The following is a 57,537-nucleotide window of genomic DNA, read 5'->3' on the forward strand; positions in this document are numbered from 1 at the left end:
GGGCAGGTCGGGCATGGTGCGGTGCATGTAGGCGGTGACGTAGCCGTCGGAGAACTGCGCGAAGCGGTCCAGGACGATCTTCTCGCCGAGGTTGGCGTTGGCCTCGTCCACGTACGCCTGGACGGTCTTGCCGGGCTCGATCTCGGAGGCCAGCAGGGCCTGGAGGTCGGCCGGGTTCGTCTTGGCGACGTGCTCGGCGATGGCGTTGGCCACGGCCTGGAACTTCTCGCCCTTGGCGACGAAGTCCGTCTCGCACTTCAGCTCGACCAGGACACCGGAGGAGTTGTCGTCGGCGATGATGGAGACCACGGCGCCGTTCTCGGCGGAGCGGCCCTCGCGCTTGGCGACGCCCTTCTGGCCCTTGATGCGCAGCGCCTCGACGGCCTTCTCGACGTTGCCCTCGGCCTCGTCCAGCGCCTTCTTGCAGTCCATCATGCCGGCGCCGGTCAGCTCACGGAGCTTCTTGACGTCGGCGGCGGTGTAGTTCGCCATGAGTCTGTGAGTCTTTCTCGAAGTCTGGTTTAGATCCGCACGGTCGCGACCCACATGTAGTCGCGGACCGCGTACGTCGTGCCGACCTACGGGTGAACAGCGGGGGCGGAGTCATGTCCCGCCCCCGCCGTCGAACGCTGACGGATCGGCGTCAGGCCTGCTCGGCCTCGGCAGCCGGGGTCTCGGCGGCCGGAGCCTCGGCAGCCGGAGCCTCGGCAGCGGCCTCGGCCGGCTTCTCGGCCTCGGCGGCCGGAGCCTCGTCCTTCTTCTCACCCTCGAGCAGGTCACGCTCCCACTCGGCGAGCGGCTCGCCCGCGGCCTTCTCGCCCTTGTCGCCGGTGGCGACGCCGGAACGGGCGATGAGGCCCTCGGCGACGGCGTCGGCGATCACGCGGGTGAGCAGGGTGACGGAGCGGATCGCGTCGTCGTTGCCCGGGATCTTGTAGTCGACCTCGTCGGGGTCGCAGTTGGTGTCGAGGATCGCGACGACCGGGATGTTCAGCTTCCGGGCCTCACCAACGGCGATGTGCTCCTTCTTGGTGTCCACGATCCAGACGGCGCTGGGCACCTTCTGCATCTCGCGGATACCGCCGAGGGTCTTCTCCAGCTTGGCCTTCTCGCGCGAGAGCACGAGAAGCTCCTTCTTGGTCAGACCGGACGCGGCGACGTCCTCGAAGTCGATCTGCTCGAGCTCCTTGAGGCGCTGCAGACGCTTGTAGACGGTCGAGAAGTTGGTGAGCATGCCGCCCAGCCAGCGCTGGTTGACGTAGGGCATGCCGACGCGGGTGGCCTGCTCGGCGATGGCCTCCTGCGCCTGCTTCTTCGTGCCGACGAACATGACCGTGCCGCCGTGGGCGACGGTCTCCTTGACGAACTCGTAGGCGCGGTCGATGTACGACAGCGACTGGAGCAGGTCGATGATGTAGATGCCGTTGCGCTCGGTGAAGATGAAGCGCTTCATCTTCGGGTTCCAGCGACGGGTCTGGTGACCGAAGTGGACGCCGCTCTCCAGCAGCTCCCGCATCGTGACGACGGCCATGGCCGTTTCTCCTTGGTTTCTCGGTTGTGCCGCCTCCGCCGGACGGCGGAGGCGCCTGACGCCCGCGATGCGCCGTGCCGCGAAGGACCGAGGGGCGCTTGGTACGAACCGTTGCCGGCTGCCGTACCCGGGCGTGCGAAGTCGACCCGGTGACCCGGATCGCCAGAAGAAGTGTACGGGACCGGCGGGGTACCGGGTGACGCCGCTGTCCACAGCCGGCGAGTGGTCCACAGGGCCGGGCCACGGCCGGCGGGGGTGCGGGACGGTGTCGGCATGCGACGAACGATGCGATGTGCGCTGGTGTGGCCGGTACTGGCCCTGGGGCTGGCGGCGGTCCTGATCACGCCCCTGGCCTGGGCGGACACGCCTGCCGGGGTTCCGCCGGCCCCTCCGGCGGCGCCCGTGCCGCCCGTGGCCCGCGCCTGGCCGGTCGGTGTCCGCCCACCGGTCCTGCGCGGCTGGGAACCACCGGTGACGGTGTACGGCCCCGGGCACCGGGGGGTGGACCTGGGAGCGCCGGCCGGGGCGCCCGTACGGGCGATCGCACCGGGCCGGGTGCTGTTCGCGGGCCGGGTGGCGGGACGGGGCGTGGTCTCGGTGGAAGTGCGGGGGACGGACCTGCGGACGACCTACGAGCCGGTGCGGGCGTCGGTCCGGAAAGGGGAGGAGGTGGGGGCGGGGGCGGTGGTCGGGGTGGTGGAGCCGGCGGGGTCCCACTGCGGGACACGGACGTGCGTGCACTGGGGTCTGCTGCGGGGTGACGCGTATGTGAACCCGCTGTCCGTACTGCCACCGTGGCTGCTGGACGGGGGGCCGTCGAGGTTGCTGCCGGTGGCGTCTCAGCGGGGTCACGCCGTGGCTGTCGGGCCGGCCGTGCCCGGCCCGCGGGGCGGGTGAGGCGCAGCCGCCGCGGCCGAAAGCCGGGTACGGGTCCGCCGTGGTCGTTCGCCCGGTTCCCCGCACCCCCTGCGGGGCGCTCCCCGGCCGGTGCCGGTGGGGTCAGCCCTTCACTCCTCCGAGCGCCATGGCCACGGCCGCGTTCGTCACCACCGTGGGATCCTCGGCCGCGCCGAGCTCGATCCGCCGGACCGCCGCGTCCACGACCCCCTGCACCAGCATCGCCGCCAGCCGGGGCTGCTCGTGTCCCAGTTCCCGAAGTGCCTCGACGATCATCGCGACCAGGCCCCCGTGGGCCGCCCGGATCTTCTCCCGGGCCCCGGCGTCCAGCTCGCTCGCGGAGATGGCGACGACCGCGCGGTGGCGCCGGTCCCCCACCAGCGCCAGCTGCTGCCGCACGTACGCCTCGACCTTGCCCTCGGCCGTCCCGGCCCGCTCCATGGCCGCCGCGACCTCCGCCGCCCACACCGGGAAATCGACCTCGCACAGCTCCTCGACCACGGCGGCCCGGGACCGGAAGTACTCGTACACGGACGACCGCGCCAGCCCCGTCCGCTCGGCCAGCGCGGGAAAGGTCAGCGCCTCCGTCCCGCCCTCGGACAGCAGGGACCGAGCCGCGTCCAGCAGGGCGGCTCGCTGCATCGACCGGTGTTCGGCCACGGAGGCCGCTCGAATCCTTGGCACGCCGACCACTGTACGGACACGCCCTTGCGGAAGGGAGGAGTCAGCGCCCGAAGCTCGCCAGCTTGGCCCGGAGCTGGAGCACCGACTTGGTGTGGATCTGGCTGACCCGGCTCTCCGTGACCCCGAGCACGTTGCCGATCTCGGCCAGGGTGAGCCCCTCGTAGTAGTACAGGGTGACGACGGTCTTCTCGCGCTCGGGAAGCGTGTTGATCGCCCGCGCCAGGAACCGCCGCAGCTCGCGGTCCTCGGCCACCTCCACCGGGTTGTCGGCGGCGGTGTCCTCCAGCGTGTCCATCAGGCTGAGCCGGTCCCCGCCCTCGCCGCCGACGTGCAGCAGCTCTTCCAGGGCGACGACGTTGGCCAGCGACAACTGGCTGAACACGGCGTGCAGTTCGTCGACCTCCATGTCCAGCTCGGCGGCCACCTCCCCCTCCGTCGGCGTCCGTCGCAGCCGCGCCTCCAGGGTGGCGTAGGCACGCTCGACGTTCCGCGCCTTCTGCCGGACCGAGCGGGGGATCCAGTCCAGCGCCCGCAGCTCGTCGATCATGGCGCCGCGGATCCGGGTGATCGCGTACGTCTCGAACTTGATCTCCCGGTCGATGTCGAACTTCTCGATCGCGTCGATCAGCCCGAACACACCCGAGGAGACGAAGTCCGCCTGCTCCACATTGGGCGGCAGCCCGACGCTGACCCGGCCGGCCACGTACTTGACCAGGGGCGAGTAGTGCAGGATCAGCTGTTCCCGCAGCCGGTCGTCCCCCGTCGCCTTGTACGACCGCCACAGCTCGTCGAGTGTCGAGGGAGCGGGCGGTCGCACGCTGCCACCGTCGCGGGCGGCTGGGGGGATCGCCGCCCGGTCGGACCCGGAGGTGTGCTGGGGCATTCGTCGCCTTGTGCCGTTCTGCCGTGAAGTGCTGTGAAGTGCCGTGGAGTGGGTGTGTGCGGGGTTCCTGGGGTGACGTGGGGCTGCATGGGTGAGCTGACGGTCTGATGTGGGGTTGGCGCGATCTGCGCCACCGCCTTCGTGAGCGTAGCGTGACTGAGGAGTCGCGGTGTGCGAACAGGGCTGCGCCACCCGTGCGCGGGGCGCTCGCGCCGGCCGGGTGACCCCCTGCCTGGGCTCGCTCTGCGTGACCGGCCCGAGGCGCCAACTCCGGGAAACGCCAAGGGCGTCGGGGGTTCCCCCGGACGGCCGAACACGGTTGGTCAGCACGGACGGTGACCGTTTTGGACCGAGATCACCGCCTGGCGTGTCAACTTCCAGCCGTCGCCGTGTCGTTCGACGTAACCAAGCGCTCGGAGTTCGTACAGTCTCGCGATCGCGTCGTCCCGCGTGGTGCGCGCGCCGAGCGCGATCTCTTCGGCCGGGGCCGCGCGGTCGCCAGGGAGGGCGGCGAGCACGGTCCGGGCGGCGGGCGGCAGCAGGTCGCGCGGGAGGACGGGACCACGCCGGGCCGGCGCGAGCTCGCCCATGTCACCCACGAGTTCGATGACCTCCGTGGCGTCGGTGACCAGGGTGGCCTCCGCGCGCAACAGTTCGTGCACGCCGGCGGAGAGGGCGCTGGTGACCGGGCCGGGGACGCCCATGGTGAACCGGCCGAGGCGCTGGGCGGCCCGCGCGGTGGCCAGCGAGCCGCTGCGGCAGGCCGCCTCCACGACGACGGTGCCCCTGGTCAGCGCGGCGATGACGCGGTTGCGCAGGATGAACCGGCTGGGTGTCGGATGATCACCCGGCGGCAGTTCACCCACCACCAGCCCCTGCTCCGCGATCCGGGCGATCAGCGCGGTGTGGCCACGGGGGTAGGACTGGTCCACGCCGCAGGCCAGGACGGCGACCGTGGCGCCGTGAGTGGCGAGGGCGCCGCGGTGGGCGGCGCCGTCGATGCCGTACGCGCCGCCCGAGACGACGACCCAGCCGCGCTCGGCGAGACCGCAGGAGAGCGTGGCGGCGGCGTGGGTGCCGTACTCGGTGCAGGCCCGGGCGCCGACCACGGCCACGGACCGCAGCGCCCACATCCGCAGGTTCGGCCGGCCGCGCACCCACAGCCCGAGGGGCCGCGCGTCCCCGAGGTCGTCGAGCTGCCGTGGCCACTCGGCGTCACCCGGACAGACGAACCGCGCCCCGACGGCGCGGGCCGCCTCGAGGTCCCGCTCCGGCTCGGCCCGTCGGGCCCGCGCGACGAGCCCCTCCCACCGGTTCGCGCTGACGCCCGGCAACGCGTCCTTGCCGCACCGCAGCCGCCGCACCACCTCCCCCACCCCGAACTGCCGCACCCAGCGCCCACCGACCTCGTCCCCCGCCTCCACGACCCGCCCGAGGAACACCCGCCCGAGCAGTTCGGCACTGGGCTCCCGCTCTCCGGTCATGTCAGCGCTCCGATGGCCAGCGGTACCCCGCGGGGGACGCCGGTGCGCAGTTGCAGGGCCAGGGCGACGTCGGTGGTGTCCGGACGGTCGTGTCCGACGAGGTCGGCGACCGTCCAGGCGACGCGCAGGACACGGTCGATCCCGCGGGCGGTGAGCACGCCCCGCTCCAGGCTGCGTTCGGCGTCGTCCATGGCCCCGGGGGCGGCGTGGTACCGGCTGCGCAGTTCGCGGCCGGGCACCTCGCTGTTGGTACGCCACGGGGTGCCGGCCAGGCGGGCCGCAGTCCGCTGCCGGGCCTGCCGTACCCGGTCGGCCACGGTCGCCGTGGACTCTCCGCGGGCGCCGGGCTCGGTGAGCTGGGCCCGGGTGACCGGGTCGACCTCGACGCGCAGATCCACCCGGTCCAGCAGGGGGCCGGACAGCCGGGAGTGGTAGCGGCGGATCGCCGACGGCGGACACTCGCACAGCGAGTCGCGGAGTGAGAAGCGTCCGCAGGGGCAGGGGTTGGCGGCCAGGACCATCAGGAACCGCGCCGGGAACCGGACCACGCCCGCGCTCCGCGCGATGACGACGTGCCCCGACTCCAGCGGCTGCCGCAGGGCGTCCAGGGTCTGGCTGTGGAACTCGGGCGCCTCGTCCAGGAACAGCACGCCGCGGTGGGCGAGGGACACCGCGCCGGGCCGGGCGATACCCGGTCCGCCGCCGACGAGTGACTGCATCGTCGCCGAGTGGTGCGGGGCGCAGTAGGGGGCGACGTCGATGAGCGGCTTGCCCGGGGGCAGCAGCCCGGCGACCGAGTGCACGGCCGTGACCTCCAGCGACTCTTCCCGGGCGAGGCGGGGAAGGACGGCGGGCAGGCGCTCCGCGAGCATGGTCTTGCCCGCGCCGGGCGGTCCCTCCAGGAAGAGGTGGTGTCCGCCCGCCGCCGCGACCTCGACGGCGGTGCGGGCGGCGATCTGCCCGACGACATCGGCCAGGTCGTGCTCGTGGTCCTGGGGGGTGGCTCCGATGCTGTGCATGCCGGTGGCGGCGCCCGTGCCCGGTACGCGCAGGCCCGCCAGGAGGGGGTCGGGCCGCCCCTGTTCGTCCGGTGTCTCGTCGGGGACGGGCTCCTCGGTCAGGACCGCGACGAGCTGGCGCAGACTGCGGACGCCCAGCACGGACACACCGGGGACCAGCGAGGCCTCGGCGGCGGCGCACTCGGGTACGACCACCTGCTCGTACCCGGCGCCGGCCGCCGCGAGGACGGCCGGCAGGATGCCGCGGACGGGGCGCACCCGGCCGTCCAGGCCGAGCTCTCCGATCATGACGATGTCGGCGAGGACCCGCGGGTCGATCCGTTCGGCGGCACCGAGCACCGCGCAGGCGACGGCCAGGTCGAACCCCGAGCCGGCCTTCGGGACGGAGGCCGGGCTGAGTCCGACGGTGAGCTTCTTCTGCGGCCATTCGCCGCCCGAGTTCACCACCGCCGCCCGCACCCGGTCCCGGCTTTCCGTCAGGCTCTTGTCCGGGAGCCCGACCAGGGTGAAGGCCGCGACTCCGGGCTCGAGGTCGGCCTGGACCTCGACGACCACGCCTTCGACGCCGACCAGGGCGACCGAGCACGTACGGGCGAACGCCATTCAGGCCACCCCCCGCGCGTGCTCGACGGACGGGGCGCCCCGGTGGGGCAGCAGGACACCGACGAGATCGATGCGGACGCCGCCCGGTGGCGCTCCTCCGTGGGCCTGGAGCCAGTGCTCGGCCAGGGCGCGGAGCCGGGCGGCCTTCGCGGGGGTCACCGCGGCCATCGGGTGTTCGTAGCCGCCGCCCCTGCGGGTCTTCACCTCGCAGACGACCAGGGCGTCGCCGTCCCTGGCCACGATGTCGATCTCGCCGGACCTGCCGGAGCGCCAGTTGCGCTCCAGGATCGTCATTCCCTGTTCCGCCAGCCGCCGGGCGGCCAGGTCCTCGCCGTACTTGCCGAGTCCGTTGCGTGCCTTGCTCATGTCGGCACCACCTCCGGCGCCAACGGTCACGCATCCGGCCGAGCGATGTTGATCTTGGTGGACCACTCAGCGGTTGTGGAAAACTCCGTCACCCGGCCCCGCGGACCACGCCGCCCACCCGGTCATTGACCCGGCCGTCCGCCCGGTCACCCGCCCGGCAGCTCCAGATCGCTCTTGTTCAGCTCCTCGATGTTCACGTCCTTGAACGTCAACACCCGGACCTGCTTCACGAAGCGAGCCGGCCGGTACATGTCCCAGACCCAGGCATCAGCCATGGTGACCTCGAAGAAGACTTCGCCCTGTACCGAGTGCACCTGCATCTCGTAGTCGTTGGTGAGATAGAACCGCCGCTCGGTCTCGATCACGTATTTGAACAGACCGACGACATCTCGATACTCCCGGTAGAGCTTCAGCTCCATCTCGGTCTCGTACTTCTCGAGGTCCTCGGCGCTCATGGCATGTTCCCCTTCAGCCGTGCGATCCCCCCATTGTGCGCCAGTCCCGGGAACCCTCAGACGATTTCCGTGTCGAGGGTCACGGGCCGGGCGGGGGGACCTTCGACGAGCAGCGTGCGCAGCAGCTCGGCGAGTCTGGTCGGATACACCGTCTCATGTGCCCGGGTCAGTTCCTGACACGTCCACCAGCGCGCTCCGGCGACGCTGCGCCGTTCCAGCTCCGTCAGGCCCGTGGTGACGGTGGCCGTCTGGGCCGTACGGGCCAGGTAGTACCACTCGTCCTGGTCCCAGCGGCGGCCCGCGAACGGGAACGAGCACCGCCGCCGCCAGAGCACGGGCCCGAGGGCGACGTCGGTGATGCCGGTCTCCTCCGCGAGTTCCCGCAGCGCGGCTTCCTCGCGCGTCTCGGCGCCCTCCAGGCCGCCGCCGGGTGTGAACCACCAGTCGTCGGCCGGGTCGTCCGGTTCGTGGCCGTGCAGGAGCAGGATGCGGTCCTCGGGGTCGAGGAGGACGACCCGTGCCACCTTCCGCGGGCCGGTCCCGGCCGCGCCCTCGTACGACTCCCCGGCCGGCCGCGTGGTCTCAGCGGACACCGGCCGTCTCCGCGGGGGACGTGCGGGCGCGGGAGCGGCTCACGCGGCCCGCGATCGGGCCGTAGGCACCGCCGCCGAGGACCAGGACGGCCCCGGCCACGATCAGCAGCTCGATCGTGCGCAGCGGTCCGGGCTCGGAGAGGGCGCCGAGCGTCTCGAAGCCGGTGGGGCGCTTGAGCGTGCCCTTCCAGGGCCAGACCACGGCCTCCACGCGGGCGGACACGGCGCCTCGGGACACGGTGCCCTGGGCGGCGTCGCTGAGGTGGGCGGTGGAGTCGAGGGAGCCCTGGCGCTCGTCGCCGAGCAGGAACAGCCGGCCCTCCGGGACGGTCACCGTGGCGAAGTTCTTGATCTCGGCGAGGCTGCCCTCGGGCAGGTACGGCTCGTCGATCTGCTTGCCGTTGACGGTCAGCTTGCCGTTCGTGCAGCAGGAGACGGTGTCCCCGCCCACGGCGACCACCCGCTTGACCACCTTGGCGTTGCTGACCCAGGTCTTGTCCTCGAACACGACCACGTCACCGCGCCGCACCTCGTCGCCGCCGACGCGCTGGGCCAGCACCCGGTCACCGGCGTCGATGGTGGGAGTCATCGAGCTGGTGGGCACGGTGTACGGCCGGTAGACCAGCGCTCCCCAGACGAAGCCGCCGAGGAACAGCACCAGACCCAGCGCCACGGCCAGTCCGGACAGCCGCTGCCCGAGCCGGCTGCCGCCGCCGGCCCGTGCCGTGCCGGTGCCGCCGCCCCGAGGGGCCGTACGCGTCATGCTCTCGCCACCCATGGACCCGCACCCTACCCGGCGGTACCGGACGGGGGCAGCCCCTCCCGCCCGGCCGGGGCGGTCGCTTACCGCTTCTCGGACTGCGCGCGCCGCAGCTCGGCGTTCCCCTGCTCCGGGCCGTCAGCGCGCCTGCGCCGCCACAGCACCACCGGCAGGACCGCCGCGACGGCGATGCCCTCGGGGGCCACCGTCAGGGACGCGGCGGCGGGGGACTGCTCGTTCAGACCGGGCTGGTCGAAGGTGTCCGGGATCGGCAGGGTGCCCCAGCGGTTGATCGGCCAGGCCTTCACGATGGCGCGGCCGACGACCTTGTCGACGGGAACCATGCCGTGGTTCTTGTCGGACTGGTTGTACCGCGAGTCACGGGAGTTCTGGCGGTGGTCGCCCATCACCCAGATGAAGCCCTTGGGCACCTTCACCGTGAACTGGCCGCCTTGGTCGTCCACGCTGCACGGCGTGTTGCCCGGGTAGACGTACGGCTCGTTCAGCGCCTTGCCGTTGACCTTCAGCGGGCCGCTGCCCTTGCACTCGACCGTGTCGCCGCCGACCCCGATCACGCGCTTGATCAGGTCCTTCTCCTCCGCCGACGGCATCAGGCCGATCCAGCTGAGGACCTTCTGCACCGGATTCGGCGTCGGCGTCGGCTCGCCCGCCAGCCAGTTGTCCGGGTCGTGGAAGACGACGACCTCGCCGCGCTCGGGCTTGGAGCCGAACCACGGCGTGAGCTTGTCGACCAGCACCCGGTCACCCTGCTGGAGGGTGTTCTGCATCGAGTCGGACGGGATCGAGAACGCCTGCACCAGGAACGTCTTGATCAGCAGCGCCAGGACCAGCGCGATGCCGACCAGGATCGGCAGCTCCTTCCAGAAGGAGCGCGACTGCCTCGGCCGCCCGGCCGCCGTGCCCGTGCCGTCGCCGCGCGGCTCCGGCTCGCCCTCCGGCGTGCCCTCGCCGCCCGCCGGCGCGTCATTCCCGGAGCTCATGGCGCTGCCCGGTACGGGAACGTCCGGTTCCACAGGGTGCCCGCGGTGCTCCTCGCCGTCGTGTCCCGACCGTGCGCCAACCGCCACATCCCCCACGCCAACTCCTCACTCTGTGCCGCCGCCTGCGCCGCACCCGGCGCAAGCCCACCACTCCCATAACGAGCGGGAGTTCCGCAGGGCTCGGGAGCCGGTTGATTCCGTTCGGATTCTCGGAAGCAACCCTATGCGACGCCCGGGGACCAGCGGTCGAACCCGACGCCGAGTCGGTGACGCTTGCGAAGGTTTTAGGTTCCTCCAGGCGCGTCCAGTGACCGACCGGCCAGCCGATGACCATGGCCCGGCCGACCACGGAGTCCAACGAGACCGTGCCGCCGTAGGCCGTGTCCTGGTGGGAGCGGGAGTCCGCGGAGTTGCCGCGGTGGTCGCCCATCACCCACAGCCGGCCCTCGGGGACGGTGATGTCGAAGGGCGTGGTGGAGGGCGCGTCCCCCGGGTAGAGGTAGTCGCCCTCGGTGAGCGGGACGCCGTTGACGGTGACGCGGCCCTGGGCGTCGCAGCACTTGACGTGGTCGCCGCCGACACCGATGACCCGTTTGATCAGGTCCTTCTCGTTGTCGGACGGCAGCAGGCCGATGAAGGTGAGGCCTTCCTTGAGCTGCTTGACGACGATGGGGTCGTGCTTCTTGGCGGTCTGCTCGTCCTGGAGCCAGCCGCCCGGGTCGTGGAACACCACGACGTCCCCGCGCTGCGGCTCGGAGCCGAACCACGGGGTGAACTTGTCGACCAGGACCCGGTCGCCGATCCGGATCGTCTCCTCCATGGACCCGGACGGGATCACGAACGCCTGCACGAGGAACGTCTTCAGGACGAGCGCGATGAGGACGGCGACACCGACCAGCAGGGGGATCTCCCGGACGGCCGACCGTCTGCGCTTGCGCTTGACCTTGCGCTGGAGCTGCCGGCGCTCCGCGCGCGTGCGGCCACCGCCGGGCGCGGAGGTGCGGCGTACCCCGGTGGGCAGCAGGTTGTCGGCGGGCGTGCTGGACACCCCGCGCGGTTTGCCGCGGTTACCCATGGGCGCCTCCGGTCAGGGCGGCGGGCACGCGCGCGTAGACGGACGGCCGGGTCAGACGCGTCCAGTGGCGGTACGGCCACACGATCCAGTCGGCCCGGCCGATGACGTCCCCGACGGGGATCATGCCGCCGCCGGGCGAGCCGAGGTGGTCGCGGGAGTCGCTGGAGTGGCTGCGGTGGTCGCCGAGGACGAAGAGGCGGCCCGGGGGCACGGCGACGTCGAAGGGGACGCTGGAGGCGCTGTCCCCGGGGTAGAGGAACGCCGTCTCGTCGACCGGTCGGCCGTTCACCTCGATCCTCCCCTTCTTGTCGCAGCAGACCACATGGTCTCCCGCCACACCGGCCACGCGCTTGATGTAGTCGGCGTCCCCGAAATACCCGGTGCCGTCGAACACAATCACGTCGCCGCGGCGCGGCTGGGCACCGAAACGGTACGCCAACTTGTTTACGAGAACGCGGTCGCCGATCCTCAATCCCTGCTCCATGGATCCGCTCGGAATCTGGAACGGTTGCACCACGAACGCGTTCAGGACCAGCAGGAACGCCAGGCAGAGGAAGAGCGTGAGGGTGATCCTGCCGCCGGGCAGCCACTCGGCGACCCGGGACACCAACGCGAAACGCGACCGGCCCTCCGCCCCCGGAGTACCGGGGTGGGAGGAGCGGTCGCGTTCCGTCGGCTGTGCTTCGGTGTCCATCGGAGCCAGATGCTATCCGGCTCCGCTGTGACTCCGGGAAAGCGCTCAGCTCTCGCGCTTCTCCTTGATCTTCGCGGCCTTGCCGCGCAGGTCACGGAGGTAGTACAGCTTGGCGCGGCGCACGTCACCACGGGTGACCAGCTCGATCTTCTCGACGATCGGGGTGTGCACCGGGAAGGTGCGCTCGACGCCGACGGAGAACGAGACCTTGCGGACCGTGAAGGTCTCGCGGACACCGGAGCCCTGGCGACGGATCACAACGCCCTTGAACTGCTGCACACGGGAGCGGTTGCCCTCGATGACGCGCACGTGGACGTTGACGGTGTCACCCGGACGGAAGGCCGGGATGTCGCTGCGCAGCGACGCGGCGTCGACGGAGTCGAGCAGGTGAGACATTTCGTCTGCTTTCTTCGCTGATGCCACAGGTCATCAACGGGAACTAGGTGTACAGGAGGCTGCCGTGCGGGTCGGGGCGGGCGTCGTGTCCCCCTGTGGCAGGGGCGCACGCCGGACGGGCGCACAACAGCGGTCTATTCTTCCACGCCGTCGGCCCGGCGCCAAAATCGGCCGTACCGCTCCCCGTCCGGGTCCGGTTCCCAGCCCAGGATGGAGAGCATCTCGCGGTCCTTCTTGTCGAAGGCCTTGGGGTCGCAGCGCTCGATCAGGTCGGGGCGGTTCAGGGTCGTGCGCCGCAGGGCCTCGTCACGGCGCCAGCGGGCGATCTTCCCGTGGTGGCCGCTGAGCAGCACCTCGGGGATGTCCCGGCCGCGCCAGACGGGCGGCTTGGTGTAGACGGGGCCTTCCAGGAGGCCGGCCATCGCCCCGGGGGCGAAGGAGTCGTCGCGGTGCGACTCCGCGTTGCCGAGGACGCCGGGCAGCAGCCGGGCGACGGCCTCGGTGATGACCAGGACGGCCGCCTCGCCGCCGGCGAGGACGTAGTCGCCGATGGAGACCTCGTGGACCGGCATCCGGGTCGCGTACTCGTCCGTGACGCGGCGGTCGATGCCCTCGTAGCGCGCCGGGGTGAAGATCAGCCAGGGGCGCTCGGCCAGCTCGACCGCCAGCTCCTGGGTGAAGGGACGGCCGCTGGGCGTGGGCACGATGAGCGCGGGCTCCCGGGCGCCCGACTCGTAGCCGTCGGCGAGGACCGTGTCCAGGGCGTCTCCCCAGGGGTCGGTCTTCATGACCATGCCGGGGCCGCCGCCGTACGGCGTGTCGTCCACCGTGTTGTGCCGGTCGTACGTCCAGGCGCGCAGGTCGTGCACCTGGACGTTCAGCTGGCCACGCGCGCGTGCCTTGCCCACGAGGGAGACGTTCAGCGGCTCCAGGTACTCCGGGAAGATCGTGACGACGTCGAGCCTCATGCGCGGTCTTCCCCGGACTCCGCCGCGGACTCGTCCCTGGAGGAGGCGATCACGGCGCGGTCGTCGATCAGGCCGGGCGGGGGCGCGATGACCGCCCTCTGCTCCGCCAGGTCGATCTCGGTGACGATCTCCTCCACGAAGGGGATCAGCACCTCGGTGCCGTCGGGGCGCTCGACGATGAACAGGTCCTGCGTGGGCAGGTGCGAGATCTCGGTGATGCGGCCGACCTCCGTGCCGTCCTCGGTGACGACGTCGAGGTCGATGAGCTGGTGGTCGTAGTACTCGTCCTCGCCCTCGGGCAGTTCCTCGGGGTCCACATCGGCGATCAGCAGGGTGTTGCGCAGGGCCTCGGCGGCGTTGCGGTCGGTGACGCCCGCGAAGCGCAGCAGGAGGCGGCCGCTGTGGACGCGGCCCGTCTCGATGGTCAGCGGTCCCGCCGAGGCGGGATCCGTGGCGAGTACGGCGCCGGGCGCGAGCCTGAGTTCCGGCTCGTCGGTACGTACCTCGACGGTGACCTCGCCCTTGATGCCGTGGGCACGGCCGATCCGTGCGACTACCAGCTGCACGTGTCCAAATCTCCTGTCGTACGACTGCGGGCCGGGGACGGCCCTGTGGCCCTCCCCGGCCCGAGCCGGTTGCGATGAAGCGTCAGCGGACGTGGTCCACGTCGACCAGGTCGACGCGGACACCGCGACCGCCGATGGCGCCCACGACGGTGCGCAGGGCGCGCGCGGTGCGGCCGTTGCGGCCGATCACCTTGCCGAGGTCGTCCGGGTGGACCCGGACCTCCAGCACACGCCCGCGGCGCAGGTTGCGCGAGGCGACCTGCACATCGTCAGGGTTGTCGACGATGCCCTTCACGAGGTGCTCAAGCGCCTCTTCGAGCATGCTGCTCAGGCCTCGGTGGACTCGGACTCGGCAGCGGCCTCGTCCTTCTTCTCAGCCTTCTTCTTCTGGGTGATCGCCTCACCCTTGCCCTCGTCGTCACCGCCGAGAGCCTCGAACGACGGGCGGGCGGCCTTCGGCTCGGCGACGAGCAGCGGCGCGGGAGCCGGCTCGCCCTTGAACTTCTGCCAGTCGCCGGTCTTCTTCAGGATGGCGAGCACGGGCTCGGTCGGCTGGGCGCCGACGCCGAGCCAGTACGCCACGCGCTCGGCGTCCACCTCGATGACCGACGGGTTGTAGGTCGGGTGGTACTTGCCGATCTCCTCGATGGCCCGGCCGTCACGGCGGGTACGGGAGTCGGCGACGACGATGCGGTAGTGAGGCGAACGGATCTTGCCCAGACGCTTCAGCTTGATCTTGACTGCCACGGGAGTGGGTTCTCCTGGATTTGACGTGGTTGGGCACGGCGAGTTGCCGCGTGGGGTTGCGGTACCCGAGTGCCCGATGGACGCGTCAGCCGGAGGAGAGAGGGGTCCTGTGCGGCTGTCGAGTACAGCTGGCTATTCTGCCACACCCCGCGGGCCGCTCCGGGCCGAGGGTGCGGGAACCCCGCCCGGGCATGCCGGGGAGGCACCCGGCGTGGAGGTGAGGTCACGTCGGGTGCGCCGCCCGGTGCGGTGAGATCGCCGTCGGCCACGGCTGCCACGAGCAGCCGTGACCGCTACGCCGCTCCCACGACCTCCGGGATCCTGAACGGCTTGCCGCAGCCGCCGCAGACGATCGGGGCCTGGGCGAGGACCGAGGGCACCACCCGGACGTTGCGGCCGCAGTCGCACACCGCCTTGACACGGACGCCGCCACCGGAGGAGCCGTGCCGGGCGGCCGGGCCGCGGAAGGTGCGGGAGGTGTCGGCCGAGGTGGCCGCGGTGTGGGCCTTCAGGGCGCGCTGGAGCCGCTCGATGGTCGGGCGGTAGCGCCGCTTCGCCTCGGTGTTGAGCGTGACCAGCGAGAAACCGCTGCTCGGGTGCGGCTCCTCGGGGTGGTCCAGGCCCAGCTCCTCGGCGATCGCGAGGAAACGGCGGTTGTGGTATCGGCCGGCCCGGGAGGTGTCGCGGACGCCGCGGGCGGCGGCGATGCCGTGGACTGCCTCGTGGAGCAGCCTCTCGAAGGAGAGTTCGTGACCGCACGCGGACGACGACTCCCCGATCAGGGATTCAGGCGCGGCAAGGTCGGGCAGCTCGGGGTGGTACCGCTGAATGTCGGCCCACGCCTGCGCCAGCTCTGCGGCGAGAACAGGTGGTGTCTGTGTCGTGCTCACGTAATGACAACGAGCGGGAGGGCCGCTGTGTTCCTATTCCGGGGCATCCCAAATAATTTGCACGTACCCGTCAGTTGCCACTGATGCGTCCTGACGAGGGCGGGTGCGCTGATCTGCGGAGAAGCGTCACAGCTCCTACCAAGCTGGTGCGTAGTCCGCGCTACGCACCGCCGGTGAGCCCTGAGGCGACGGGCGGGGGCCGCCGCGCAAGGGGGGTTTCGGCCGCTCTCGGCGCGCGCCCTCACCCCGGTCAGCGTCCACGGCCTCCGTGACGTTACCGCGTACCGCCGCGACCTCCGTCACCGGCCCGCCTTCCGGGGGCCGGCACCGCGGGGCCGTCCAGATTGCCGGGATGTGAAATCTCGCCACACCCGCGTCCACACCCCAAGCCGGGCCCCACGACCCCTGGACGCCACCGCGAGCCGGGAGTTACCTGGCATACGTGGGAAGGGCGCGCGCACGGCACGGGGGCACGCAACCGGGCGCGGCGGCGAACTGTCGGCGGATTGGGGCGCTTACCTATGACACCTACGCTCGTGCGGCAGCACACGTCCCACGCGGAGTCCGCACCCCGCGTGGACCCGGGCGCACGCGCGCGTGACTGGTCCGAGATCCAGGAGCGGATGCTCGTACCGCTCTACGAAGCCGTGTACGACCGACTCGAAGTGGGCCCCGCCACCCGGCTGCTGGGCCTGAACTGCGGTTCCGGGCTCGCCCTGCTGATGGCGGCCTCCAGGGGCGCCGCGGTCACCGGTGTCGACTCCGCCTCCCCCGAACGGCTCGCCCTCGCGCGCGAGCGCCTGCTGCCGGACGCCACGCCCGGCCGGGGCGGCGACGGCGGGGCGGGCACACGCGCGCGTACGCCCGCGGAACTCCTCGACGACCCGCCCTCGGCGACGGACGGCGCGCGGACGGACGCGTACACCCTGGTGACCGCCTTCGAGCCGGTCGGCGGCCTCGCGGGCGACGCCGAGGGGCTGGGCGACCTGCTCGCCGGTGTCCTGCCGCTGGCCGGGCGGGGGGCCGCCGTCGTGCTGACCGGCTGGGGACCGCCGGAGCGCTGCGCCACCTCCTCGGTGCTGCGGGTGGCCGCCAAGCTGGCCGATCCGCTGCGCGGCGCGCGGAGCCGGCCGCCCGCGCGGCGCGACGTCCTGGAGGAGGTCGCCGGGCGGGCCGGGCTGAAGCCGGACGGCTCGGGCCGGGTCGCCTGCCCGTTCGGGTACGCCGACCTCGACAGCGCCGTACGGGGGCTGCTGTCGACCGGCCTGTTCGACGCGGCGGTCTCGGCGACGGACGCCAAACAGGTCGACAAGGAGCTGACGGAGGCCCTGCACCCGCACCGGCGCCCGGACGGCACGGTGTGGATGCCGAACGTCTTCCGCTACCTCGTCGCACGCGTGCCGTAGGCCTGTCCGGCCGTCCGCGTCGTCGCCCGACGGGCGGCCGCGCGGCGTGCGCGCTCCGGGGTGTCCCCGGCCGGAGACGGGGCGAGTGCCGGCCGCCGGCCCTCGTACGGGGCGTACCCGGGTCCGGGCCGGCGCGGCCAGTGGGGTCACCCCCACGCCGTGGAGGCGATGAGGGAGCGTGCACGGCGCCGCGCGGCAGACGCGTACGGCCGGACAGGTCCTCGGCGGCCGGCCGGTCGTCAGCCCTCGCTCTGCTTGGTCAGACGTGTGATCCCGGCGATCCGGTAGGCGTCCGCCTCCTCCAGCGTCTCGTTCTCCAGCAGCGCCCGCGCGAGCGCGTCCAGCCGGCCCCGGTGGTCGCGGAGTTTGCGGCACGCCTCCTCGTAGCACTCGTCCACGATCCGCCGCATCTCGGAGTCGATGACGTCCAGGGTCTGCGGGGCGGCCGACAGCCCGTACGCCTGCTGGGCGTCGCTCGGCAGCGCGGACAGCCGGCCGACGCGCTCGCTCATGCCCCAGCGGCCCACCATCCCGCGCGCGATGTTGGTGACCTGTTCCAGGTCGTTCTCGGCACCCGTCGTGACGACCCCGTAGACGACCTCCTCCGCCGCCATGCCGCCCAGGGCGCCGATGATGCGCCCGCGCAGGTACTCCTCGGAGTGCGCGTACCGCTCCACCTCGGGCGTGGACATGGTGACCCCCAGCGCCCGGCCGCGCGGCACGATGGTGATCTTGCGGACGGGGTCGGCGCCGGGCTGGAGCATGCCGAGCAGGGCGTGGCCGCTCTCGTGGTACGCGGTACGCCGGCGGTCCTCCTCCGGCATGATCAGGGTGCGCTCGGCGCCCAGCTGCACCTTCTCCAGCGCCTCGGACAGGTGGGCGCCGGTCACCTGCTCCTGTTTGCGTTTGACGGCGAGCAGAGCGGCCTCGTTGGCGAGATTGGCCAGATCCGCTCCGGTCATGCCCGGGGTGACGCGGGCCAGCTGCGTCAGGTCCACGTCGGGCGCGAGCGGGATCTGCCGGGTGTGGATGCGCAGGATCGACTCGCGCCCGCCGCGGTCCGGCGGGGACACGGTGACCACCCGGTCGAAGCGGCCCGGCCTGGTCAGCGCCGGGTCCAGGATGTCCGCGCGGTTGGTCGCCGCGATGACGATCACGCCCTCGGCGCCGGAGAAGCCGTCCATCTCCGTGAGGATCTGGTTCAGCGTCTGCTCGCGCTCGTCGTGGCCGCTCATCGACGCGCTGCCGCCGCGCGCGCGTCCGATGGTGTCGATCTCGTCGATGAAGATGATCGACGGCGCCACCTTGCGGGCCTCGGCGAACAGCTCGCGCACGCGGGACGCGCCGACGCCCACGATCATCTCGATGAACTCGGACGCCGAGGCCGAGAAGAACGGCACGCCGGCCTCGCCCGCGACCGCCCGCGCGAGCAGGGTCTTGCCGGTGCCCGGCGGTCCGGCGAGCAGGACGCCGCGGGGCAGCTTCGCGCCCATCCTGCGGTAGACGTCGGGGTGCTCCAGGAAGTCGACCACGTCGTCGAGTTCGCCCTTGACCTCGTCGATGCCGGCCACGTCGGCGAAGGTCGTGCGCTCGGTGCCCGGCCGCAGCCCGACCGGTCTGGGCGGCGACCGGCGGCCGAAGAGGCCGCCCCCGCCGGACAGCATCCCGCCGAGCCGCCGCTGGACGAGGAGCCAGACCACGACCAGGACCGCGATGGGGATCAGGGACATCAGCAGGTTGGTCGCCAGACTGCGTTCCTGCACGACCGGCCGCGCGGTCACGGTGACCCCGTGGCTGCTCAGGTTCTGCCACAGCCGGTCGTCCGCGAAGGCCGGTCGCTGTGTCTTGAACTTGGTGTACTCGCCGCCGCCCTCGGGATCGGAGCGGGGGGTCTTGAGCCGGCCCTGGATCGCGTCGCCCTTGGAGTAGATCGTGGCGACATTGCCCTCGCCGACCTGCCTGCTGAACTCCGTGTACGAGATCGTCGGCTCGTTGCCCTGGCCGAAGTAGTGCAGCCCGACGTAGGCCAGCACGAAGACGACCACCGCGGTGGCGAGCAGGCCCCACCATCTGCCGCCCCGGAGCCGGCCGGGCCGCCGGGAAGGCTCCTCCGGTGTGCCCTCGGCGCGCCACGGTTGATCAGGCGCCTTGCGGGGCGGCGCCGCATCACTCATATCTGGACGTTACGACACCCCACGGGCCTCGGCACGCGCAAAGGGGCGCCTCCTGTGACAGGAGGCGCCCCCGGCGCTTCGTGCGAGCGGGACCCGGCCCGTGCCCTTCCGCCAGGACTCAGCCCTCGAACCGGACTCAGCCCATGAACCGGACTCAGCCCATGAACTTCTTGAACTCGTCCGGCAGCTCGAAGTCCTGGCCCTGCTGCGGCAGCCCGAAGGCGTTCCCGCCCTGCGCGGCGGCCTCGCGGCGCTGCGCGGCCTCCAGTTCCTGCTGCTTGCGCTTCATCGGGTTGCCGGAGCGCTGCTTGCCCTTGGCCTTCTTCTGCTGCTTCTTCTGCCGGCCGGGGCCGCCGCCCATGCCCGGGATCCCCGGCATGCCCGGCATTCCGCCCTGGGCCATGCGGGACATCATCTTGCGGGCCTCGAAGAACCGCTCGACCAGGCTCTTCACCGCGCTGACCTCGACGCCGGAGCCCCGCGCGATACGGGCGCGGCGGGAGCCGTTGATGATCGTCGGGTCCTGGCGCTCGGCCGGGGTCATCGACTTGATGATCGCGGCGGTGCGGTCGACGTCCCGCTCGTCCAGGTTGGCGATCTGGTCCTTGATCTGGCCCATGCCCGGGAGCATGCCGAGCAGCTTGCTGATGCTGCCCATCTTCCTGACCTGCTCCATCTGGGACAGGAAGTCGTCCAGGGTGAAGTCCTGGCCCTTCTTCGACGCCAGCTTGGAGGCCATCTTGGCGGCCTCTTCCTGGCTGAACGTCTTCTCCGCCTGCTCGATCAGGGTGAGCAGGTCACCCATGTCGAGGATGCGGGAGGCCATCCGGTCCGGGTGGAACGCGTCGAAGTCGTCCAGCTTCTCGCCGTTCGACGCGAACATGATCGGCTTGCCGGTGATCTGCCGGATGGACAGGGCCGCGCCACCGCGGGCGTCACCGTCGAGCTTGGAGAGGACCACGCCGTCGAAGCCGACGCCGTCGCGGAAGGCCTCGGCGGTGTTGACGGCGTCCTGGCCGATCATGGCGTCGACGACGAACAGGATCTCGTCCGGGGAGACGGCGTCGCGGATGTCCGCGGCCTGCTGCATCATCTCGGCGTCGATGCCGAGGCGGCCGGCGGTGTCCACGATCACGATGTCGTGGACCTTGGACTTCGCGAAGTCGATGGAGTCCTTGGCGACCTTCACCGGGTCGCCGACGCCGTTGCCCGGCTCCGGCGCGTACACCGCGACACCGGCGCGCTCGGCGACGACGCTCAGCTGGTTGACGGCGTTGGGGCGCTGGAGGTCGGCGGCGACCAGCAGCGGGGAGTGCCCCTGCTCCTGGAGCCACTTGCCGAGCTTGCCCGCGAGGGTGGTCTTACCGGCACCCTGGAGACCGGCCAGCATGATCACGGTGGGCGGCTGCTTGGCGAAGCGCAGACGCCGGGTCTCGCCGCCGAGGATGGTGACCAGTTCCTCGTTGACGATCTTGAGGACCTGCTGGGCGGGGTTGAGCGCCCGGGAGACCTCGGCACCGAGCGCGCGCTCCTTGACGTTCTTGATGAACGCCCGCACGACGGGCAGCGCCACGTCGGCTTCGAGGAGCGCGATGCGGATCTCGCGCGCCGTGGCGTCGATGTCCGCCTCGGAGAGCCGTCCCTTGCCGCGCAGGTTCTTGAAAGTCGCTGACAGGCGATCGGAGAGAGTGTCGAACACGGCGCTCGCGGTCCTCGGGGTCGGTGACGGTCTTGAAGGTCGCCCTCCAGGGTATCCCGGCGCCGCAAGCACCGGGGCAGGTCATCCGCGCAGCGTCTCCTCCAGCACCCCCGCCAGCGACGCCGCGTCCCCGGCGGGCAGGGGCGCGCCCGCCCCCGTCGTGACGTAGAACGCGTCCACCGCGTTGGAGCCCAGCGTGCTCACATGCATGCTCCGGACCCGTACGCCGGCCTTCTCCAGTGCCATGCCGATGCGGTACAGCAGGCCCGGCGCGTCCTGGGCGCGGACCTCGATGACCGTGGCGTGGTGGGAGGCGGCCGGGGCGACCGTCACCCGGGGCGGCGGGGCGCTCCAGCCGCGGCGGCGCGGGTAGGCGGCGTCGCGTTCGGCGAGGCGGCCGGCGACGTCCAGGGTGCCGTCCAGGGCGCGGACCAGGTCGGTGCGCAGCCGGGCCGCCTGGGGCAGGGAGCCGTACTCGGCGGCGACCCGCCAGTTGAGGAGGAGGACGGTTCCCTCGTCGACGTCGTCCGGCAGGCGCAGCGCGCGCAGCTCCGCCGTGCGGACGGTGAGGCGGTGCACGGCGAGGACGCCGGCGACCGCGGGCAGGACACCGGGCTGGTCGGGTACGGCGATGAGCAGCTCCACGCCCAGGGGTTCCGGGTCGCCGGCCGGGTCCTCGCCGGTGACCGGTTCGGTCTGGGCGCGCAGAGCGAGGACGGGGCCGCCGGTGCGGTAGGCCTCGATGGCGAGGCGTTCCTGCTCGGCGGTGGGCGCGGCCGGCTCGGGCTCGTCGGCGCCGTCCCCGGCGAGGACGGCCCGGACGCGCCGGACGAGGTCGGCGACGAGGGAGCCGCGCCAGGAGGACCAGGCGGCCGGGCCGGTCGCGAGGGCGTCCGCCTCGGTGAGGGCGTGCAGCAGCTCCAGGGTGCTCTGGCTGCCGACGGCGTCGGCGACCGAGCGCACGGTGGCGGGGTCGTCCAGGTCGCGGCGGGTGGCGGTCTCGATGAGCAGCAGGTGGTGGCGCACCAGCAGGGACAGCACGGCCACGTCCGCGCGGTCGAAGCCGATCCGCGCGGCGACGTCCTTGGCGATGATCTCGCCGGCCACCGAGTGGTCGCCGGGCCAGCCCTTGCCGATGTCGTGCAGCAGCGCGGCGACCAGCAGCAGGTCGGGGCGGCTGACGCGGCGGGCGAACTCGGAGGCGCGGACGGCCGTCTCGATCAGGTGGCGGTCCACCGTCCACACGTGCACGGCGTTGCGCTGCGGCCGGCAGCGCACCCGCTCCCAGTCGGGCAGCAGGCGGGTGATCAGGCCCTCCGCCTCCAGCGCCTCCCAGACCTCGATCGTCGGGCGGCCGGAGCCGAGCAGGGTGACCAGCTGGTCACGGGCCTCGGCGGGCCAGGGCGTGGGCAGGGGGCGCGCGGTGGCGGCCATGCGCCGTACGGCGTGCAGGGAGAGCGGGAGACCGGCCTGGGCGGCGGCGGCCGCGGCGCGCAGCGGGAGCACGGGGTCACGCTCGGGGCGTGCGGCGCGGGCGAGCACCACCTCGCCGTCCTGTTCCACCACGCCTTCGGCCAGCGGCGACCGTTCGGTGACCGGCTTGCCGCCGCCGAGCGCCCTCCCCTCACCCGCCACCGCCCTTCGGAGGAAGTCGCCGCGCTCCCTCGCCAGGGTGCGCAGACGCGGCCGGACGGCGCGCGAACGCAGCACGCGCCCCACTTCGCGCCAGGTCACGTCACTGGCGTACGCGATCACCCGCGCCGCCTCGTAGACCTGCCGCAGCAGGGTGTCGGCGTCGAGCAGTCCCAGCTCGGCGGCCACCTGGTCCTGTTCCTGGAGGGCGAGCCGGTCGGTGGCGCGGCCGGTGGCCAGGTGGAGGGCGTCCCGGACGTCGAGGAGGCGGCGGCGGGCGTCGGCCAGGCCCTCGCGGGGGGCGTCGGCGAGCCAGGAGGCGGCGACGGCGCGCAGGGCGGTGGCGTCACGGAGGCCGCCGCGGGCCTCCTTGAGGTCGGGTTCCAGCAGGTACTGCAGTTCGCCCTGGCGCGCGGCGCGTTCGGCGCACAGTTCCCGGAGTTCGGGGAGGCGCTTGGGGGCCTGGTTGCGCCAGTCGGCGAGGACGGCGGTGCGCAGGCCGGCGGTGAGCCCGGCGTCGCCGGCGAGGTGGCGGGCGTCCAGCAGGCCGAGGTGGACCTTGAGGTCCTCGCCGGCCGTCTTGCGGGCCTCGGCGGGGGTGCGCACGGAGTGGTCGAGGGCGAGGCCGAGGTCCCAGACCGGGTACCAGATCCGGTCGGCGAGGGCGGCGACCGCACCGGGGTCGGAGCCGTCGTGGAGCAGGACGAGGTCGAGGTCGCTGCGCGGGGACAGCTCCCCGCGGCCGTAGCCGCCGACGGCGACGAGCGAGACGCCGTGTGCCGCTCCCGCCGCCGCGCCGAACAGTCCGGCGAGCCAGTCGTCGGTCAGGCCGGAGAGCGCGGCACGGCGCGGCGGCCCGGACCGCGCCCCCTCCGTGAGGAGGCGCAGCCGGGCCGCCGCGTAGCCGCCGGGTCCGGGGTCTTCCGTCTCTTTGCGTACATCCGTACCGGTCACCCAGCGACTCCTGTTCCGTTTCCCGCGGCCTTCCCCTGACCTGGATTGTGCTCCGTCAGAGCGCGTCCGGCCCGCGTTCGCCCGTGCGGACCCGTACGGCGGTCTCGACGGGCAGGGACCAGACCTTGCCGTCCCCGATCTTGCCCGTGCGGGCTGCCTTGACGATGACCTCGATCAGCTGCTCGGCGTCGTCGTCCTCGGCCAGCACCTCGACGCGGATCTTGGGCACGAGGTCGACGGTGTACTCGGCGCCGCGGTAGACCTCGGTGTGGCCGCGCTGCCTGCCGTAGCCGCTGGCCTCGGTGACCGTCAGTCCGTGGACGCCGAAGGCCTGGAGGGCTTCCTTGATCTCGTCGAGCCGGTGGGGCTTCACGACGGCGGTGATGAGCTTCATGCGTCCACCTTCTTGTTCTGCGCGGCGGCCAGGGCCGGGGCGGAGAGGGACCCGGCGACGCCACCGCCGGCGCCGCTGAAGTCGTATGCGGTCTCGGCGTGCTCGGCCTGGTCGATGCCGGAGATCTCCTCGTCCTCGGTGACGCGCATGCCGAGGGTCCTGTCGAGGAGGAAGGCGAGGACGGCGGAGACGATCAGGGAGTAGGCGAGGACCGCGAAGACACCGGCGCACTGCTTCCACAGCTGGGTGAAGGTGTGGTCGCCGTAGAAGACGCCCGTGGCGGTGGACTGGCCCTTGCCGGTGGCGAAGAAGCCGATGAGCAGGGAGCCGATGATGCCGCCGACCATGTGGACGCCGACCACGTCGAGGGAGTCGTCGTAGCCCCACTTGAACTTCAGGCCGACGGCCGCGGCGCAGGCGACACCGGCGATGGCGCCCACGGCGATCGCGCCGAGCGGGGAGACCGCGCCGCCGGACGGGGTGATGGCGACGAGACCGGCGACCGCGCCGGAGGCGGCGCCGAGCGTGGTGAACGCGCCGTGCCGGATCTTCTCGTAGGCGAGCCAGGCCAGCATGGCGGCGGCCGTCGCGACCTGCGTGTTGACGAACATCAGCGCGCCGACGCCGTCGTCGTTGCCGAGCCAGGAGCCGGCGTTGAAGCCGAACCAGCCGAACCACAGCAGACCGGCGCCGAGCATGACCAGCGGGAGGCTGTGCGGGCGCATGGGGTCGCGCTTGAAGCCGACGCGCTTGCCGATGACGAGGATGACGCCGAGCGCCGCCGCACCGGCGTTGATGTGGACCGCCGTACCGCCCGCGAAGTCGATCACGCCGAGCTTGTAGGCCCAGCCGTCGGCGCCCCAGACCCAGTGGGCGACCGGGACGTAGACGATCGTGGCCCACAGGGCGACGAAGAGCGCCCAGGCGGAGAACTTGACCCGGTCGGCGAGGGCGCCGCTGATCAGGGCCGGGGTGATGATGGCGAACATCAGCTGGAAGACCATGAACACGAAGACCGGGATGGTGTAGCCGTCCCAGAGCTGCGTCAGGCCGACGTTGCTGAGGCCGATCCAGTCGGCGTTCCAGCCGAGCAGGCTGTTGCCCGTGCCGAAGGCGAGGGAGAAGCCGTAGAGGACCCACAGGATGGTGACGATCCCGAGGCTTATGAAGCTCATCATCAGCATGTTCAGGGTGCTCTTGACCCGGACCATGCCTCCGTAGAAGAAGGCGAGTCCCGGGGTCATCAGCATCACCAGGGCGGAACAGATCAGCATGAAGCCTGTGTTCGCGGACGACAGTCTGGGTGCGTCCGCCGCAAGCATGATGGCTGGTGCCATCGGCGTCTCCTCGTCGGTTGGTACGGCCCCGTGCGGGCGGTGCCTGAGCGGTCCGGTCGGGTGAGGGGTGGGCCGGTTATGCGCCACGAGACTGACGCAGCGCGGTTTCGGTGGAAGCCCCTCGTTGTTTCGCCGGGGTGACGAAGGCGCCCTGTGTGTTACGCGTCGATGAAGTGCGGGGTGTCCGGGCCGCGCGATCGTTATCGTGGCGCAACCTTCCGGACGGGGCCCGTTCGCGGACACGAGCCGGCCGCGGCGGGCCTTCCGATGACCTGGCATGGGGGAGCCGAGTCGGGCAGTTCGGGAGGACCGGCCGCGGCCGGGGTTTGGGGTGCTGTGGTTCTCAGACGGCTTCGGCGTTCTCCGGGAGGTCGACGGCGAGCTGGTCACTGAGGTCGATGACGGCGGCGAGGTCGCCGTAGTCGCGGACGGCCGTGTCGACCGTCTTTCGGATACGAGTGTTCACACGCTCCGAGCGGACCTTCTTGGCGATCCCCATGGCGCGCGTGGCGTAGGTCGTGCTCTCCTCGGGCTCGCGCTGGAGCAGGTGCACGGTGGCCATGCCGATGAGGTTGAGCGCGTAGGACCGCTGGTGTTCGGAGTCGTCGGCGAACAGCTCCACGGCCCGCCGCATCAGCGGCTCGGCGAGGGAGGCGTAGGCGGGGCTGCGCCCGGCCACGTAGGCGAGGTCGCGGTAGGAGTGGGAGTTCTCCCCGTGCAGCTCGGCCTCGGAGAAGAAGCGGATCCAGTCCGGGTCCGGCTCGTCCCACTCGTCGACCTCGGCGAAGGTGTCCTCGGCCATGCGGACGGCGCGCTTGGTCTTCCCCGGCTGGCCCATGTTGGCGTAGGCGCGGGCCTCCATCGCATACAGCATCGACTGGGTGCGCGGGCTCGCGCAGTCGCGGCTGCCGTACTGGGCGAGGTGGATCAGCTCCAGGGCGTCCTCGGGCCGGCCGAGATGGATCATCTGGCGGCTCATGCTGGACAGGATGTACGAGCCGAGCGGCTTGTCCCCGGCTTCCTTGGCCGCGTGCAGGGCGAGCACGAAGTACTTCTGGGCGGTGGGCTGGAGACCGACGTCGTACGACATCCAGCCGGCCAGCTCGGCCAGTTCGGCGGCGACCTTGAACAACTTGCGGGTGGTGGCCTCGGGCTGGGGCTCCTGGAGCAGGTCGGTGACCTCGTGCAGCTGGCCGACGACCGCCTTGCGGCGCAGGCCGCCGCCGCACTGGGCGTCCCACTGGCGGAACATGCGCGTGGTGGACTCCAGCAGCTCCAGCTCCGGCCGGGACAGCCGGCCCGGCCTGCGCGCGTCGAGGGCGCTCTGCGGCTCGGGCGGGGCCGGGGAGGCCGGGGTGGGCACCAGCCAGCGCTGCATGGGCTCGATGAGGGAGGGACCGGCGGACAGCGCGAGCGAGGTCCCGAGGAAGCCGCGCCGGGCGAGCATCAGGTCGCTGCGGGAGAACTCGCCGAGCAGGGCCACCGTCTGCGGGCCCGTCCAGGGCAGGTCGACCCCGGAGGCGGCGGGCGACTGACGGGCGGCGCGCAGGCCGAGGTCCTCGATGGAGACGACACAGCCGAAGCGCTCGGAGAACAGCTCCGAGAGGATGCGCGGGATGGGTTCGCGCGGGTTCTCGCCGTCCAGCCAGCGACGCACCCGGGAGGTGTCGGTGGAGATGTGGTTGGCACCCAACTGGCGTGCCCGGCGGTTCACTTGGCGGGCCAGCTCGCCCTTGGACCAGCCGCTGCGCACGAACCACGAACCGAGCAGCTCGTTGGGGCGCTTGTCAGCGTGTGTCCCGCTTCCGCCGTTGCCGCCCACTGGAACGCCCCCATCCCTGGAACCACTTGTCGCCCGATGCGCCAAGCCCTATCAGAATGCCGGTAAATACGGCCTCCCGTCCGCCGGTTCTCACCCTTCGAACAGTGTGACGACTTGCCTCCGGCATACCCGCGAGTGCATGTGCCCCGGGGACTCGCACACTCACAGTAATCCTACGATCACCCGTCCAACCACAGGGATCCCTGAAACGCCACCATTCGCCACCCCTTCGAATGAACTCACGGTGGCCGGGGCGCGATTCACTTGACATAGGACGGCCGGAAGTGGGCGGAGTGATGCACCCAGGGGCGCGTTTCCCTCTGGCGCGCCACCCTTCGCACCCCAAGGCGCCGCCTTGGCGCCGCGTCGCCGCGGGGAGGCGGAGCCGTAGCGTTACGTTCCGCTTCCGTTTCACTCCGTGGCGTGACCATCGGCGCGCTGGACCCGTTGGAGGGGGTATGGGCTTCACGATCGGCGGCATCCGTGAGATCCGCTCCGGCACGCGTCGGCGCGGCCGGTCCGCGGAGTGCACCGCCGTCGCCGAGTTCACCGGGCTGTGGGGCTGGGACGTGGTGCCGGGGGCGCGGGCCGCGGGCGGCGTCTGCTCGTGCGGGCGGCCGGACTGCCCGGCGCCGGGCGCGCATCCGCTGGGCTTCGCCCCGCCCGTCGCGGCCGGGGCCACGCTGGACGAGGTGGGCAAGGCCTGGTCGGAGTTCCCGGGCGCCTCGGTGATGCTGCCGGTGGGCCGGGCCTTCGACGTCATCGAGGTCTCGGAGCCGGCCGGCCGCCGCGCCCTGGTCCGCCTGGAGCGGATGGGCCTCCCGCTCGGCCCGGTGACCGCGACCCCCGACGGCCGCGCGCACTTCTTCGTCGCGCCCGGCGCCGCCGCCGACCTCCCCCGGCTGCTCTACCGCATGGGCTGGGACGACCCGGGCGCGCTGGACCTGCGCGGCCTCGGCCCCGGCACGCACATCACCGCCCCGCCCTCCGACCGGGGCGGCCTGGGCCCGGTGCGCTGGCTGCGCCCGCCCGCGCTGGACTCGGCGACGCGACCCCCGGCGGCCCGGCTGCTGCTCGGCACGCTGGCGTACGTGGCCCACCGGTCGCGGGCCAGGGCGTAGGCCCTCCCACGACGAAGCTCCCGTCCCCGACTGCACCTCGGGGCGGGAGCTTCTTGGTGGCCGCGCGGCCACCTGTCGGTGTCCGCGGGTGGTTCACTCTCCGATGAGCGCGTCCACGAACGCCTCCGGCTCGAACGGCGCGAGATCGTCCGCGCCCTCGCCGAGCCCGACCAGCTTGACCGGAACGCCCAGCTCGCGCTGGACCGCGACGACGATGCCGCCCTTGGCCGTACCGTCCAGCTTGGTCAGCACGATGCCGGTGATGTCCACGACCTCGGCGAACACACGGGCCTGCACCAGGCCGTTCTGGCCGGTGGTGGCGTCCAGGACGAGCAGCACCTCGTCCAGCGGCGCGTGCTTCTCGACCACGCGCTTGACCTTGCCCAGCTCGTCCATGAGGCCGGTCTTGGTGTGCAGGCGGCCGGCGGTGTCGATGAGGACGACGTCGACCCCCATCTCCTTGCCCTCCTTGACCGCGTCGAAGGCGACGGAGGCGGGGTCGCCGGCCTCGGGGCCGCGCACGGTGTAGGCGCCGACGCGCTCGCCCCACGTCTGGAGCTGGTCGGCGGCGGCGGCGCGGAAGGTGTCGGCGGCGCCGAGCACGACGGTGCGGCCGTCGGCGACCAGCACACGGGCGAGCTTGCCCGTGGTGGTGGTCTTGCCGGTGCCGTTGACGCCGACGACCATCACGATGCCCGGCTTGCGGTCCTCGGGCTCGGTCCTGACCGTGCGGTCGACGTCGGTGCCGATCAGCTTGAGCAGCTCCTCGCGGAGCAGGACCCGCAGCTCCTCGGGGGTGCGGGTGCCGAGCACCCGGACGCGTTCGCGCAGGCGCTCGACCAGTTCCTGGGTGGGCTGCACGCCGACGTCGGCGGTGAGCAGCGTGTCCTCGACCTCCTCCCAGGTGTCCTCGTCCAGGTGCTCGCGGGAGAGCAGCGTGAGAAGGCCCTTGCCGAGGGCGTTCTGCGAGCGGGACAGGCGGGTGCGCAGGCGGACCAGCCGGCCTGCCGTGGGCTCCGGGATCTCGATCCCGGGAGCCTCGACCACGGGAGGCTCCTCGACGACGACCGGTGCGGGGCCGCCGGGAAGATCCACCTCCTCGATCGTCCGGCGCGGTTCGTCGCGCGGCGTCTCGGCCTCGTCGCCGACGTGCGGCTCGGCCGGGGGCGCGGTGATGTCGGGCGCTTTGGGGGGCGGCGGGGGCAGCGGCTTCCGGCGCCGGCTGCCCACGATCAGCCCGCCGAGCGCGCCGAGCACGACCACGGCGATGACTACAGCAAGGATGACGGTTTCCATAACGCGTCCAGTATCGGCCATGGGGTGTCCGCGAACCCCGTTTGTGGCTTCCTCCGAGAGACAAAGGCCACGTATCGATGGGAGTGGGAGCAAAGTACGATGGTGGGCGCGCTGTTGACGCGCGTAGAGTCCCCTCGTCCCTGTCCCCCCACGTCTGGCACCTCTTTCATGACGAAAACCGTCGAGACCGAAGGCGCTCTCGAAACGCGCGGTATCGAACAGGTCCCCGACCACGAGCGCACGGCGAAGACCCGGGAACTGTTCCCCACCTGGGTCGGCGCGAACATCAGCGTGCTGCTGCTGACGATGGGCGCGAGCCTGGTCGTCGCGTACCACCTGAACATCTGGCAGGCGCTGGTCGTCGCGGTGGCGGCACCGGTCGTGTCGTACGGCCTCGTGGGGCTGATCGGCGTCGCGGGCAAACGGGGCGGCGCGCCCGGCATGGCGCTGTCGCGGGCGGTCTTCGGGCAGCGCGGCAACCTGCTGCCCGGTTCGCTGATCTGGGTCGCGCGCTGGGGCTGGGAGACGATCAACGCGGTGACCGGCGCCTACGCGATGCTCACCATCCTGGACATCCTGTTCGGCGTCAGGGCGAACAGCGTGCTGGACATGGTGACGCTGCTGGTGTTCGTCGTCGCGACCTTCGCGATCTCCGGGCTGGGCATCAACGCCGTGCAGCGGTGCAACAAGTACGCGACCTACCTCTTCGGCGTCTTCTCGGTGCTGGTCCTGGCCTATCTGGTGGCGAACACCAACTGGTCGAGGGTGATGGACCACAGCGCCGGCTCCACGGCCGCGGTGATCACCGGCATCGGCATGATCGCGGCCGGTGGCGTCAGCTGGATCCCGTCGGCGCCGGACTTCACCCGCTACCTGCCGCGCACGGCGTCCTCGAGGGCGATCGTGGGTACGGCGGTGGGCGGCGCCGGTGTCGTCGTGCTGCCCATGGTCCTGATGGGCGCGGTGATGGCCGTCGGCACGCCGGACCTGGCCTCGGCGAGCGACCCGGTGTCCTTCCTCGGCGAGATCCTGCCGACCTGGATCGCCGTGCCGTACCTGTTCATCGCGCTGATCGGCATGCTGCTGATCAACTCGATGTCGATGTACTCGGCGGGCTTCACCGCGCAGACCCTGGGCTTCAAGGTGCCGCGGCACTGGGCGGTCTCCGTCAACGCCGTGATCTCGCTGGTCTTCGGCGGGGTGCTGATGCTGGTGGCGACGAGCTTCATGGGCTCGTTCATCGCCTTCCTGTCGCTGCTGGCCGTCGCCTTCTCGGCCTGGGTCGGCGTGTTCGGCGCGGACATGTTCCGCCGCACGGAGTACGACGGCCGGGCCATGGCCGACACCACCCGCACCAGCGCCTACTGGTACCGGGGCGGCTTCTCCCCCGCGGCCGTGGCCGCCTGGGCGGTCGGCCTGGTGTCGGGCCTGATGTTCACCACCTTGGACTGGTTCACCGGCCCGCTCGCGAGGAACAACGTGATCGGCGAGTACGGCCTCGGCTGGGTCGCGACGATCGTGATCTCCGGCGGGCTGTACCTGGTGCTGCCGAAGCCGGCGACGGCCCGCCCGGCCGGGACTGCCGAGCCGGCCCGGGAGCGGGAGACCGTCGGCGTCCGAGGCGCCTGAGCCGGACGGTGCGCTCCCCCGCCCGGCGGGCCCCGCACCCTCCCCGGGCAGACCGCCCTCATGCTGGGCGGCGCACTCGCCCGGCAGCCCGCCCGGCCACGCCCGAACGAGGGCCCCTGGGCACGGGTCCGGCCGTCCCGCACCCCTGTCTCCCCGGCCTCGGACACCTGACGGCAGCCAAGGTCCCCCTCCACCGCAGCGCACCGGAGGGGGACCTTCCCATACCCGCCGCGGTCGTCCGTTTCCATCTCGTCGCGCCCGGCGCCGGTCCCACGGCCCTCCACGCCCGGTGCTGGTCCCGTGCGGACCGAGGAGCACCACGGCGGCCGACGACGACTGGCTGCCGGCGCCGTTCGGCTTCGCGGGCGCGGTGTTCGGAGCGACCCGTCGGATCCCGGTGACGGTGTCGGCGGACATCGGCCCGCTGCGGCCGGCGGAGAGATGGCCGTACACCGACCCGCACCCGCCGCTGCCGGCCGGCGGGGCCTGCCCTTCTTCCCGAGCGCGCACCCGCCGAGCTGGAGACGCACTACGAGGGGAAGCTCACCGAGTACGGCACCGGGGGCCGGACCATGATCCCGGCGGCCCAGACCCCGCTGCCGCACCTCGCCGGGGACCCGGACCGGAGGTGGGCCGAGGCCGAGTACGGCGGGCACTTCCCGAGCGAGGCGCGGACGTACACCTCCTGGCAGTCGGGCGGGGTCCGCTAGGGCCTCTCGTTTGGATCACGCCGGGCTCGCGGGGTCTGGTGCCGCATTCGCCGGCGGGCGGCACGCCGGCGGACGAGGGCCGGCGCAGCCTCCGGCTGTTCGCGCGGCGGGTCCTTCCGGCGCCGGCGGACCGAGCCGGGCCGTCCGGCCGTACGACACCGCCGCCCCCGGTCCGGGCAGTGGCCGGGCCGGGGGCGGCGGACGGTTCGAGGAGAGGGGCAGCGGGGACTTGGCCCTTCTCCCCGAGTTCGGGGCGCCTCGCTACGAGGCTCAGCCCATCTCCTCCAGGGACTTGCCCTTCGTCTCCTTGACGAACTTCAGGACGAACGGGATGGAGAGCGCGGCGAAGACGGTGTAGATCACGTAGGTGCCGGAGAGGTTCCAGTCGGCCAGCGACGGGAAGCTCGCGGTGATGGCCCAGTTGGCGATCCACTGCGCGGCGGCGGCCACGCCCAGGGCGGCGGCACGGATCCTGTTCGGGAACATCTCGCCGAGGAAGACCCAGACGACCACGCCCCAGGAGAGGGCGAAGAAGAGGACGAACACGTGGGCGGCGATCAGGGCGACCCAGCCCTGGGTGCTCGGCAGCTTGCCGTCGACCAGGTGGGAGCTGAACGCCCAGGCCTCCAGGGCCAGGCCGACGACCATGCCGATCGAGCCGATGAGGGCGAGCGGCTTGCGGCCGACGCGGTCCACGAAGATCATCGCGATCACGGTGCCGATGATGTTGATGATCGACGTCGTGAAGGAGTAGAAGAACGAGTCCGTCGGGTCGACGCCGACCGACTGCCACAGCGTCGAGGAGTAGTAGAACGCGACGTTGATGCCGACGAACTGCTGGAAGACCGACAGGCCGATACCGATCCAGACGATCGGCTTGAAGAAGAAACCGCCGCCGAGCAGGTCCTTGAACGTGGACTTGTGCTCGCTCTTCATCGCGTGCTCGATCTCGGCGACGCGGGCGTTCAGGTCGACGTCCTTGCCCTCGACCTCGGCGAGGATCTCCTTGGCGCGCTCACGCTTGCCGACGGAGAGCAGGAAGCGCGGGGACTCGGGGATCGCGAAGGACAGCAGGCCGTAGAGGACGGCCGGGACGACCATCACGCCGAGCATGACCTGCCAGGCCTCCAGGCCCATCAGCTTGCCGCGCTGGTCGCCGCCGGCGGCGTTGAGCAGGCCCCAGTTGACCAGCTGCGAGATGGCGATGCCGACGACGATCGCGGCCTGCTGGAAGGAGCCGAGCCGGCCGCGGTAGGCGGGCGGGGCGACCTCGGCGATGTAGGCCGGGCCGATGACGGAGGCCATGCCGATGGCGAAGCCGCCGACGATGCGCCAGAAGGCGAGGTCCCACAGCGCGAAGGGCAGCGCGGAGCCGACGGCGCTGATGGTGAAGAGGACGGCGGCTATCTGCATGCAGCGGATGCGGCCGATGCGGTCGGCGATGCGGCCGGCGGTGGCGGCGCCGATGGCACAGCCGATCAGGGCGATCGCGATGACCTGGGCGAGGGCGGCGGACCCGACGTCGTAACGGTCGCGGATGGCCTCGACGGCGCCGTTGATGACGGAGCTGTCGTAGCCGAAGAGGAAGCCGCCCATGGCGGCAGCCGCCGCGATGAAGATGACGTGCCCGAGATGATCGGGGTGAGCCGTCCCGGCTCCTGACTGAGGTGCCTGCGCTGTGCTGGTCACGTGTAACTCCTCGGGCCACGGCAGCGCTGCCGCGGGTGGGGGCGAGCCCTTCTAGGTAGGACCTGAAGGTAAAAGCAACGTTGCAGAGACTATGCCTTCAAGTTTCGAAGTCAATAGTTCAACAGCTGTGACTTTTCAGATATGCCGATGCCCTCTGTGTTCAATTCTTGAACGCAGAGTCAGTTGATCTTGAAAGGTCGGCTACCGGAGGCGCTGGGAGATGACCTTCGAGACACCGTCACCCTGCATGGAGACGCCGTAGAGCGCGTCGGCCACCTCCATCGTGCGCTTCTGGTGCGTGATCACGATCAGCTGCGAGGTCTCCTGCAACTCCTGCATGATCCGGATCAGCCGCTGGAGGTTGGTGTCGTCCAGCGCGGCCTCGACCTCGTCCATGACGTAGAAGGGGCTCGGCCGGGCCTTGAAGATCGACACCAGCAGCGCGACGGCCGTCAGGGAACGCTCGCCGCCCGACAGCAGGGAGAGCCGCTTGACCTTCTTGCCCGGCGGGCGCGCCTCGACGTCTACGCCCGTGGTGAGCATGTTGTCGGGGTCCGTCAGGATCAGCCGGCCCTCGCCGCCGGGGAAGAGGCGGCCGAAGACCCCCTCGAACTCCCGGGCGGTGTCCCGGTAGGCCTCGGTGAAGACCTGCTCGACACGCTCGTCGACCTCCTTCACCACCTGGAGCAGGTCGGCGCGGGTCTTCTTCAGGTCCTCCAGCTGCTCGCTGAGGAACTTGTGCCGCTCCTCGAGCGCCGCGAACTCCTCCAGCGCCAGCGGGTTGACCTTGCCCAGCTGCTGGTACGCCCGCTCGGCCGCCCTGAGCCGCTTCTCCTGCTCGGCCCGCACGAAGGGGCGCGGCTGGTTGCGCGGGTGCTCCGGGTCCTCGGGCAGCTGCTCGCCGTCGGCGGGGGGCGAGGGCGGCACGAGCTGGCGCGGCCCGTACTCCGCCACCAGACCCTCCGGCTCGACACCCAGCTCCTCCAGCGCCTTGGTCTCCAGCTGCTCGATGCGCAGCCGCTTCTCCGCACCGAGTACCTCGCCCCGGTGAACTGAATCCGTCAACTTGTCGAGTTCGGCCTTCAGTTCACGACCCGCCGTACGGGCGGCGGCCAGCTCCTGCTCGCCCCGCGCCTTGGCGGCCTCGGCGGCGGAACGCTCCTGCTCCGCCCGGGCGAGGGACACCTCGACGTGCGCGAGCAACTGCCGGGCCCCGGAGGCGACGGCTTCCGCGACCTCCGCCTCGTGCCGCAGCCGGGCCCGGCGCTGCTCGGCACGCGCGCGTGCCTCGCGTTCGGCGCGGGCCGCCCGGTCGAGCGAGTCGGCGCGTCCGGCGAGCCCCTTGACCCGCTCCTCGTGCGTACGGACCTGGAGGCGGGCCTCCATCTCGGTCTGCCGCGCGTTGGCCCCGTCGGCGGCGAGCCGGTCGCGCACCGAGGTGTCCGGCTCCTCCTCCACCGGCATCTCCTCGGCCACGGCGAGCCGCTCGGCCAGTTCCTCGGCCTCCTGTACGGCCTTCTCCAGCGCCTCCTGCGCGCGGGCCGCCGCCGCGGCCGACCGCTCGGCCTCCCCGGCGGCGCCGCGCGCCTGCCCGGCGAGCCGGCCGAGCTGCTGGGCCACGGCCGACTTCTCGCGGTCTGCGGTGCGGCGGCGCTCCGCGAGCTCCTCCACGAGGGCCGCGGCCCGCTCGCGGTGCCCGGCCGCGGCCCTCTGGGCCTCGGCCAGCTCCCGGCAGCGCACCTCAAGCTCGGCCAGCTCGGCCGCGGCCTCGTCGACGGACGCCTGCACCTCCAGCAGGCTGGGCGCGCCCGCCGATCCGCCGTGGGCGAAGTGGGCGCCGAGGAGGTCGCCCTCGGCGGTGACGGCGGTCAGCTCCGGGTGTGCGTGGACCAGGGCCTCGGCGTCGTCGAGGGTGTCGACCACGACGATGCCGGCCAGGAGGCGGCGGACGGCGGGCATCAGCTCGGCGGGTCCGCGGACGAGGTCGGCGGCGAAGCGGGTGGCGAGGGTGCCGGTGGGTCGCCGGCCGGGTGCGGGTCGCTCGCGGCTGGGCTCGGGGTTCCCTGCGAGGGCCGGCCCGCCGTGGTCGGGTGCCGGTTCGTCATGGTGGCTCGCGCCGTTCCCCGCGTCCCTGGCGGGAGCCTGCTCCGGGGCTCCCGCCAGGAGGAAGGCCGCTCGGCCGCCGTCCTGTTTGCGCAGGAGGTTGATGGCCTCGGCCGCTGCCGCGGGGGTCGTCACGGCGAGGGCGTCCGCCGCTGTGCCGAGGGCCGACGCCAGCGGGATCTCGTAGCCCGGTGTGATCGCCAGCAGCTCCGCCGCGGGGCCGAGGAGTCCGGTGAGGCGGTCCCGGGCGCCGAGCAGTATGCCGGTGCCGTCCTTGCGGCGCAGGCCCAGCGCCAGCGCCTCGTGGCGGGCCTGGGTCGCGGCACGGCCGCGCTCGGCGGCGGTCAGTGCCTCACGGGCCGTGGCCAGGGCGGCCTCGGCCTCCGCCAGCCGCCGTCTGGCCGTCTCGTGCTGTTCGGCCAGGTCGGTGTCGCCGGCGTCAAGTCCGTCGACCTCGGCCTGGAGGGCCTCGTACTCCTCCTGGGCGCGGACGGCGCGTTCCTGGGCCTCGTCGCGGGCCGCGGCCAGCCGGTCGATCTCGGCCTGTGCGGACGCCGCGCGCGAGCGGGCCGCGTTGACCTGCCCGGACAGACGCGCCAGCCCTTCGCGGCGGTCAGCGATGGCACGGGCGACGTCCTTCAGCCGGCGTTCCTCGACCGCCAGTTCGCGCTCCAGTTCGGCGCGGTGGGCGACCGTGTCGTCCAGTGCGTGCTGAGCGGCTTCGAGGGCGGCCTCCAGCTCGGCCTCCTGCTCACGGATGCGGGCGGCCTCGCGCTCCAGGTCCTCCGGGTCCCGGCCGCGCCGCTCGTCCGGGGGCGCGGAGGTGGCGCTCTTGACCCGGGCGTCGGCCAGCGAGATCGTGCCGCGCACGCGTTCGGCCAGCTGGGACAGCTCGTACCAGGTCTGCTGGGCGCGCTGCAGGCGCGGGGTGAGCCGGCGTACCTCGTCCTCCAGCAGGGCCTCGCGGTGGAGGGCCTTCCTCAGTTCCTCCTCGGCGGTCTCCTTGCGCTCCTTCAGGGCGGCCTCGTCGGCGATCTCGGCCCTGAGGGCTTCGCGCAGCCGGACGAGGTCGTCGGCGAGGAGGCGCAGGCGGGCGTCGCGGAGGTCGGCCTGGATGACGGCGGCCCTGCGGGCGACGGCGGCCTGCCGGCCGAGGGGCTTGAGCTGGCGCCGCAGCTCGTCCGTCAGGTCCTGCACGCGTGCGAGGTTGGCCTGCATCGCGTCCAGCTTGCGGAGCGCCTTCTCCTTGCGCTTGCGGTGCTTGAGGACCCCGGCCGCCTCCTCGATGAAGGCGCGGCGGCCCATGGGGTCGGCGTGCAGGACGGAGTCGAGCTGGCCCTGGCCGACGATGACGTGCATCTCGCGGCCGATGCCGGAGTCGGAGAGGAGTTCCTGGATGTCCAGCAGGCGGCAGGTGTCGCCGTTGATCTGGTACTCGCTGCCGCCGTTGCGGAACATGATCCGCGTGATGGTGACCTCGGCGTACTCGATGGGCAGCGCGCCGTCGGAGTTGTCGATGGTCAGGGACACCTCGGCGCGGCCGAGCGGCGGGCGGCCGGTGGTGCCGGCGAAGATGACGTCCTCCATCTTGCCGCCGCGCAGCGACTTGGCGCCCTGTTCGCCCATGACCCAGCTGAGCGCGTCCACGACGTTGGACTTGCCCGAGCCGTTCGGTCCGACGACACACGTGATGCCCGGTTCGAACCGGAGCGTGGTCGCCGAGGCGAACGACTTGAACCCGCGGAGGGTCAGGGCCTTGAGGTGCACGCCGCTGGACTCTACCCGGCGCCGCCATCTCACTCCATGAACCCTCGCGACCGCGCGGTTTCGCTCGTGACCATGCAGGGCACACCAGATGTTGAAGAGCGTGAAAGGATGCGCGGGCCAAGAGGTGGCCGTCGGGGGAAGGCGGGGGAAAGAACGAAGGGACGCCGAAGCGTCCCTTGCAACTCTGACGGCTGGATCTCAGCCGTCCGATCAACTGAGCGGTTGATACGGGCAGCCCGATCGTTGCGACTGCTGTCGTGGAGCGATGCAGCGATCAGGTGAGCGCAGGCTCCGCCTGGTGTGCGTCGATGCTCTCCATGATCCTGTCCTGAGAGGCGGCGGCCGTCAGCGCTTCGTTCTCCGCCTGGATCCGTCCGAGCTCGGACTCCAGGTCCTGGACTCGCTGCTGAAGCCGTCGCATCTCGGCGAGGAGTCGAGGGTCGGAGCCGCCGACGTAACCGAGAAGCGCCTTTGCCATGATGGATGGTCCTCCACACTGAGTGACCGACCGATGCGGTGTGGGTCGTGAGGGATTCGCACCCGTGGTGCTTGGCACATCCGGGTGTTGCTCTGGTGTTGCTCCATGCCAAACAGCTAAGGTGCGCGGGGCTTTCAGCGTCTCACCAAAAAGTTTGACGGTCAACACGATCACGCCCTGTATTGGCGGGCGAACCGGGGCGCGCGGCCGGTGAAGCGGCGGCGCTGCGACTCCTCCGGGCCCTCAGGGCGTGGCGACCAGCAGTAAGTGCGGAGCCTGCCACGCCACGCCCGTCTTGGCAACCACCAGGGCGTTTCCGTCTCCGCATGTGCCCCCGGCAGCTTGCCACGCGCCGGCGAGCGGGCCGGAGCCGCTCCGGATCAGCGGATGGCGAAGCCGTCGTAGCCGCCCCGCGGTGTGTCCCAGATCTCGGTGACACCGTCCACACGCCCGGGCGTGTCGCTGCCCTGGAGCCAGTCCAGGAGCCCCTCGCAGCCCTCCCGCGGCCCCTCCGCGACCACCTGGACCCGGCCGTCGGCCAGATTGAGAGCAAAACCACTCAGCCCGCCGATCTCCAGCGCCTTGGCGCGCGTGAACCAGCGGAATCCCACGCCCTGCACGTGTCCACGCACCCAGGCGATCAGTCGTACTTCCTCGCTCATGGGTGCAACCTAACCGGCCCGTGTAGGCCGGGACACACCGTCCCCGAGCGGCATGGGGTACCGTCCGAACCCGATGCATTTCATATGAAAATCACTTGATCGAGTGATTTGGTTGGCCAGAGGGAGCCGCTCGCCACGAGTCGCTCGCCGGGACTCACGCGCCGTGCAGGCGCCGGTCAACCGCAGGCACGAGGAAGAGGGCAGGGACATGGGACGCCACCGACGCTCCGCCGCCGGCCGCGCCGCCACGGGCCACGCCACAGGGACCGACCACACGCAGCACCCGGGATCCGGGGGCGACGGCACCGAGCACCCGTCCGCGGGGGAACGGCGGGTGCCGATGGGCATCGCGCCCTACCTGAACCCGGAGGCCTACGCCGACGCCACGGCCAAGGCCCGGGAGTACCTGTTCGCGACGGACGACGGGCCGGGGCCGGGCGTGCCGGCGCAGGGCTCCGGGTCCGGCGGCGCCGGCTCCGCGAGCGGCGGTCTCACCCCGTCCGGCGGTCCGTCCGGTGAGCACCGGCGGTGGAACGGGCTCGGCCGGCCGGTGCGCGCGGGTCTGCTCGGCGCGTCCCTGGTCGTCGGCCTCGGCGCGATCGCGGTGGCCACGGGTTCCATACCGGGCTTGGAGCAGTACCAGCTCGGCGGCAGTACGCACGCCTCCGGCGGGGACCGGGTGCGGACCGCTGCCGCCCCCAGCAACACGGCCGGCGAGCAGGGCGGCACGTCGGGCCGCGCGGAGGTGTCCGCCGGCCCGTCCGGCAGCGGGGAGGGCGCGCGCGCCGGCGGGTCCACGAGTCCGTCGCCGTCACCGTCGTCGTCCGCCCCGCGCGCCTCCTCCACGCACTCCTCCCCCACGCGCTCCCCCTCGGCCTCGCGCCCCACGGCCCCGCCTGCCGCGCAGCCGAAGGCCCCCTCGAAGCCGGAGGTTCCCTCCAGGACCGCGGCCCCCTCGAAGCCGAAGGCCCCCTCGAAGACCGCGGCCCCGGCGAGGACAGCGGCTCCGGGGAAGACGGCGGGGCCGGGGAAGACGGCGGGGCCGGGGACGCCGAAGAGCCCTTCGAAGACGGCAACGCCCCCTCGCACGAGCAACCCCTCGAAGACGGCAACGCCCTCCCGGACGAGCAACCCCTCGAAGACGGCAACGCCCTCCCGGACGAGCAACCCCTCGAAGACGGCAACGCCCCCTCGCACGAGCAACCCCTCGAAGACGGCGACCGCGAAGCCGGCTCCGACCAGGACGGCGCCGAGGAGCACCCCCTCATCGCCGGCCAAGCGGCCCGCGCCGCACAAGCCGCCGGCGCCCCCCGCGCCGGCCAAGCCGAGCGCACCGCCGCGACCCGCGGCCCCGAAGGCCACCCCGTCGCCCACGCCCACCACGGCTCCGACGCGGACTTCCGCGCCGGTGACGGTGTCGCGGGAGGCCGTCGCCGAGGCGCAGGTGCTGAAGCTCGTCAACGACGAGCGGGCGAAGGTCGGGTGCAGCCCGCTGGCGGCGAACTCCTCGCTGACGAATCTGGCCGAGGTCTTCAGTGACGACATGGTGGCGCGCGGCTACTTCAGCCACACCGACCCGGACGGCAGGACGCCGTGGGACCGGGCGGCGGCGGCCGGCGTCACCGGTCTCGGCGGCGAGAACATCGCCCGCGGCCAGGCCGGCGCCGCGGCCGTGACGGCGGCCTGGATGAACAGCCCCGGCGACCGCGCCAACATCCTGAACTGCGGCTTCAAGACCCTCGGTGTCGGCGTCCACTTCGGCCCCGGCGGACCGTGGTGGACGCAGGACTTCGGTTACTGAGCCGAGCCCGCCGCGCCGCGGGAGGCGCTACGCGGCGACGCGTCCGCGGGTGAAGATCCTCGCCGTCTCCGTCACCCGGCGCCCCAGGTGTTCGGCGGTGGCCAGGTCGGCCTTGTGGACGCCCTCGGGGCCCTGGTCGTTGTTGCTCTGGGCGGCGGCGCCGGCGAAGAAGCCGAGGCGGTTGAGGTCGTTCTCGGACGCGGTGCTGCTGTTCCAGCCCGGGAGCAGGCCGAGGTTGACCCAGTGCATGCCGTGCTGGGCGGCGAGCGTCTGGAAGAACTGCAGGGTGTGCAGCTTGTCGCCGCTCTTGGAGGCGGAGTTGGTGAAGCCGGCGGCCAGCTTGTCCTTCCAGTCCTGGCCGGACCAGCGGCTGGAGGTCGCCTCGGCGAAGACGTGGAAGGCGCCGGAAGCGGTGCCCATGTAGGTGGGCGAGCCGAAGATGATCACGTCGGAGCGGTCCAGCGTCTCCCACTGCTCGTCGGTGATCCCGTCCACCTTGACCAGGTGGACCTCGGCACCGGCGTCCAGGGCGCCGGCGCGGACGGCCTCGGCGAGGACGGCGGTGTGGCCGTAGCCGGAGTGGTAGGCGATGGAGACGACGGGGGTGGTCATGGGGACTCCTCGAAAGGGGCAGCGTTACGCGGCAGCTCAAAGAAGTGAGCAGCTCGTGAGCAATAACCAAAGGAAAGCACTAACCAGAAGTTAGTGCAACCTGGTGGAGAGCGCTGTGCGGGCGTACTCTTGCCGGTATGACCGTCACCACCCAGGACCACGAGGACCTCGCGTACAACGTCTTCGCCAAGGCGTGCCCGTCACGGGGCACGCTGGAGCACGTCACCGGCCGCTGGGGCGGACTGACGCTCGGCGCGCTGTACGAGGGTCCGCTGCGCTTCAACGAACTGCGCCGGCGTGTGGACGGGGTGAGCGAGAAGATGCTGTCCCAGACGCTGCACGCGCTGGAACGCGACGGCTTGGTGCACCGCGAGGCCCAGCCGACGAACCCGCCGCGCGTGGACTACGAGCTGACGGCCCTGGGACGGCAGGTCGCCGAGCGGCTGCTGGCGCTCATCCACTGTGTGGAGGGCGCGATGGACGACGTCCTCGCGTCCCGCGCGCGTTACGACGAGACGCGCGGCGCCCTCTGACACCTGGGGCAGAAGTAGCTGGACCGGTTCATCCAGGGGCGCCGGCGGATGGGGGTGCCGCAGCGGCGACAGGGCTCGTTCTCCCGGCCGTAGGCGTCCAGGGAGCGGTCGAAGTAGCCCGACTCGCCGTTGACGTTGACGTACAGGCTGTCGAAGCTGGTGCCGCCGACGGCGAGGGCCGCGTTCATCACGTCGCGGATGTGACCGAGGAGTTCCGCCGTGAGCGGGCGGGTGAAGTTCGCCGTGGGGCGTTCGTAGTGGACGCGGGCGCGCCACAGCGCCTCGTCCGCGTAGATGTTGCCGACGCCGCTGATCAGCGACTGGTCCAGCAGGGCCCGCTTGATGGTGGTCCGCTTGCGGCGCAGCGCCTGGTGGAAGGCCTCGTCGTCGAAGAGCGGGTCGAGTGGGTCGCGTGCGATGTGCGCGATGACGTCGGGCAGGCCGTCGGGGGTGTTGTCGTGCAACGACAGCCCGCCGAAGGTGCGCTGGTCGACGAAACGGAGCTCGGTGCCGAGGGAGTCGGCGAACCGCACGCGGACGCGCAGGTGCTTCTCGTCCGCCGCGTCGTGCGGCTGGACCAGCAGCTGGCCGCTCATGCCGAGGTGGGCGAGGACGGACTGGTTCGTCTCCTCCAGCGGCAGCCACAGGTACTTGCCGCGCCGCCGGGGCGTGCCGACGTGGTGGCCCTTGAGCCGGTGCGCGAAGTCGTCGGGCCCGGCGACATGCCGGCGTACGGCTCGCGGGTGCAGCACCTCGGTCTCGGCGACGGTCCGGTGAGCGACCCAGCGCTCCAGGCCCCGGCGGACGACTTCGACCTCGGGCAACTCGGGCACGGCACTCCTTCGGGCGACTGCGGAAGAGCTGAGGGCAGGGTATCCCGGCACCCGGCCGGCCCACCGGGCCGGTGCCCCACGTCGAAGCCGTCGCGCAACGGCCGAGCGCCCGGCCCGCGGGAGGCGGGGCGGGCGCTCGGGTGGTGCCGTTCAGTTCCGGTCAGGCGGTGGCGGACGACGCGTCGTCGTCCCTGGCGGCCTGGCTGCCCCTGACGGCCTCGTCGGCCGTCTCCTTGATGGGCTCCTTGGCCACCTTGGCCCGCTCGTCCGCGGCGGCCCGGATGGCCCGCCAGGCGGACTCGGCGGCCTGCTGCTCCGCCTCCTTCTTGCTGCGGCCGGTGCCGGTGCCGTACGAGACGCCCCCGACGCGGGCGGCAGCAGTGAAGGTCTTCTCGTGGTCGGGGCCGGTCTCCGTGACCAGGTACTCGGGCACGCCGAGCCCCTCGATCGCGGTGAGCTCCTGGAGGGACGTCTTCCAGTCCAGGCCGGCACCGAGGTTGGAGGACTTCTCGATCAGCGGGTCGAACAGGCGGTGCACCAGTTCGGAGGCCGCGTCGAGGCCCTGGTCGAGATAGACCGCGCCGATCACCGCTTCGAGGGTGTCGGCGAGAATGGATGCCTTGTCCCTGCCGCCCGTGCCCTCTTCACCCCGGCCGAGCCGGATGAAGGCGCCCAGGTCGAGGCCGCGGCCGACCTCCGCCAACGCACGCGAGTTGACCACCGCGGCCCGCAGCTTGGCCAGCTGGCCTTCGGGCAGGTCGGGGTGGGTGCGGTACAGCGTGTCCGTGACGACGAGGCCCAGCACGGAGTCCCCGAGGAACTCCAGGCGCTCGTTCGTCGGCAGACCGCCGTTCTCGTACGCGTAGGAACGGTGGGTCAGCGCTCGCACCAGAAGGGCGGACTCGACCTGGTAGCCGAGCCGCCCTTCCAGAAGCGTGTGGGACGAGGCCTGGTTGTCCGCAGAGGTTTTCTTCGGTGTGGACACAGTGCCTCTCACCAGCCCGCTCAGACTTCGAGGACCTGGCGCTTGTTGTAGGTGCCGCAAGACGGGCACGCGATGTGCTGCTGCTTGGGCTCGTGGCAGCGCTCGCACGCAACCAGGGTGGGGACCGCAGCCTTCCACTGCGACCGGCGGTGGCGCGTGTTGCTGCGCGACATCTTCCGCTTCGGAACAGCCACGGCTACTTCTCCTGCTTCTCGTCGACGCCCGCTTCGGCGCCGCTCATCTCGTCCTTCTCGCCGTCCGTCGTCGAACCGGCGAGTCCCTGCAAAGCCGCCCAACGGATGTCGACGGCGTCATGGTGGTGGTCCGGGTCGTCCGCGAGCCGTGCTCCGCACTCGGAACACAGGCCCGGGCAGTCGTCCTGGCACACCGGCTGCATCGGCAGTGCGAGCACCACCGCATCGCGCAGCACGGGTTCGAGGTCGAACAGGCCGTCCTCGAGGAAGAACCTGTCCTCGTCGTCCTCGGCGTCGTCGCCCGGTTCCGCGATCACACGGCCCCGGTCGTCGGCGTCAGGGTACGAGAACAGTTCCTGGAAGTCCGCTTCGAGCTCAAGCTCGACCGGCTCAAGACACCTTACGCACTCCCCCTCGGCCGTTGCACGGGCGGTGCCTGTGACAAGCACACCTTCCATGACCGACTCGAGACGGAGTTCGAGTTCCACCGGGGTGCCTTCCGGCACTCCGATGACTCCCTGGATACCGAGATCCCGGGGAGCGTCGATCTCGCGGGTCAGGCGCTGCAACGCGCCAGGACGCCGACCCAGCTCGCGCGTGTCGAACACGAGGGGGTTGCGGTGGTCGAGGCGGGCGTTGGGAGCCATTCCTGCTTTCGGTCTTCGAACTCGAAGGGACGCCACCCGTCGGTGTTCCGGGCAGCGGTGATCGCGGACATACGCGCGACCGAACAGCCAGGATACTGGACCTTTCGCTCAGCGCCCAATCCGCCCCGGGCTACAGCCCCCGGCCCTGCTCGTACGCCCTGAGCTGCTCCGCGCTGATCATGCTCGTGTCGAAGAGGCTGGTCTCGTCGAGGGCGTAACCCTGCTGGTCCTGATGGGGCGCCTGCTGCTGGGCCTGGTGCGGGTGCGGGTCCTGCTGGGGGTCGTAGCCGCTCTGCCGGGCGTCGTAGCCCTGGAAGGGGTCGCCTCCCGCCGGGGCGTAGCCGGAGGCGGCGGAGTACGGATCGGCCTGCTGGTAGCCGTACGGGTCCTGCTGCGGGGCGTACTCCGGCTGCTGCGGGAAGCCCGCGTACGGGTCCGGCTGCTGCTCGTAGCCGTAGGCCGGCTGCGGCTCGTACGACGGCTGGGGCGGCTCGGGCTGCCGCTGTGCCGCGCGGTCGCTGTCCGCGAGGGCCGCGAGGTCGGCGAGGTAGTCGGCGTCGCTGGAGTGCTGGAAGGTCGTGGTGTCGTCGGCGAGGGCGCCGAGGTCGTCCGTGGCGATCCGCCCGTGCAGCTTCTGCCGGCCCCGGCCGACGGCCTCCAGGGTCTTGGCGAGGACCGCCTCGAAGGCGCCGAGCTTGGCGTCCACGTAGGCGTCGGCGTTGTGGCGCAGGGTCTCCGGGTCCTGGCTGCGCTCGGGGGCGTCCTCGTCCTCGTACCCGTTCTCGTCCAGGCCCGGGCCGGTGCCGAGGAGCTTTTCACGGCCCCGTCCGACGGAGCCGAGGGTCTTGGTGAGCACGACCTCGAAGTTGGCGAGCTTGGAGTCGACGTAGTCGTCGGCCTCGGCGCGGATCTCCTCGGCCTCCTTGCGGGCCTCGGCGAGGATCCGGTCGGCCTCGGCCTGGGAACGGCGGGCGATCTCGGTGTCGGAGATCAGCGATCCGCGCTCGGCGTGCGCGTTCTCGATGATCCGCTCGGCCTCCAGCCGTGCCTGCTCGACCATCTGCTCACGGTCGCCGATCAGCTCCTGGGCCTGGGCCAGGGAGCCGGGCAGCGCCTGGCGCACCTCGTCGAGCATCGCGAGCAGCTCGGCGCGGTTGATCACGCACGACGCCGACATGGGCATGGCCCGGGCACTGGAGACCGCCGAGACGATCTCGTCGAGCTTCTTCTGCACGTCCACCTGTGCTCGCCACTCTCTACAGCCGGGTTGGAGACGGACGGGACGACTGTAGCCCCATCATCCCTTGGCGAGGCGCTTGTTCAGCGCCTCCAGGACCTCGGCCGGCACCAGGTGGGAGACGTCGCCGCCCCAGGCCGCGACCTCCTTGACGAGGGAGGAGGAGAGGAAGCTGTAGGTGGGGTTGGTGGGCACGAACAGCGTCTCCACGCCGGTGAGCCCGTTGTTCATCTGCGCCATCTGCAGTTCGTAGTCGAAATCGCTGACGGCCCGCAGGCCCTTGACGATGGCGGGGATGTCGCGCTGCTTGCAGAAGTCGACGAGGAGGCCGTGGAACGCCTCCACCCGGACGTTGGCGTACTCGGCGGTGACCTGGCGGATCAGCTCGATCCGCTCCTCGATCTCGAACAGGCCCTTCTTGGACTTGTTGATCATCACCGCGACGTAGACCTCGTCGTAGAGACGGGAGGCCCGGGCGATGATGTCGAGGTGTCCGTTGGTGATCGGGTCGAACGACCCGGGACAGACGGCGCGGCGCACTTGTGATCCCTCGCTCTCCGGTCCGGTCATCGTGCGTCTTCGCACGTAGAGGCGGCGCGACCGTACCAAAACGTTCCCTCGCCGTAGCGCCGGGACCGAATGGGCTTAAAGCCGTCCGGCCAGTGGAATTCGCCGCCTCTGGTGCTGCGCTCCACGGTGACGAGGGCTTCTTCGGCGAGCCAGCGTTCCGAGCGGAGTGTGAGCAGGATCTCCCGAAGATCGTCGTCCGTGACGGCGTACGGGGGGTCGAGGAAGACGAGGTCGTAGGGCTCCTCCGGTGCGGCCTGCCTGACGACCTGTTCCGCTTTGCCCGTTCTGACCTCGGCGCCGGGCAGGCCCAGGTTCCTCACGTTCTCCCGGACGGTCCGCGCGGCCCGGGCGTCCGCCTCGACCAGCAGGACGTGGCGCGCGCCGCGGGACAGGGCCTCCAGGCCCACGGCGCCCGAGCCGGCGTAGAGGTCCAGGACCCGTTCGCCGTCCAGGGGGCCGCCGAGGAGGGACTGCCAGGTGGAGAAGAGGCCCTCGCGTGCACGGTCGGAGGTCGGCCGGGTTCCGGTGCCGGGCGGTACCGAGAGGCGCCGTCCACCGGCGGCACCGGCGATCACGCGGGTCATGGGGGGTCCTTCTCCGTGGGCGGCTTTACGGTTCATTGTGGCTGGTCGCGCCCGCGCGGTGGTAGCCGCGTACGGACGACGGGCCCGCGCCCCTCCAGGGGCGCTCCCGCCTCAGCCCTTCTCCAGGTACTGCTCCCTGTCCTCGTCCAGGAGGGCGTCCAGCGCGGTGCGCAGGCCGGGCAGGTGCTGTAGCTCCGGGTCGGCCGCGACCACCGCCGTCGCCTCCTGCCTCGCCTCGGCGATGACCTCCTCGTCCTCGATGACCGCCAGGACCCGCAGACTGGAGCGGGCGCCGGACTGGGCCTGGCCGAGGACGTCGCCCTCGCGGCGCTGTTCGAGGTCGATGCGGGAGAGTTCGAAGCCGTCGAGGGTGGAGGCGACGGCGCCGAGGCGCTGGCGGGCCGGGCCGGCCTCGGGCATCTCGGTGACCAGGAGGCACAGGCCCGGGGCGGAGCCACGGCCGACCCGGCCGCGCAGCTGGTGGAGCTGGGAGACGCCGAAGCGGTCTGCGTCCATGATGACCATGGCCGTGGCGTTGGGGACGTTGACGCCGACCTCGATGACGGTGGTGGCGACCAGGACGTCCGTCTCCCCCGCGGCGAAGCGGCGCATCACGGCGTCCTTGTCGTCGGGGTGCATCCGGCCGTGCAGCACCTCCACCCTCAGGCCCTTCAGGGGGCCGCGGGCGAGCTGGTCGGCCACGTCGAGCACGGCCAGCGGGGGGCGTTTGTCCGCCTCGTCCTGCGGGGGCTTCTTCTTCCCGGACTTGCCCGGGTCGTCCTCCTCGTCCCCGATCCGCGGGCAGACCACGTACGCCTGGTGGCCGTTCGCGACCTCCTCGCGGACCCGTTCCCAGGCGCGGGCCAGGAAGTGGGGCTTGTCGGCGGCCGGGACGACATGGCTCGCGATCGGGGAGCGGCCGGCCGGGAGCTGGTCGAGGACGGAGGTCTCCAGGTCGCCGAAGACCGTCATGGCGACCGTGCGCGGGATGGGGGTGGCGGTCATGACGAGGAGGTGCGGGGACCGCCTCTCCCCCCGGGAGTGCGCCTTGCCGCGCAGCGCGTCGCGCTGTTCCACGCCGAAGCGGTGCTGTTCGTCCACCACGACCAGGCCGAGGTCGTGGAACTGGACCTTGTCCTCGATCAGGGCGTGGGTGCCGATGACGATCCCGGCCTCGCCGGTGGCCAGGTCCAGCAGGGCCTGACGGCGGGCGGCCGTGCCCATGGAGCCGGTGAGCAGGACGACCTTGGTGGCGTGCTCGGCGCCGCCCAGCATGCCCCCCTCGGCGAGTTCGCCCATCATCTCGGTGATCGAGCGGTGGTGCTGCTGGGCGAGGACCTCGGTGGGCGCGAGCATGGCCGCCTGGCCCCCGGCGTCGACCACGGCGAGCATGGCGCGCAGGGCGACCAGCGTCTTCCCGGAGCCCACCTCGCCCTGCAGCAGGCGGTGCATCGGGTGGGCGGTGGCGAGGTCGGCGAAGATCTCCTCGGTGACCTTGCGCTGGCCCTCGGTGAGGGTGAAGGGCAGGCGGTCGTCGAAGGCCGCGAGGATGCCGTCCGGGCCGGGGACGCGGGGGACGGCGGGAAGCTGGGTCTCGGCGTGCCGGCGGCGGGCCAGGGCGACCTGGAGGACGAAGGCCTCGTCCCACTTCAGGCGGGCGCGGGCGTCGGCGATGTCGGCCTTGGTGTGCGGGCGGTGGATCTTGAGCAGGGCCTCGGGGAGCGCGAGCAGGCCGCGGCCCTCGCGGAGGGTGCCGGGCAGGGGGTCGAGGGCTTCCTGGGCGCTCGGCAGGACCGTCTGCACGGCTTTGCCGATCTTCCAGGACTCCAGTTTGGCGGTGGCCGGGTAGATGGGGATCAGGGCGCCCGCCCAGGTCTCGACGGTCTCCTCGCTGTCGCCTCGCAGCAGCTCGTAGGCGGGGTGGGCCAGTTGGAGGCGGCGGTTGAACACGGAGACCTTGCCGGCGAACATCGCGCGGGTGCCCGGCAGCAGCTCCTTGTGGGGCTTGTGCACGCCGTTGCCGAAGAAGACGAGCTGGAGCCGGCCGCTGCCGTCGGTGATGGTGACCTCGAGGCGCTGGCCCTTGCCGCGGGGGGCCTTGGCCGAGGCGAAGGTGTGCAGGCGGGCGTCGGCGACCTGGGCGACCACCGTGACGTGCTCGTCCATGGGGAGGTCGGCGAGGTGCGTGAGCTGGCCGCGCTCCTCGTATCTGCGCGGGTAGTGGTGGAGCAGGTCGCCGACGGTGTGCAGGCCGAGGTGCTCGGCCATCACCTTCGCGGTGGCGGGGCCGAGCACCTTCTTGAGCGGTTCTTGCAGTGCGGGCACGAGATCCATTGCACACCACGCCACTGACAATGCCGTACACCCCGCCCCGCGGATTCCCGGCCGGATGCCGTAAACATCCGGGAAACTCCTGGTCAGACGGGCTACTCCGGCCCTAGGATGGCGCGCTCCGGCCATCCTTCGCGGTCACCGCCCCGCCGGGACCGCCCGACCCCGCGCCGCTCGCACGCCCCTTCCGGCGCAGTGACGATGGACTCCCAGACCTCTCAGGCATCCCAGCCATCCCAGTCGCCCCATCCACCTCACAGTTTCCAGGTCGACCTGCGTGGTCTGGTGGACCTCCTCTCCCATCACCTCTACTCCAGCCCCAAGGTCTATCTGCGCGAACTGCTGCAGAACGCCGTGGACGCCGTCACCGCCCGCCGGGCCGCCGACCCGGACGCCCCGGCGCGGATCCGGCTGTACGCGGCGGACGGCGGGCTGCGGGTGGAGGACACCGGTGTCGGGCTCACCGAAGCGGACGTGCACGGCCTGCTGGCGACCATCGGGCGCAGCTCCAAGCGGGCCGAGGACCTTCAGCAGGCCCGGTCGGACTTCCTCGGGCAGTTCGGCATCGGGCTGCTGGCCTGTTTCGTGGTCGCCGAGCGGATCCGGGTGGTCAGCCGCAGCGCCCGGACGCCCGGGGCCCCGCCGGTGGAGTGGACCGCCCGGGACGACGGCTCGTACACCGTGCGCACGCTGCCCGGCGCCGAGCGGCCCGAGCCGGGCACGACCGTGTACCTGACCGCGCGGGCCGGTGCGGCCGAGTGGCTGGCCCCGGAGCGGGTCCGCGACCTGGCCCGGGACTTCGGCTCCCTGCTGCCGTACGACGTCCGCGCCGGCGACGAGCCCGTCACCGAGCTGCCCGCTCCCTGGGACCGTGCCCACCCCAGCCCGGCAGGCCGCCGGGTGGCGCTGGCCCGGCACTGCCGTGAGCTGTTCGGGTTCACCCCGCTGGACTCCATCGACCTGGACGTGCCGGTGGCCGGGGTCCGCGGGGTGGCGTACGTGCTGCCGTCGGCGGTCAGCCCGGCCCAGCGGGCGACCCACCGTGTGCACCTGAAGGGCATGCTGCTCACCGAGCGGGCCGAACAGCTGCTGCCGGACTGGGCGTTCTTCGTGCGCTGCGTCCTGGACACCGACAGCCTGCGGCCGACCGCCTCGCGCGAGTCGCTGTACGAGGACGAGACGCTGGCCGCCGTGCGGGACGCGCTCGGGGCGCGGATCCGGTCCTGGCTGACCGGGCTCGCCGCCGGTGATCCCGAGCGGCTCGCGGCCTTCCTCGCCGTGCACCACCTGGGCGTGAAGTCCCTCGCCCGGCACGACGCCGGCATGCTGCGCACGATGCTGCCGTGGCTGCCGTTCGAGACGACCGACGGGCAGCTGTCCCTGGAGGAGTTCGCACGAAGGCACCCGGTGGTGCACTTCACGCGGACGGTCGAGGAGTACCGGCAGGTCGCGCCGATCGCGGCCGCCCAGGGCGTCGGCGTGGTCAACGGCGGTTACACGTACGACAGCGAGCTGGTCGAGGCGCTGCCGCGGGTGCGGCCGGGGACGGTGGTCGCCGAGCTGGACGCGGACACCGTGACCGCGCACCTGGACGCGGTGGACCCGGCCGAGGAGCTGGCGCTGTCCGGGTTCCTGGCCGCCGCGCGGGACCGGCTCGACCCGCTGGGCTGTGACGTCGTCCTGCGGGCCTTCCACCCGCTGACCGTGCCCGCGCTGCACCTGGACGACCGGGCCGCCCGGCACGAGCAGGCCCGCGCGGCGGCCGAGGAGCAGGCCGACGACCTGTGGGCGGGGATCCTGGGCTCGCTGCGCGGCAGCGCCCCGCGCGCGCGTCTGGTGCTCAACCACCTCAACCCGCTGGTCCGGCGGATCGGTTCGCTCCGCGACCCGGAGCTGATCGGCACCGCGACCGAGTCGCTGTACGGGCAGGCCCTGCTGATGGCGCAGCGCCCGCTCGGGCCGGCCGACTCGGCGCTGCTCAACCGGGCGTTCATCGGGCTGCTCGCATGGGCGACCCACGGGGAGGAGGACGGACGATGAGCGGGATCACCGACTTCGACGCGCTGCGCCGGGCACTGGCGGAGAACTCCGAGCAGCCGGAGGGCCCGGCCCGCAACGCGCGCGCGGAGCAGCTGCTCGCCGAGGCCGAGAGGCTGGACGTCCCGCTCGCCGTGATCGAGGCGCTCGGACACCAGCTGAAGGTCTACAACTACAGCTCCGAGAAGGACAAGATGTTCGTCCCGTTCGCGCGGCTGCTGCGCATGTGGGACGAGCGGCCCGAGGACTTCGACGCGTACGAGACGCACTCGCTGTACTGGGTCTTCAAGTGGATGTCGGCGGGCATGCTGGACCAGCCGCACATCCCGCTCGCGTCGGTGGAGAAGTGGCTCGGCGAGATGGAGCACCGCTACCGGCTCGCCGGGCACTCGGAACGGGCCGTGCGCAGTGCCGAGTTCAGCGTGGCCGCGCACATCGGGGACCTCGCGCGCGCGGAGCGGGCGTACGCGGCGTGGCTGGCCGCCGACCGGGACCCGATGGCCGACTGTCACGCCTGCGAGCTGCACGGACAGGGCGTCTGGCAGGTGCGGTGCGGACGCGACGCCGAGGCGCTCGAACTGTGGCGGCCGGTGCTGGAGGGCGAGTTCGCGTGCGCCCACGAGCCGCACAACGTGCTCGCCTCCTCGCTGGCCCCGCTGCTGCGGCTGGGGCGCGTGGAGGAGGCCCGCGCGCACCATCTGCGGGGCTTCCGGCTGGTGCGGTCCATGGAGAGCATGCGGGGCGCGTACGCCGACCACGTGGAGTTCTGCGCGCTGACCGGGAACGAGGCGCGCGCTCTGGAGCTGCTGGCGGAGCGGCCGGCGTACTTCACGGACACCGGGCAGCCGCGCAGCCGGCTGGACTTCCTGGCCGTGGTGACGCTGCTGACGGACCGGCTGACCGAGCTGGGGCACGGCGGGCAGCGGGTGCCGGGGCCGGCCGGGCGGGCCTGGACCGCGCGGGAACTCGCCGCGCACGCGCGTGCGGAGGCGACGGAGCTCGCCGAGCGGTTCGACCGGCGCAACGGCACGTCCGCCGTCGGCGACCGCGTCCGCGCGCGGATGGCCCAGCGTCCGCTGGTGGACCGCCTCCCGCTGGGCGTGCGTACGATGCGTGCCGCGCCGGCGCCGGCGCCCGCGGTCGCCCCCTCGGCGCCGGCGGCAGCCGCCGGACCGGACCTGCCCGCCCTGCTCGCCGAGGCGCGGCGCCTGTCGGACACCCTGCGGCCGCAGGCCCTGGAGGCCTGGGCGGCGGTCGCACGGGCCGCGCCGGACGGCGCCGCCCTCACGGCACGCGACCGCGCGGAGGTCACCGACCACGAGGCGATGGCCCGTGGGCCGGAGGGAATCGCTCTGTTCGAGCGGGCCGCGGCCCTGTACGCGGAGGCGGGCGACCCCGGCGAGGCCCTGGCGGCCCGTGCGCGTGGAGCCCACATCCGCGCCCTGACGGGTGAGCTGGACGCGGCCCTCACCACGGTCACGTCCCTGTACGACGAGGTCCTCGCCCTGTACGCCGACGAGGCCACCGGAGTACGCCAGACGGCGTCGGTGGCCATGAGCCGGGCCCGGGTACTGATGCGCCGGGTGCACGAGGCGGCGGGCGGGGACGGCGGGGACGGCGGGGAGTCCGAGCGGTCCGCCAGTACGGGCTCCGGCGAGGCCGGGCGGCCCGTCCCGGAGACGGAGGAGGCCGCGGCGGGCGTCGGCGGGGCCTGCGCCGACGCCGGCGAGGCGGGCGGCACGGAGACCCCGGCGGACACCGCAGAGGCCGCGGCGGCCGGCGGGTGGACTCCCGCCGACGCCGGCGAGGCCGGGAGGAACGGGGCGGAGTCCGGGGACGACGGCATCGCGGACGCCGACCGGACCGTCACCGGTGCGGGGCCGGCCGGCGCGGGCTCCGGGGTGACCGGTGCCGGGCGGGCCGTCGCGGAGGCCGAGGCAGCCGCGCGGGAGGTGCTGGCGCTCGTCGACGGGCGTGGTGACGACGACGTGCGGTTGGCGGCGCGGGGCGCGGAGGCGTGGGCCATGCTCGGCGAGTTGGCCGGGGTGACCGGCGACGCCGGGCGGGCGGCGGAGTCGTTCCGGCGGGCCGCCGACGCGTACGTGGGAGCCGGGCTCGCCTGGTTCGCGGTGGAGTACCAGGTGCAGGTCGCCGCCCTGGCCCACCAGGCCGGTGATCCGGCCGGCGCCGAGCGGGCGCTGCGGGCGGCCCTGGAGCACGGCGCGCCGTACGTGGAGCCGGTCGGCCGGGCCCAGTTGCACCTGCAGCTCGCCGAGGTGCTCGGTGGCCGGGACGCGCCCGGTGAGGCGGCCGAGCACGCGCTGGAAGCCGCTCACTGGGCCGACGAGGCCGGTGAGAGCGGCACCCTGGGCGCCTGGGCACGGCAGCAGCTCGGCGGTTTCCTGCTGCGCCGGGGCCGGTACGCGGAGGCCGCCGAGGTGCTGGAGTCCGCGCTGGCCGACCTCGGCGCCGACACCCACGGCGACGGGACGGTCGTCCAGGCCCGCTGGTGGCTCGGGGACTGCCTGGACGCGCTGGGCGAGCACCGGGCCGCCGCCGAGCAGCGGCTCAAGGCCGCCGACCTCGCCCGGCACTGGCCCGAGCAGCAGGACCACGCCACGCTCGCCCACCTCGCCGCCGAGTCACTGGGCAACGCCGGGCTGGCGGCGGAGGCCGACCGCGCGTACGCGCGCGCGGGCGAGCTGTGGCACGCGCTCGGCAACATCCCGTTCCTGGTCCGCTCGCTGCGCGCCCGCGCCTGGCTCGCCCTCGACGGTGGGCCGGGGGCCGCGGACGCCCGCGCGCTGATGAGCCGAGCGGTACGGGAGTGCGAGACCGCGCTGGCGGCGGCCGAGGAGGCGGCGGACCGGGAGGAGCTGGCCGCCGAACTGGGCGGTACCCACCGGCAGTTCGCGGAGCTGCTGGTCCGCTCGGCGGCCGGAGAGGACGCAGAGTCCGGGGAGGACGCGGATCCGGCGGCCGGGGACGCGTTCGAGGCGGCGCTGGAGCAGATGACCCGGGCCGTCGCGGTGTTCGCGACGCTCGGCGCGGCCGGACTGCACCACCGTACCGGCGCGGAACTGGCCGCGGGCCGGCTGGAGGCGGACCTCGGCCGTCCGGCGCGGGCGGCGGCACGCGCGCGCGGGGTGCTCGCGGTCTACGAGGGCGCGGCCGAGGGGGACGACACGGCCCGGGCCCGGCGGGAGGAGGCGGCACAGTTGCTGGAGGCGGCACAAGGGCTGGAAGGACAGGACGCCGAACGGGGCTGAGCCGTCCCCGCCCTCACTCCACGCCGATGAGCAGCAGGGCCCCCTGCCGGCCGCCCCGGTACACCACCGTGTCCACGGCCAGGTAGGACTCCCGTACGCGTGCCTCCAGCTGTGCGGCGGCGGTCCCGGGTGCCTCGTCGCCGACGACGAGCGTGACCAGTTCGCCGCCCGCCTGGAGCATGCGGTCGAGGACGGTGCGGGCGGTGGCGGTGACGTCCGTGCCGATCACCGCGACGTCGCCGTCGATCAGGCCGAGCACGTCCCCGGCCTGGCAGACGCCGGCCGTCGTCCAGGACTGGCGCTCGGCGACGACGACCTCGGCGTACCGGGTGGCACCCGCCGCCGAGGTCATCTGGACGACGTCCTCGTCGAACCGGCGCCCCGGCTCGTGCACCGCGAGCGCGGCGATGCCCTGGACCGCCGAGCGGGTCGGGATGAGGGCCACGCGGATGCCCTCGGTGCGGGCCTGTTCGGCCGCGGCGGCGGCCGTGTGGCGCAGGTCGGCGTCGTTGGGCAGCAGCACGACCTCCCGCGCGTGGGCCCGCCGTACCGCCTGCACCAGCTCTCCGCTGGCGGGCGGCTCGCCGGGGCGCGCGAGGACGGTGGTCGCGCCCGACTCGGCGTACAGCGCGGCCAGCCCCTCGCCCGGTACGACGGCGACGACCGCCCGCTGCGCCCGCTCGCGCGGCGGGCGCTCGCGGCCGGTGCGCACGTCGCCGAGCCCGAAGTGGGTGATCCGGATGCGGTACGGCCGCCCGGCCTCCACGCCGGCCTCCACGGCGGCACCGGCGTCGTCGACGTGCACGTGGACGTTCCACAGCCCGTCGCCGCCGACCACGACCAGGGAGTCCCCGAGGGCGTCGAGCCGCGCGCGCAGCCGGGCCACGGCCGCGTCGTCGGCCTCCAGGAGATAGAGCACCTCGAAGGCCGGTCCGCCGGGTGCGGCGGCGTCGGCGCACCGCTCGGGGGCCGCCGCGCGCGCGTGCGTGCGCGTGTGTCCGTCGGGAGCGGAGGCGGACACGGACACGGGTGCGGACACGGCTGCCTGGGGCTGCGGGATCTCCAGCCGCAGGGGCTCATGGGCCGCAGGCCCATGAGCCGGGACGTCACGTACCGGAAGTTCGCGCACCGGCTCCCGTACCGCCTCCCCCGTGAACGCCTCCACCAGCGCCCCCAGCACCGCCACCAGCCCCCGGCCGCCCGCGTCGACCACGCCGGCCCGTTCCAGCACGGCCAGCTGGGCCGGGGTCGCCGCGAGGGCCGTCCGCGCTCCCTCGTAGGCGGCCCGCGCGACCGTCCGGCAGTCCCCGTCGGCTCCCTCGGCGGCGTCGGCGGCGGCCGAGGCGACCGTGAGCACCGTGCCCTCGACGGGGTGGGCCACGGCCTGCCGGGCGGAGTCGGCGGCCCGGCGCAGGGCCAGCCGCAGTCCGGGGCCGTCGACGTGAGAGGCGTCACCGTCGTCCGCGAGCACCTGCGCCATCCCGCGCAGCAGCTGCGCGAGGATCGTCCCCGAGTTGCCCCGGGCCCCGATCAGCGCGCCGTGGGCCATGGCCCGGACGGCGTCCGCGAGCGCGGGCTCCCCCGAGCCGGTCTCGTACCCGGCGAACACCGCCTCGACGGCCGTCGCCGCCGACTCCACGGTCAGGTACAGGTTGGTCCCGGTGTCGCCGTCCGCCACCGGATAGACGTTGATCGCGTCGATCTCCTCCCGGGCCCTCCCCAGGGCCCGGAGCGCCAGACCGCACCAGGTGCGCACCGCGAGAGCATCGAGGAACGTCTGCGGCACCTGCGTCACCTGCGCCTCCTTGAGCTGGCTCGACGTGGGACGCAGCGTAGACCCCGGACCGGGGCCCTCCGGAAGAGGGCCGGGCCGGGGGCCCTCGCTGCCATGGTAGTTTCGTTGTACGGGCGCAGCCGTTGTATGCTGCTCCGGTTGCCCGATCCGATCGGGCCATTCCCCTGGCAGCGCCACTCAAGATTCGGGCCTTATAGGATCTCGATCCCGGCATGCCGGGATCAACCGTAAGTGCATCTGAAGTCTTTGGAGTGACCCGTGGCTGCCAACTGCGACGTCTGCGGCAAGGGGCCGGGCTTCGGCAACAACATCTCGCACTCGCACCGCCGTACGTCCCGCCGCTGGAACCCGAACATCCAGCGTGTGCGTACCGTGGTCGGCGGGACGCCGAAGCGCGTGAACGCCTGCACCTCGTGCATCAAGGCCGGCAAGGTCTCGCGCTGACGCAACATCCCCCAGTCTCGACTCCGCTCGAGCGGGGGGACCCCCATCCGCGCGCGGCCACTGCCTGGTTCGCTGCACTGAGCCGGTCCACCTCCGGGTGGGCCGGCTTTTTGCCGTACCCGGCGGGCGGGCGCGCCTGCCACGATCCACGGAACGCGCTTCGGCACCCTGTGCCCGGCCGGGATGAGCACCGGTGACGGTGCCCCCTCTCGGCCCCGGTGTCCCCGCCCCCGCGCCCTGCTCAGGCCGCTGCTCGACGCCGGCCGCGCGGTGTCCGGGGAGCGCCTGCCGGAGGGCCTGTACGGCGCGGCGCCGCCCGCCGGGGCGCCGGGCACGCTCCCGTCCCGGGTCTCCCGCCTGCGCCGGCCTCTCGCGCCGCACGCCCGCGTCGACACAGGCCCGCGTCGCCGCACGCCCCGCCGGCGCGCCCTCGCCGTCGACCCCATGCTCAGACGCCATCGCCCGAATTCACGTCGACCGTCTCGTCAGGGGCAGGGTGGCGCTGCCCGGGGACGCCGGGTACGGGGCGACGAGGGGCGGCACGGGCACGGGCCTGGCAATCGTCGGCGCCCATGTCCTCGCCGGTGAGCAGGCCCTGGCGGGCGCGGCGGCCACCGGGGCGCGCCGGCCGCCTGCGCTAACCGAGTCCGGGACTTCGCCGGGGGCTGCCGGAAGGTCTCCGGCAACGCGGGGCCGTCCTTCGCCCCGCCCACCGAGCGGCGCATCCACGACCGGGACCGGTTGTACCGGCTGCCCGGGTCCCGGCCGCCGGCCGGCTCCTTCAAGCGGCTGACGGAGAGGCGGCGACCGCCATCGAACCGCCGGCCCGCCCCGCACGAGCCCTCAGCGGGCGTCCCGCCGCAGCGCCCACCCGTGGTCCACGGGCCCGATCCCCGCGCCGAGGGCGAACCCGGCGGCGATGGCCCCGGTGACGTACTCCTTGGCCGCCGCGACCGCCTCCGGCACGGACCGGCCCCTGGCCAGGCCGCAGGCGATGGCGGAGGCGAGGGTGCAGCCGGTGCCGTGCGTGTGCCGGTTGTCGTGGCGCGGTGCCCGCAGCAGGTGGACCTCGGAGCCGTCGGTGAGCAGGTCCACGGCGTCGCCCGCCAGGTGTCCGCCCTTGATCAGCACCCAGCGGGGCCCGAACTCCAGCACGGCCGCGGCGGCCCGTCGCAGATCG

50 protein-coding genes and 1 pseudogene (2 of these 51 cut by a window edge) are annotated in these 57,537 nt (G+C 72.6%); 10 read left to right on the forward strand and 41 right to left on the reverse strand.

All coding sequences use genetic code 11. The features are described 5' to 3' along the window. Both tsf and rpsB read right to left on the reverse strand, forming a co-directional pair. On the reverse strand, window positions 1-492 hold the 5' portion of the coding sequence (tsf, locus tag LG395_RS29055; RefSeq protein ID WP_103811156.1) for a translation elongation factor Ts. Its footprint begins 345 nt before the window's first position; 492 of the gene's 837 nt are visible here — the first part of the coding sequence; it begins with the start codon at window positions 490-492; the stop codon falls past the left edge of the window. 151 nt (window positions 493-643) lie between these two features. Next, window positions 644-1,531 (reverse strand): 30S ribosomal protein S2, encoded by an 888-nt coding sequence (rpsB, locus tag LG395_RS29060; RefSeq protein WP_225811749.1) that lies wholly within the window; start codon window positions 1,529-1,531, stop codon window positions 644-646. A 273-nt stretch (window positions 1,532-1,804) separates the two neighbouring features. On the opposite strand from rpsB, the gene LG395_RS29065 reads away from it, so the two are divergent. Next, window positions 1,805-2,428 carry a M23 family metallopeptidase gene (locus LG395_RS29065; RefSeq protein WP_225811750.1) on the forward strand — a complete coding sequence of 208 codons (624 nt, stop codon included), beginning with the start codon at window positions 1,805-1,807 and terminating at the stop codon, window positions 2,426-2,428. Window positions 2,429-2,530: 102 nt separating this feature from the next. Here LG395_RS29065 and LG395_RS29070 read toward each other — a convergent pair whose 3' ends face one another. From LG395_RS29070 to LG395_RS29150, 17 genes are all read right to left on the reverse strand, one after another. Then, complete coding sequence (locus LG395_RS29070) at window positions 2,531-3,088, reverse strand: TetR/AcrR family transcriptional regulator (protein ID WP_171159651.1); 558 nt, start codon at window positions 3,086-3,088, stop codon at window positions 2,531-2,533. Between the two features lie 64 nt (window positions 3,089-3,152). After that, window positions 3,153-3,995 carry an RNA polymerase sigma factor WhiG gene (gene whiG / locus LG395_RS29075; RefSeq protein WP_103811160.1) on the reverse strand — a complete coding sequence of 281 codons (843 nt, stop codon included), beginning with the start codon at window positions 3,993-3,995 and terminating at the stop codon, window positions 3,153-3,155. A 323-nt stretch (window positions 3,996-4,318) separates the two neighbouring features. Continuing rightward, window positions 4,319-5,479, reverse strand: a complete 1,161-nt coding sequence (gene dprA, locus LG395_RS29080; protein WP_225811751.1) for a DNA-processing protein DprA — start codon at window positions 5,477-5,479, stop codon at window positions 4,319-4,321. Beyond that, complete coding sequence (locus LG395_RS29085; RefSeq protein WP_225811752.1) at window positions 5,476-7,101, reverse strand: YifB family Mg chelatase-like AAA ATPase; 1,626 nt, start codon at window positions 7,099-7,101, stop codon at window positions 5,476-5,478. Before LG395_RS29085 ends, dprA begins: the two co-directional genes overlap by 4 nt. Next, complete coding sequence (locus tag LG395_RS29090; protein ID WP_263983165.1) at window positions 7,102-7,467, reverse strand: YraN family protein; 366 nt, start codon at window positions 7,465-7,467, stop codon at window positions 7,102-7,104. It abuts the gene before it with no gap. Between the two features lie 146 nt (window positions 7,468-7,613). Continuing rightward, window positions 7,614-7,922, reverse strand: a complete 309-nt coding sequence (locus LG395_RS29095; RefSeq protein WP_014675276.1) for a DUF2469 domain-containing protein — start codon at window positions 7,920-7,922, stop codon at window positions 7,614-7,616. A 56-nt stretch (window positions 7,923-7,978) separates the two neighbouring features. Continuing rightward, window positions 7,979-8,515: an NUDIX hydrolase gene (locus tag LG395_RS29100; protein WP_225811754.1), complete on the reverse strand. Its 537-nt coding sequence runs from the start codon at window positions 8,513-8,515 to the stop codon at window positions 7,979-7,981. After that, window positions 8,505-9,293, reverse strand: coding sequence for a signal peptidase I (gene lepB / locus LG395_RS29105; protein WP_225811755.1), 789 nt, complete (start codon window positions 9,291-9,293; stop codon window positions 8,505-8,507). The genes LG395_RS29100 and lepB (LG395_RS29105) overlap by 11 nt, the downstream gene beginning before the upstream one ends. A gap of 65 nt (window positions 9,294-9,358) precedes the next feature. Next, entirely contained in the window at window positions 9,359-10,372 is a 1,014-nt protein-coding gene (lepB, locus tag LG395_RS29110) for a signal peptidase I (RefSeq protein WP_171152423.1), read from the reverse strand. Then, window positions 10,260-11,351, reverse strand: a complete 1,092-nt coding sequence (lepB, locus tag LG395_RS29115) for a signal peptidase I (RefSeq protein ID WP_171152424.1) — start codon at window positions 11,349-11,351, stop codon at window positions 10,260-10,262. The genes lepB (LG395_RS29110) and lepB (LG395_RS29115) overlap by 113 nt, the downstream gene beginning before the upstream one ends. After that, window positions 11,344-12,045 carry a signal peptidase I gene (lepB, locus tag LG395_RS29120; RefSeq protein ID WP_225811756.1) on the reverse strand — a complete coding sequence of 234 codons (702 nt, stop codon included), beginning with the start codon at window positions 12,043-12,045 and terminating at the stop codon, window positions 11,344-11,346. The genes lepB (LG395_RS29115) and lepB (LG395_RS29120) overlap by 8 nt, the downstream gene beginning before the upstream one ends. Before the next feature lie 45 nt (window positions 12,046-12,090). Further along, window positions 12,091-12,441, reverse strand: a complete 351-nt coding sequence (rplS, locus tag LG395_RS29125; protein ID WP_055704359.1) for a 50S ribosomal protein L19 — start codon at window positions 12,439-12,441, stop codon at window positions 12,091-12,093. 134 nt (window positions 12,442-12,575) lie between these two features. Further along, the gene (gene trmD / locus LG395_RS29130) at window positions 12,576-13,409 is read right to left on the reverse strand and encodes a tRNA (guanosine(37)-N1)-methyltransferase TrmD (protein ID WP_225811757.1); all 834 of its coding nucleotides are present in this window, start codon (window positions 13,407-13,409) and stop codon (window positions 12,576-12,578) included. Beyond that, a complete protein-coding gene (rimM, locus tag LG395_RS29135; protein ID WP_171152429.1) occupies window positions 13,406-13,975 on the reverse strand; it encodes a ribosome maturation factor RimM in 570 nt (189 codons plus the stop codon). The genes trmD and rimM overlap by 4 nt, the downstream gene beginning before the upstream one ends. Before the next feature lie 82 nt (window positions 13,976-14,057). After that, a complete protein-coding gene (locus LG395_RS29140; RefSeq protein ID WP_003973401.1) occupies window positions 14,058-14,297 on the reverse strand; it encodes an RNA-binding protein in 240 nt (79 codons plus the stop codon). A 5-nt stretch (window positions 14,298-14,302) separates the two neighbouring features. Further along, window positions 14,303-14,722, reverse strand: a complete 420-nt coding sequence (gene rpsP / locus LG395_RS29145; protein ID WP_171152431.1) for a 30S ribosomal protein S16 — start codon at window positions 14,720-14,722, stop codon at window positions 14,303-14,305. Between the two features lie 293 nt (window positions 14,723-15,015). Continuing rightward, complete coding sequence (locus tag LG395_RS29150) at window positions 15,016-15,612, reverse strand: hypothetical protein (protein ID WP_132788833.1); 597 nt, start codon at window positions 15,610-15,612, stop codon at window positions 15,016-15,018. A gap of 521 nt (window positions 15,613-16,133) precedes the next feature. Between LG395_RS29150 and LG395_RS29155 the strand changes: the two genes are divergently transcribed. Further along, window positions 16,134-17,018: a class I SAM-dependent methyltransferase gene (locus tag LG395_RS29155; RefSeq protein WP_225811758.1), complete on the forward strand. Its 885-nt coding sequence runs from the start codon at window positions 16,134-16,136 to the stop codon at window positions 17,016-17,018. A gap of 239 nt (window positions 17,019-17,257) precedes the next feature. Here the strand turns inward: LG395_RS29155 and ftsH are convergent, their stop codons facing one another. From ftsH to nsdA, 6 genes are all read right to left on the reverse strand, one after another. Beyond that, the gene (gene ftsH, locus LG395_RS29160; RefSeq protein ID WP_171152436.1) at window positions 17,258-19,192 is read right to left on the reverse strand and encodes an ATP-dependent zinc metalloprotease FtsH; all 1,935 of its coding nucleotides are present in this window, start codon (window positions 19,190-19,192) and stop codon (window positions 17,258-17,260) included. Between the two features lie 154 nt (window positions 19,193-19,346). Then, on the reverse strand, window positions 19,347-20,891 hold the full coding sequence (ffh, locus tag LG395_RS29165) for a signal recognition particle protein (RefSeq protein ID WP_171152437.1): 1,545 nt from the start codon (window positions 20,889-20,891) through the stop codon (window positions 19,347-19,349). A gap of 81 nt (window positions 20,892-20,972) precedes the next feature. Then, window positions 20,973-23,477, reverse strand: a complete 2,505-nt coding sequence (locus LG395_RS29170; protein WP_225811759.1) for a [protein-PII] uridylyltransferase — start codon at window positions 23,475-23,477, stop codon at window positions 20,973-20,975. Between the two features lie 55 nt (window positions 23,478-23,532). Continuing rightward, complete coding sequence (locus LG395_RS29175) at window positions 23,533-23,871, reverse strand: P-II family nitrogen regulator (protein WP_171152440.1); 339 nt, start codon at window positions 23,869-23,871, stop codon at window positions 23,533-23,535. Then, window positions 23,868-25,208 carry an ammonium transporter gene (locus LG395_RS29180; protein WP_225811760.1) on the reverse strand — a complete coding sequence of 447 codons (1,341 nt, stop codon included), beginning with the start codon at window positions 25,206-25,208 and terminating at the stop codon, window positions 23,868-23,870. Before LG395_RS29180 ends, LG395_RS29175 begins: the two co-directional genes overlap by 4 nt. Window positions 25,209-25,551: 343 nt before the next feature. Further along, the gene (nsdA, locus tag LG395_RS29185; RefSeq protein ID WP_171152443.1) at window positions 25,552-27,030 is read right to left on the reverse strand and encodes a transcriptional repressor NsdA; all 1,479 of its coding nucleotides are present in this window, start codon (window positions 27,028-27,030) and stop codon (window positions 25,552-25,554) included. Between the two features lie 458 nt (window positions 27,031-27,488). Between nsdA and LG395_RS29190 the strand changes: the two genes are divergently transcribed. Beyond that, window positions 27,489-28,151 carry a bifunctional DNA primase/polymerase gene (locus LG395_RS29190; RefSeq protein WP_171152445.1) on the forward strand — a complete coding sequence of 221 codons (663 nt, stop codon included), beginning with the start codon at window positions 27,489-27,491 and terminating at the stop codon, window positions 28,149-28,151. A gap of 93 nt (window positions 28,152-28,244) precedes the next feature. Here LG395_RS29190 and ftsY read toward each other — a convergent pair whose 3' ends face one another. Continuing rightward, a complete protein-coding gene (gene ftsY / locus LG395_RS29195; RefSeq protein WP_171152446.1) occupies window positions 28,245-29,447 on the reverse strand; it encodes a signal recognition particle-docking protein FtsY in 1,203 nt (400 codons plus the stop codon). A 168-nt stretch (window positions 29,448-29,615) separates the two neighbouring features. Between ftsY and LG395_RS29200 the strand changes: the two genes are divergently transcribed. Continuing rightward, a complete protein-coding gene (locus tag LG395_RS29200; protein WP_225811761.1) occupies window positions 29,616-31,076 on the forward strand; it encodes a cytosine permease in 1,461 nt (486 codons plus the stop codon). 221 nt (window positions 31,077-31,297) lie between these two features. Beyond that, window positions 31,298-31,908, forward strand: a pseudogene (locus LG395_RS41730) (hypothetical protein); the annotation flags it as partial. Between the two features lie 148 nt (window positions 31,909-32,056). Here the strand turns inward: LG395_RS41730 and LG395_RS29210 are convergent. The 4 genes from LG395_RS29210 to LG395_RS29225 form a co-directional block, all read right to left on the reverse strand. Next, a complete protein-coding gene (locus tag LG395_RS29210; protein ID WP_171152450.1) occupies window positions 32,057-33,475 on the reverse strand; it encodes a sugar porter family MFS transporter in 1,419 nt (472 codons plus the stop codon). 201 nt (window positions 33,476-33,676) lie between these two features. Beyond that, on the reverse strand, window positions 33,677-37,345 hold the full coding sequence (locus tag LG395_RS29215) for an SMC hinge domain-related protein (protein ID WP_225811763.1): 3,669 nt from the start codon (window positions 37,343-37,345) through the stop codon (window positions 33,677-33,679). 274 nt (window positions 37,346-37,619) lie between these two features. Then, window positions 37,620-37,823, reverse strand: a complete 204-nt coding sequence (locus tag LG395_RS29220) for a hypothetical protein (protein WP_030346494.1) — start codon at window positions 37,821-37,823, stop codon at window positions 37,620-37,622. Between the two features lie 380 nt (window positions 37,824-38,203). After that, a complete protein-coding gene (locus LG395_RS29225; RefSeq protein ID WP_171152453.1) occupies window positions 38,204-38,485 on the reverse strand; it encodes an acylphosphatase in 282 nt (93 codons plus the stop codon). Window positions 38,486-38,648: 163 nt separating this feature from the next. Between LG395_RS29225 and LG395_RS41925 the strand changes: the two genes are divergently transcribed. Then, the gene (locus LG395_RS41925) at window positions 38,649-40,286 is read left to right on the forward strand and encodes a CAP domain-containing protein (protein WP_443743013.1); all 1,638 of its coding nucleotides are present in this window, start codon (window positions 38,649-38,651) and stop codon (window positions 40,284-40,286) included. A 27-nt stretch (window positions 40,287-40,313) separates the two neighbouring features. Here LG395_RS41925 and LG395_RS29240 read toward each other — a convergent pair whose 3' ends face one another. Next, the gene (locus LG395_RS29240) at window positions 40,314-40,898 is read right to left on the reverse strand and encodes a flavodoxin family protein (protein WP_225811766.1); all 585 of its coding nucleotides are present in this window, start codon (window positions 40,896-40,898) and stop codon (window positions 40,314-40,316) included. Window positions 40,899-41,035: 137 nt separating this feature from the next. On the opposite strand from LG395_RS29240, the gene LG395_RS29245 reads away from it, so the two are divergent. Beyond that, window positions 41,036-41,431, forward strand: coding sequence for a winged helix-turn-helix transcriptional regulator (locus tag LG395_RS29245; protein WP_171152458.1), 396 nt, complete (start codon window positions 41,036-41,038; stop codon window positions 41,429-41,431). Here the strand turns inward: LG395_RS29245 and mutM are convergent. The 8 genes from mutM to recG form a co-directional block, all read right to left on the reverse strand. Next, the gene (gene mutM / locus LG395_RS29250; RefSeq protein ID WP_171152459.1) at window positions 41,404-42,264 is read right to left on the reverse strand and encodes a bifunctional DNA-formamidopyrimidine glycosylase/DNA-(apurinic or apyrimidinic site) lyase; all 861 of its coding nucleotides are present in this window, start codon (window positions 42,262-42,264) and stop codon (window positions 41,404-41,406) included. The genes LG395_RS29245 and mutM overlap by 28 nt on opposite strands. 160 nt (window positions 42,265-42,424) lie before the next feature. Continuing rightward, window positions 42,425-43,249 (reverse strand): ribonuclease III, encoded by an 825-nt coding sequence (gene rnc / locus LG395_RS29255; RefSeq protein WP_225811767.1) that lies wholly within the window; start codon window positions 43,247-43,249, stop codon window positions 42,425-42,427. A gap of 20 nt (window positions 43,250-43,269) precedes the next feature. Then, window positions 43,270-43,443: a 50S ribosomal protein L32 gene (rpmF, locus tag LG395_RS29260; RefSeq protein WP_003951102.1), complete on the reverse strand. Its 174-nt coding sequence runs from the start codon at window positions 43,441-43,443 to the stop codon at window positions 43,270-43,272. 2 nt (window positions 43,444-43,445) lie between these two features. Next, window positions 43,446-44,090: a YceD family protein gene (locus LG395_RS29265; RefSeq protein WP_225811768.1), complete on the reverse strand. Its 645-nt coding sequence runs from the start codon at window positions 44,088-44,090 to the stop codon at window positions 43,446-43,448. 130 nt (window positions 44,091-44,220) lie between these two features. Next, window positions 44,221-45,330, reverse strand: coding sequence for a F0F1 ATP synthase subunit B (locus LG395_RS29270; protein ID WP_225811769.1), 1,110 nt, complete (start codon window positions 45,328-45,330; stop codon window positions 44,221-44,223). 57 nt (window positions 45,331-45,387) lie between these two features. Further along, window positions 45,388-45,867, reverse strand: a complete 480-nt coding sequence (gene coaD, locus LG395_RS29275; RefSeq protein WP_212768390.1) for a pantetheine-phosphate adenylyltransferase — start codon at window positions 45,865-45,867, stop codon at window positions 45,388-45,390. A 26-nt stretch (window positions 45,868-45,893) separates the two neighbouring features. Then, window positions 45,894-46,481, reverse strand: a complete 588-nt coding sequence (rsmD, locus tag LG395_RS29280) for a 16S rRNA (guanine(966)-N(2))-methyltransferase RsmD (RefSeq protein ID WP_225811770.1) — start codon at window positions 46,479-46,481, stop codon at window positions 45,894-45,896. Between the two features lie 111 nt (window positions 46,482-46,592). Beyond that, on the reverse strand, window positions 46,593-48,815 hold the full coding sequence (recG, locus tag LG395_RS29285; protein ID WP_225811771.1) for an ATP-dependent DNA helicase RecG: 2,223 nt from the start codon (window positions 48,813-48,815) through the stop codon (window positions 46,593-46,595). A gap of 198 nt (window positions 48,816-49,013) precedes the next feature. On the opposite strand from recG, the gene LG395_RS29290 reads away from it, so the two are divergent. Together LG395_RS29290 and LG395_RS29295 are read left to right on the forward strand one after the other, a co-directional pair. After that, window positions 49,014-50,852, forward strand: a complete 1,839-nt coding sequence (locus LG395_RS29290) for an HSP90 family protein (RefSeq protein WP_225811772.1) — start codon at window positions 49,014-49,016, stop codon at window positions 50,850-50,852. Next, entirely contained in the window at window positions 50,849-54,118 is a 3,270-nt protein-coding gene (locus tag LG395_RS29295) for a tetratricopeptide repeat protein (RefSeq protein WP_225811773.1), read from the forward strand. Before LG395_RS29290 ends, LG395_RS29295 begins: the two co-directional genes overlap by 4 nt. Window positions 54,119-54,131: 13 nt before the next feature. On the opposite strand, the gene LG395_RS29300 is transcribed toward LG395_RS29295, so the two are convergent. Then, complete coding sequence (locus LG395_RS29300; protein WP_225811774.1) at window positions 54,132-55,913, reverse strand: DAK2 domain-containing protein; 1,782 nt, start codon at window positions 55,911-55,913, stop codon at window positions 54,132-54,134. Between the two features lie 258 nt (window positions 55,914-56,171). Here LG395_RS29300 and rpmB point away from each other — a divergent pair, with 258 nt between their 5' ends. Beyond that, window positions 56,172-56,357 (forward strand): 50S ribosomal protein L28, encoded by a 186-nt coding sequence (gene rpmB / locus LG395_RS29305; RefSeq protein WP_003993230.1) that lies wholly within the window; start codon window positions 56,172-56,174, stop codon window positions 56,355-56,357. An 843-nt stretch (window positions 56,358-57,200) separates the two neighbouring features. On the opposite strand, the gene thiD is transcribed toward rpmB, so the two are convergent. Further along, window positions 57,201-57,537, reverse strand: the 3' end of a protein-coding gene (gene thiD, locus LG395_RS29315) for a bifunctional hydroxymethylpyrimidine kinase/phosphomethylpyrimidine kinase (RefSeq protein ID WP_225811775.1). The gene runs 458 nt beyond the window's last position; only the last 337 of its 795 coding nucleotides appear in the window; its start codon lies off the right edge, out of view; the stop codon is at window positions 57,201-57,203.

This window comes from Streptomyces spinosus (genome assembly GCF_020400655.1).
Taxonomy (GTDB): domain Bacteria; phylum Actinomycetota; class Actinomycetes; order Streptomycetales; family Streptomycetaceae; genus Streptomyces; species Streptomyces argyrophylli.

Bases quoted from the DNA above. Each gene is read 5' to 3' on its own strand.
- rpsB (WP_225811749.1), bottom strand. From the start codon at position 1,531: ATGGCCGTCGTCACGATGCGGGAGCTGCTGGAGAGCGGCGTCCACTTC.
- LG395_RS29065 (WP_225811750.1), top strand. From the start codon at position 1,805: ATGCGACGAACGATGCGATGTGCGCTGGTGTGGCCGGTACTGGCCCTG.
- whiG (WP_103811160.1), bottom strand. From the start codon at position 3,995: ATGCCCCAGCACACCTCCGGGTCCGACCGGGCGGCGATCCCCCCAGCC.
- dprA (WP_225811751.1), bottom strand. From the start codon at position 5,479: ATGACCGGAGAGCGGGAGCCCAGTGCCGAACTGCTCGGGCGGGTGTTC.
- LG395_RS29085 (WP_225811752.1), bottom strand. From the start codon at position 7,101: ATGGCGTTCGCCCGTACGTGCTCGGTCGCCCTGGTCGGCGTCGAAGGC.
- LG395_RS29090 (WP_263983165.1), bottom strand. From the start codon at position 7,467: ATGAGCAAGGCACGCAACGGACTCGGCAAGTACGGCGAGGACCTGGCC.
- LG395_RS29095 (WP_014675276.1), bottom strand. From the start codon at position 7,922: ATGAGCGCCGAGGACCTCGAGAAGTACGAGACCGAGATGGAGCTGAAG.
- lepB (WP_225811755.1), bottom strand. From the start codon at position 9,293: ATGGGTGGCGAGAGCATGACGCGTACGGCCCCTCGGGGCGGCGGCACC.
- lepB (WP_171152424.1), bottom strand. From the start codon at position 11,351: ATGGGTAACCGCGGCAAACCGCGCGGGGTGTCCAGCACGCCCGCCGAC.
- lepB (WP_225811756.1), bottom strand. From the start codon at position 12,045: ATGGACACCGAAGCACAGCCGACGGAACGCGACCGCTCCTCCCACCCC.
- rplS (WP_055704359.1), bottom strand. From the start codon at position 12,441: ATGTCTCACCTGCTCGACTCCGTCGACGCCGCGTCGCTGCGCAGCGAC.
- trmD (WP_225811757.1), bottom strand. From the start codon at position 13,409: ATGAGGCTCGACGTCGTCACGATCTTCCCGGAGTACCTGGAGCCGCTG.
- LG395_RS29140 (WP_003973401.1), bottom strand. From the start codon at position 14,297: ATGCTCGAAGAGGCGCTTGAGCACCTCGTGAAGGGCATCGTCGACAAC.
- LG395_RS29155 (WP_225811758.1), top strand. From the start codon at position 16,134: ATGACACCTACGCTCGTGCGGCAGCACACGTCCCACGCGGAGTCCGCA.
- ftsH (WP_171152436.1), bottom strand. From the start codon at position 19,192: ATGAGTGATGCGGCGCCGCCCCGCAAGGCGCCTGATCAACCGTGGCGC.
- LG395_RS29175 (WP_171152440.1), bottom strand. From the start codon at position 23,871: ATGAAGCTCATCACCGCCGTCGTGAAGCCCCACCGGCTCGACGAGATC.
- LG395_RS29180 (WP_225811760.1), bottom strand. From the start codon at position 25,208: ATGGCACCAGCCATCATGCTTGCGGCGGACGCACCCAGACTGTCGTCC.
- LG395_RS29190 (WP_171152445.1), top strand. From the start codon at position 27,489: ATGGGCTTCACGATCGGCGGCATCCGTGAGATCCGCTCCGGCACGCGT.
- ftsY (WP_171152446.1), bottom strand. From the start codon at position 29,447: ATGGAAACCGTCATCCTTGCTGTAGTCATCGCCGTGGTCGTGCTCGGC.
- LG395_RS29200 (WP_225811761.1), top strand. From the start codon at position 29,616: ATGACGAAAACCGTCGAGACCGAAGGCGCTCTCGAAACGCGCGGTATC.
- LG395_RS29220 (WP_030346494.1), bottom strand. From the start codon at position 37,823: ATGGCAAAGGCGCTTCTCGGTTACGTCGGCGGCTCCGACCCTCGACTC.
- LG395_RS29225 (WP_171152453.1), bottom strand. From the start codon at position 38,485: ATGAGCGAGGAAGTACGACTGATCGCCTGGGTGCGTGGACACGTGCAG.
- LG395_RS29240 (WP_225811766.1), bottom strand. From the start codon at position 40,898: ATGACCACCCCCGTCGTCTCCATCGCCTACCACTCCGGCTACGGCCAC.
- LG395_RS29245 (WP_171152458.1), top strand. From the start codon at position 41,036: ATGACCGTCACCACCCAGGACCACGAGGACCTCGCGTACAACGTCTTC.
- LG395_RS29265 (WP_225811768.1), bottom strand. From the start codon at position 44,090: ATGGCTCCCAACGCCCGCCTCGACCACCGCAACCCCCTCGTGTTCGAC.
- rsmD (WP_225811770.1), bottom strand. From the start codon at position 46,481: ATGACCCGCGTGATCGCCGGTGCCGCCGGTGGACGGCGCCTCTCGGTA.
- recG (WP_225811771.1), bottom strand. From the start codon at position 48,815: ATGGATCTCGTGCCCGCACTGCAAGAACCGCTCAAGAAGGTGCTCGGC.
- LG395_RS29290 (WP_225811772.1), top strand. From the start codon at position 49,014: ATGGACTCCCAGACCTCTCAGGCATCCCAGCCATCCCAGTCGCCCCAT.
- LG395_RS29295 (WP_225811773.1), top strand. From the start codon at position 50,849: ATGAGCGGGATCACCGACTTCGACGCGCTGCGCCGGGCACTGGCGGAG.